Genomic DNA, 57,142 nt, shown 5'->3' with positions numbered 1-57,142 from the left:
GCCACCTTGCGCCGCCAGGCATCCCGGTCGGCGAGCGCGGGGGCGGGCTCGCCGTCGAAGCGGACCGTGCCCTCGTCCGGGGCCTGGAGGCCGGTGAGGACGTTGACCAGGGTGGACTTGCCGGCGCCGTTGCGGCCGACGAGGGCGTGGGACTCGCCCGGCAGGACGGTGAGCCGGCCGTCGGCGAGGGCGACGGTGGGGCCGTACCGCTTGACGATGTCCCGGGCCTCAACGAGTGGCGTGATCATTTGACCGTGTTGCCCCAGAGCTTCGGGTCGTCCACGTTGTCCTTGGTGACCAGGGGCGCGGGCAGCTGGTCCTCCAGGATCCCGTTCGACAGCTTGACGATCGTGGAGTCGTGGTCGGTCGGACCCGGCTTGAACGTCTTCCCCTCCATCGCCGCCTTGATGTAGTACATGCCGTACTTGGCGTAGGCGTCGGCCGGCTGGGAGACGGTGGCGTCGATCTGGCCCTTGCGGATGGCGTCGAACTCCTGCGGGATGCCGTCGTTGGAGACGATCACTATGTGCCCGCTCTGCCCGGCCGTCTTGAGCATGCCCTTGGACTTCAGGGTCTGCAGGGTCGGGGCGAGGTAGACACCGCCGGCCTGCATGTAGATGCCCTTGATGTCGGGGTTGGCGTTGAGGAGGGTGCCCAGCTGGGAGGCGGCCGTGTCGGACTCCCACTTGGCGGGGATCTCCAGGACCTTGAGCTTCGGGTACTTCTTCTTCACGCAGGACCGGAACGCCTCGGAGCGGTCACGGCCGTTGACCGAGGCCAGGTCGCCCATGATCTGCACGACCTTGCCGCTGGTGACGTGCGCGCCGAGGTACTCGCAGGCCTTCTCGCCGTAGGCGACGTTGTCGGCGCGGACCACCATGGCGACCTTGCCCTTGTCGGGCGCCACGTCCACGGCGACCACCGGCACGCCCTTGCGCTCGGCCTGGTCGAGCCCGGCCTCGATGGCGGCGCTGTCCAGCGGGGCCACGACCAGCCCCTTCACACCCTGGTTCAGCTCGTTGTTGATGTCGGTGATCTGCTGCGAGGGGTCGCTGTTGGAGTTGACCGTCTTCAGCGCGTCCACGCCCTCGGACTTCGCCATCTTGGGCACGTAGTCGTTGTACGACTGCCAGAACGGCGAGGTCAGCAGGGGCAGGATCACCCCGACCTTGCCGGTGCCACCGCCACCGGCGCTGCCGCTGCCGGTGTCCTTGGTGCTGCCGCAGGCGGCGAGCGCGAGCGAGGCTCCGACGGCCACGGCCGTCGCGCCGATGATCCGGGACCTGTTCCGCTTCCTCAGTGTTCTGCCGGGCATCTTGGCAGCTCCTCATCGAGCGTGTTCGAGCAGATGCCCGCATACTTATCAGACCACTCAGCCCTTTCAACACCCCACAGACGCTAATTTCCCGCCCAATGAGCCGTAGTGGTCGGACCACCTCGCTGGTTAGACTTCGGCGCACCGGCGACAGGAGGAGCGGTGTGGACGAGACGGCGCCACAGAAGGGCACGGTGACGCAGCGCGCCATCGAGCGGATCAAGGCGATGATCGCGGAGGGCCGCCTGGAGCCGGGCCAGCGGCTGCCTACAGAACGGGATCTCGCCGCCCAGCTGGGCATGTCCCGCAGTTCCATGCGCGAGGCGATCCGCGCGCTGACGGTCCTGGGCGTGCTGGAGGCCCGGCACGGCTCCGGCATCTACGTCACCCAGCTGGAGGCGGGTGACCTGCTGGAGACGTTCGGCGTGGTCGCCGACCTGTCACGCGGGCCGCGGCTCGTGGAGCTGCTGGAGGTGCGGCGGGTACTGGAGTCGACGGCGACGGCGCTGGCCGCCGCGCGGATCACGGCCGATCAGCTGGCGGAGGTGGAGAATCACCTCACGGCGATGAACGCGACGGACGATCCCGAGGAGATCCTCGCGCACGACCTCGCGTTCCACCGGGTGATCGCGGCGGCCGCGGGGAACGACACGATGGCCGCGATCCTGGAGGGGCTCTCGTCGCGGACGTTCCGGGCGCGGGTGTGGCGGGGGTACGAGGAGGAGGGGGCGTTCGACAGGACGCGGCGGGAGCATGCGGCGATCCACCGCGCCCTCGTCGCCCGGGATCCGGAGGCGGCGAGGGCTGCGGCGGCTGCCCATGTCGGTGAGGTCGAGGAGTGGTTGCGCGCACAGCTCGGCACCTGAGCGGACGCGCCCCGAAGGGGTACGGGGGGCACCCCCCGCCTTCGGCTGGGGGGAACTGCGCGACCAGTCCCCACGCACCCGCAGTCGTCACACCGCATGGAGCGCTCCGCTGGAAGTGCCGCGAAATGCCGTCGGCCGACTGCGGCGCCGTCGTGGCTGGTCGCGCAGTTCCCCGCGCCCCTGACGGGGCTTCAGACTCGCCGGAGTCGCAAAGTCATCAACTCGAAGGGGCGCAGGCGCAGTCCGACACGGTTGCCGACGTGCTCCGGTGCGTCCGGGAGCGGGCGCTCCAAGAGGTCCGTAGCCGTGACGTCCGCGACCTCGAAGCCTGCGGTCAACGAAGCGCGGGCCCTGCCCCCGTGAGCCTCGTGGAAGCGGACCACCACGTCGCCACTGCCGTCGTCGGCCAGTTTCACCGCGGTGATGACGACCGCGTCGTTGTCGACCGTGACCAGCGGAGCGACGTCGTCGGCTCCCGTCACCCGGCGCTCCGGCAGGTTGATCCGCCAGCCCTCCCGGACCGCGTCTCCGATCCCCGCGCCCGGTACCAGTGCGTGCCGGAAGCGGTGGATGCCCTGGTCGGTCTCGGGGTCGGGAAAGCGGGGGGCGCGCAGGAGCGAGGCCCGGACCGTGGTCGTCGTACCCTTGTCGCCGTCCGTGCGGACGCTGCGCGTGACGTCGTGGCCGTACGTCGAGTCGTTGACGATCGCCACGCCCCAGCCCGGCTCCTCCAGGTGGACGAAGCGGTGGTTGCAGGCCTCGAACTTCGCCGCCTCCCACGAGGTGTTGGTGTGGGTCGGGCGGTGGAAGTGACCGAACTGGGTCTCGGACGCGTACCGTTCGGCGTGCACGTCCAGGGGGAAGGCCAGCTTCAGGAACTTCTCCGTCTCGTGCCAGTCGACCTCCGTGTCGATCAGCAGCCGACGCTCCCCCGGTGCCAGCGACAGCACCTGGGTGACCCGGGACGAGCCGAAGGACCGCACGATCCGGACGCCCTCCTCGCCGGCCGTCAGCTCGTCGGTCTGCGTGAGGTCCGTGACCGCGTTGCGGTAGAAGGCGTCGACGTCCCAGGCGTCCCACATGTTCGGGAAGTCCGGGTGGAGCTGGAGGAGATTGGCGGCCGTGCCGGGGGCGATGGTCTCGCGGTCGGCGTCGAGATCGTAGGCGGACACGACGAGGCCGCGGGCGTCGATCTCGATCCGCAGCAGGCCGTTGGCGAGGATGTGTCCGCCCTCGGGCCGGTCCGACACGGTCACCTCGCCGGACGGCTGCTCCTGCGCCGCGCCTCCGGCGGGGACGCCGCCCCGGCCGTGCGGTGCCGCGTTGAACAGCAGCGGCCGGTCGCCCTCCCCCGCCAGGGCCCGCTGGGCCGCGCCGATGATCCGGTCGAGTTCGGTCGCGAGCCGCTGGTAGGTCGCCCTCGCCTCCCGGTGCACCCAGGCGATCGACGAACCCGGCAGGATGTCGTGGAACTGGTGGAGCAGGACCGTCTTCCAGATCCGGTCCAACTCCTCGTACGGGTAGGGGAATCCGGTGCGTACGGCCGCCGTCGCCGCCCACAGTTCGGCCTCGCGCAGGAGGTGTTCGCTGCGCCGGTTGCCCTGCTTGGTCCTCGCCTGGCTGGTGAGGGTGGCGCGGTGCAGTTCCAGGTAGAGCTCGCCCACCCAGACGGGCGGGTCCGGGTATTCGGCCTCGGCCTTGTCGAAGAACTGTTCCGGGGTCTCCCAGACGACCGTCGGCGAGCCCTCCAGGTCCCGGGTCCGGGCCGCCTTGGCGACCATCTCGCGGGTGGTGCCGCCGCCTCCGTCGCCCCACCCGGTGGGTGCGAGGGAGTGCCGGGCGCGGCCCTTGTCCTTGAAGTTGCGGGCCGCGTGGGCGAGTTCGCTGCCCTTCATGGAGCAGTTGTAGGTGTCGACGGGCGGGAAGTGCGTGAAGATCCGGGTGCCGTCGATGCCCTCCCACTGGAAGGTGTGGTGCGGGAACTTGTTCGTCTGGGACCAGGAGATCTTCTGGGTGAGCAGCCGGGTCGAGCCCGCCGCCCTGATGATCTGCGGGAGTCCGGCGGCGAAGCCGAAGGTGTCGGGCAGCCACGCCTCGTCGTTCTCGACGCCGAACTCCTCGAGGAAGAACCGCTTGCCGTGCACGAACTGACGGGCCATCGCCTCCGAGCCCGGCATGTTGGTGTCCGACTCCACCCACATCCCGCCGGCCGGCACGAACCGCCCCTCGGCGACCGCCTTCTTCACCCGCGCCCACACCTCGGGCCGGTGCTCCTTCACCCACGCCCACTGCTGGGCCTGGGACATGGCGAAGACGAAGTCGGGCTCGTCCTCGATGAGGGCGGTCATGTTGGCCGTGGTGCGGGCCACCTTCCGGACCGTCTCGCGCAGCGGCCACAGCCACGCCGAGTCGATGTGCGCGTGCCCCACCGCGCTGATCCGGTGCGCTGAGGGCACGGCGGGGGTGGAGAGGACGTCGGTGAGGCGGGCACGGGCCTGGGCCGCCGTGCCGTTCACGTCCTGGAGGTCGACCGCGTCCAGGGCCCGTTCGACCGCGCGCAGGATCTCGTGGCGGCGCTGCGCGTCGGCCGGCAGCTCGGCCATGAGCTCGCCGAGCACCTCCAGGTCGATGACGAGCTGCCACACGGTCTCGTCGAAGACGGCGAGATCCATCCTGGTGAGCGTGTACTGCGGTTCGTGCCCGGCGGTGTCCTTGTCGCCGAGCCAGGTGGGCCGGAACGGGTGGTAGTCGAGGATGACGGGGTTGGAGGCGGCCTCGACGTGCAGCCGGACCTGTTCGCCGCCCTCGACGGGGGCGCCGACGCGGACCCACTGGTTGCGCGGGTTGAGACCCTTCACCGGGGTGCCGTCGGGGCGGTAGACCAGGCCCTCGCACTGGAAGCCGGGCATGTTCTCGTCGAAGCCGAGGTCGAGCAGGGCCTCCACGGTCCGCCCGGCCCACTCCGCGGGGACGGTTCCGGTCACCCGGAACCAGCTGGTGCCCCACGGAGCACCCCACCGGGCGCCCACCGCGATCGGCTCGGGCTCGGCCGCGAGCCCCTCGTCGACCGGCACGGGCTCGCCGGGCGCGTGCCACACCGCGACGTCGAGCGGCACGGACTCGGGGTACACGGCGGGGCGGATGCGCTCGTCGAGGACGCGCCTCAGGCGGGCTTCGACCAGGCTGCGGTCGTCATGCATGTGGGGTGCTCCGTTTGTTGGTTACCGGTTACCAGGTGTGCGTGACGGTCACGGGGTCCGACGAGGTGTACAGCTCCCCTACCGCGCGCACTTCGAACCGTGCCGTCGTCTCGCCCTGCTCCGGCTGGAGGCCGGTCAGGAAATAGGCGCGCTGGCCGGTGGCGCCGAGGAAGCGCCGGGTGCCGTCGGGGAGGAGGCGGTGCAGGGTGTAGTGGCGCACGGCGCCGGAGGCCGTGCCCCAGGCGAGGCGCAGGTTTCCGCCGTCGGCCGCGGTGATCCGCGGGTCTGCGGGAGCGGCGGGGGTGTTCGTCCCCTCCCGTACGGCGATTCCGCCGAGCCGCCACCGGACCGGCCCGTCGGTCGCCGTGAGGCGGACGCCGAGGGCGTGGACCGTGCCGGAGAGTCCGGTGAGCGGGACGGTCGCGGTCGACCAGCCGTCGCCCGGGTCCACCGGCAGATAGGTGTACGGCGGTGCCGTGCCGGCGCTGCCCGGCTCGGCGGTGGCGATGGCCAGCTCGACGTCCACGCCTCCAGCGTCGGTCCGGTACGTCAGCTCGACAACCGTCTGTGCCGTGATCGGCAGCCGGGTCGCGTACAGGTCCAGCACCACGGGCTGGTCCAGGGCCCCGTCCACCAGGACGCTGCTGCCGCCCCGCCAGGCGTCGGCGAAGTCGAAGGTCACGGCCGGCCGGGTGCCGGCCGTCCGTACCGCCCAGCGCCGGGACGGGAGCCGGTCCTGCAGGCCGAGGTGGTTCCAGGCCGTGTCCGAGGTGACCTCGCCCTCCTCGTACCAGCGCAAGCCGTGCCCGGTGTTGAAGACGCTCGCGAACGGCACCGCCGACACCGTCGACCGGTCCGCCACCGACACGGCCGGCGCCCGCCACGGGTCCGTGCTGTCCGGCCGGGTCGGGTCCAGTGACCGCCCGGTCCAGAACCGGTCGTCGGCGGCGTGGAAGTCGCCGGGAGTACGGCTCGCGGGCAGGTGGTTGCGGGTCCATTCGGGCCGGTAGAAGCCGACGGACGTGATGTGCGCCGAGCCGCTGGGCACCATCGCGTCCCAGTTCACGGAAGTGTTGGAGCCGTTGGACTCGACGTCCACCCCGGCCCACAACTCGTAGCGGCTGCGCCCGAGTTGCACCGCCTTCGCGCCCGACGACGCGAGGGTCGAGGCACTCCACCGGAAGTCGACGAAGATGTCGTCGGCGGCCTGGAAGAAGGCCTGGTTCTGGCTGTTCAGCGCGCCCTGCCAGCTGACCGTGCCGTTGACGGTCATCGCGTCGTACCAGGTGACCCGCTGTCCCCGGGCCGCCGCGAGGGATGTGAGCTCGGTGACGAAGCCGAGCATGGCGGTGCCGAGGGCGGTGTTGCCGCCGCCGGTCTCGGCGTTCACGAACCAGCCGTCGAAGCCGTAGGCGGCGGCCAGGGCGACGAGCTGGGCCGCAAGGGGGTAGTGGCCGGTGGCGTCGGTCTGGACCAGGTCGCGGGTCCACTGGAGCTGGCCGCCGTAGGCGGTGGGCGGCAGGAAGATGTTGCCGAGGACGGGTACGCCGTGCCGGTGGGCCGCGTCGACGATCGGCGCGTTCGGGGCGAGAATCAGCCCCTCTCCGGCCGAGCCGCCCCAGAAGACCAGCTCGTCGAGGTAGGCCCAGTGGGTGAGGGCGTAGTAGTCGGCGGTGGCCGAGCCCTGGGAGGGGTTGCCGGACGTCGGTCCGAAGGACACCAGCGCCTGGATGCGGGCCTGCCCGGAGCGGGCGGTGGTGTTGGCGGGGGTCGGGGTGAAGCGGATGGCGAGCGGTATGGAGGCCGCGTTGAAGGCGAGGTCGGGGTCGCCGGCCGCCGTCCAGGCCTTCAGGCTGCGCCAGGTGATGCCGGTGCCCGGGCTGCCGGACGGGAACGAGTCCGGGTAGAAGTAGGAGGCGTACGGCGGGGTGGCCGTGGTGGCGGCCTCGCCGGCCTGCTGGGCGGCGGCCATGGCGGGGGTGGGTAAAAAGGCGGCCGCGGTGGCGGCGATGAGGACGGTGCGTCTGCTGGGGTTCACGAGCGGGTGCCTCCTTGTGGGGTGGGGAGTACCTGGTCGGGGGTGACGACCTCGGTGATGCCGCGCGCGGTGAGATGGTCCCGGTCGGCCGCGTGGGTGTCGAGGACGGTGGTGGGGCGGGCGCCGTCGGCGGCGAGCCGGAACCAGGCGTCGAAGACGGGTCCGCCGGGGGCGTTCTGGGAGCGCAGGGCCGGGTCGGCGGGCACGACGAGTGCGGTGCCGCGCGTCCGCGCCGCCGCGGGCTCGGCTGCCGCGAGGACGTGGGCGATGTCCTTGGGCTTGCGGTCGTTGGTCAACAGGCCGAGCCCGTATTCGAGTTCGGGGAAGTCGGCGAGGGTCCGGCTGACGTCGTGGGAGCACCACCAGGTGATGCCCCACAGGTCGGGGCAGTCGAGGACGGCGGTGATCGTCGCCTCGGCGAAGGCGGCCGCGTGCTCGGCGGGGATCAGCGGCGCGGGCGCGCCCACTTCCTGGAGCCAGACGGGCCGGTGCGGGTCCTCGGCCCAGGCCTTGCTCAACTCGACCAGATAGGCGGCGTGTTGCTCGGTCTGCAGGGCGGCGCGGCCGTGCCGCTGGGCGGTGCCGTCGAACACCCACGAGTGCACGGCGGTGACCGCGCCGAGGCGGGCGGAGTGGGCGGGGGTGAAGGGCTGGTCGTCCTGGTACCAGGCGGCGTCGTAGGAGGCGTGCAGGTGCAGTCCGCCGGGGGCGCCCTCGGCGCAGGCGGCGAGCAGCCGTACGAGCCACCGTTCCGCGTCCCCTTCGCTGATCCGGTCGGGATCGGGGTGCGGGCCTGCGGCGAACTGGTTGACCTCGTTGCCGATGGTCATCCCGATGAAGTTGGGCCGGTCCGCGAGGGCCGCGGCGAGGGTGCGCAGGTAGACGGCCTCGCCCTCGACGACCTGCGGGTCGGTGAAGAGGTTGCGCCGGTGCCAGGTGCGGGTCCAGGCGGGCAGGAAGTCGAAGCTGCTCAGGTGCCCCTGCAGGCCGTCGACGTTGACGTCCAGGCCGCGCTCGGCCGCCGCGTCCGCGAGGGCGACGAGCTGCTCGACGGCGCGCGGCCGGATCAGGGAGCGGTTCGGCTGGAAGTAGGGCCACAGCGGAAAGACCCGGATGTGGTCGAGCCCCAGCGCGGCGATCGAGTCGAGGTCCGCGCGTACCGAGTCCAGGTCGAAGTCGAGCCAGTGGTGGAACCACCCTTCGCTGGGGGTGTAGTTGACGCCGAAGCGCACGGCAGGAGGCATGCGTATTCCTTGCTGGCGATTGACGGGGGTCAGCCCTTGACGGCTCCCTCGCCGACGCCCCGGAAGAAGTACCGCTGGAGGCAGGCGAACAGGGCGATGAGCGGAGCCACGGCGATCACCGTGCCGGCGGCGACGAGGCGCTCGTCGTTGGCGAAGGTGCCGTGCAGGTAGTTGAGGCCGATGGTGAGCGTGAACCTGGAGGGGTCGCTGAGCACGATGAGGGGCCACAGGAAGTCGTCCCAGGCGCCCATGAAGGCGAAGATCGCGACGACGGCGACGGTGCCCCTGACCGACGGCAGGGCGATCCGCAGGAACCGCTGCCAGACGTTGGCGCCGTCGACGTAGGCCGCTTCCTCGATCTCGTAGGGCAGGTTGAGGAAGGCGTTGCGCATCAGCAGCACGTTCATGGCGCCGATCGAGCCGGGCAGGACGACGCCGATCAGAGTGTTGTTGAGGCCGAGTTCGCGCATGGTGGTGAACTGGGCGATGATGATGCCCTCCACCGGCACGAGCATCGCGAGGATGAAGACCAGGGTGGCGATCCGGCGGCCCCGGTAGCGCAGCCGGGCCAGGGCGTACCCGGCGAGTGCCGAGCCGACGCAGTTGGTCACCACGCTCGCGCTCGCGACCTTCAGGGAGTTGAGGGCGTAGTCCCAGACGGGGATGGTGTCGGCGACCCGTCGGTAGTTGTGCAGCGTGGGGTGTTCCGGCAGGAAGCTGGGCGGCGAACTGAAGATGTCCTCGGTCGGTCCCTTGAGCGAGGTGGACAGCTGCCACAGGAACGGGCCGACGGTGACGGCCAGGACGAGCAGCAACAGGGCGTAGCGCAGGACCAGTTCGCCGATCCGGATGCGGCGGCCGTGTTCGTCGGTGACGCACGCCTCCTTCCCCGGGGGCACGGTCCGCACGCGTTCCTCGGTGAGGGTCATGTCCGCTCCCTCCGGTCGGCGCGCAGCACGAGGAGCATCAGCGCCACCGTCACCACGAAGACGACGACGGAGAGCGCCGAAGCGTAGCCGACCCGGCCGGTCAGTCCGGTGCCGGTCTGCTGGACGAGCATCACGAGGGTGGTGTCCTCGCCGGCCGGGCCGCCGTCCGGGCCTGCCAGCAGGTAGACCTCGGAGAACGTCTTGAAGGCGGCGACCGAGGAGAGCGCGGCGACCAGCACCATGGTGGAGCGGACGGCGGGCACGGTGACGGTGAGGAAGCGCCGGACCGCTCCGGCGCCGTCCACGGCGGCGGCCTCGTGCAGCTCACGCGGCACGTTGGCGAGCGCCGCCAGATAGATGATCATGTAGTAGCCGAGACCCTTCCAGACCGTGACCGCCATCGCGCTCAGCAGGAGCAGCCACTGGTCGCTGAGGAAGCCGACCCGGCCGATCCCGACGGTCTCGAGGAGCGAGTTGACCAGGCCGCGTTCGTCGAGGAGCCACACCCAGATGAGGCCGACCACGACGACCGAGGCGACGACCGGGGTGTAGAAGGCGGACCGGAAGAAGGTGATGCCCGGGATGTTCTTCTGCACCAGCAGGGCGAGCAGCAGCGGCAGGACGACGAGGGCGGGCACCACTCCCACGATGTACAGGGTGCTGTTGCGCAGGCCGGTCCAGAACATGTCGTCGTGGATCAGCTCACGGAAGTTGGCGAGGCCGACGAAGCGGCCCGGGACCAGGGTGCGGCGGTCCGTGAAGGAGTTGACCACCGTCGAGACGAACGGGTAGAGCACGAAGGCGCCGACGACCAGCAGCCCGGGGGCGGCGAACAGCCAGGGGCTGGTGGGCAGTTGGCGCCGCACGCGAGTCACGCCGGCCATCGTGTCGTCAGCCCTCCTGCTGGAGCAGGCGGTCGCAGGCCTTGACAGCGTTGTCGAGGGCCGCCTTGGGGCTCTCCTTGCCCTGCAGCGTCTTGGCGACCTCGTTGCGCAGCGCGGTCTTCATCTGGTCGCTGAACAGGACCGGCGTGTAGTTGACCGCGTTCTTCAGCGACTTGGCGGCGGCGATGCGCACCCGGGTCTCGTCGGTGCCGTCCTCCTTGGTGAAGTACGGGTCGTCGAGGGAGCCGGCGGTGCTCGGGAAGATGGCGACCTTCTTGGCGAAGGACATCTGGTTCTGCGCGTCGGTCACGAAGTGCGCGAAGGCGACGGCGGCCGCGGTGTGCTTGGTCCGGGAGTTGACCATCACGCCCATCACGTACATGTTGACGTGGCCGGTGCTGGTGATCTGGTCGGTGATGCCGATGTTCTTGTACAGGCTCGGCGCCTGCTTCTTGAAGTTGTCCAGGTCGAGCGCGCTGCCGGGGTTCATGGCGACGGCCCCGGTGAGGAACTTCTTGCCGGTGGACTCGGGGGTCGCGGTCAGCGCCTGCGGGTCGAGCGCCTTGGCGTCGTACAACTCCTTGTACTTGGTGAGCAGTTCGACGCCCTTCGCGTCGTTGAAGGCGAACCCGGTCCCCGCCTTGTTCATCAGCTGCGAGCCGTACCGGCCGAAGTCCTCGATCGTCGGCACGTTGGCGAGGGTGGCGACCTTGCCGCCGCTCTGCTGCGCCATCTTCAGCGCGTCGGCGAAGAGTTCGTCGTACGTCCTCGGCGGCTGCTCCGGATCGAGTCCGGCCTGTGTGAACAGCGTCTTGTTGTAGAAGAGCGGCCCGGTGTTCAGGTACCAGGGGAAGGCGTACGTCCCGCTGGTCCCCGGTATCTGGTGGCTGGCCCAGGCGCCTGCCAGGTACTCGGACTTGTACTTGGCCGCCGCCTTGTCCAGGTCGAGGGCGAGGCCCGCCTTGGCGAGCGGGGCGACCAGGTCCGGCGAGACGTTGACGACGTCGGGGAGGGTGCCGCCGGCCGCGTCCGCGCTGATCTTGTCGGCGTAGCCCTCGGCCGGCTGGTCGATCCACTTCACATGGGTGCCGGGGTACTTCTTCTCGAAGTCCGCGACCAGGCCGTCGAAGTACGACTTGAAGTTGGCGCGCAGGTTCCAGGTCTGGAAGGTGATGTCGCCCTCGACCTTGCCCGAGGCGTCGGTGGAACCGCCGTCGTCGCCCCCGGAACCGCAGGCGCTCAGCGGCAGGGCGAGGACGGCGGCAGCGGCGAGGGCGAAGGCTCTGCGGGAGATGCGCATGGTCCGTTGCTCCTTTGCAGCGGGGTCGGCCGAAGGTGCCGCGCCAGACCTTGCACGCCGTTTTGGCAGCACGTCAATGGATTCGGCGCAGCTAAAGTCATTAGTGGCTCAAAACCCCTGCTCAGAAAGGTGTTACGAACGTATTGCCACGGATCGCTAATGCGCTTTAGGGTATGGCGACTCAAGCGCATTAGCAGGTCACGGTCCCGAGCCGAATGAGGAAGTGAGTTGGCGGAGAAACGCGTCCCCGCGCGCCGGCCGACGATGAAGGACATCGCGCGCCGCGCCGGAGTCTCCGAGAGCGCGGTCTCCTTCGCGCTCAACGGCCGCCCCGGGGTCTCCGAGACGACCAGGGCCCGGGTCCAGCGGGTGGCCGAACAGCTCGGCTGGCGTCCCAGCACGGCCGCCCGCGCCCTCTCCGGCGAGGGCGCGGCCACCGTCGGCTTCGTCCTCGCCCGCCCCGCGCACTCGCTGGGTGTGGACTCCTTCTTCCTCCAACTGGTCTCGGGCATCCAGGAGGTGCTCGCCGAACGCCATCTCGGTCTGCTCTTCCAGATGGCGGAGGACGTGGCCGACGAGTGCGCGGTCTACCGCCGCTGGTGGGCGGAGCACCGCGTCGACGGCGTCCTGGTCGTCGACCCGCGCGCCGACGACCCCCGCCCCGACCTCCTCGACGAACTGGGCCTGCCCGCCGTGGTGATCGGCGGCGCCCCCGACGAACGCCACCCCGAACTCTCCACGGTCTGGGCGGACGACGCGGCCGCGATGGCCTCGGTGGTCGACGAGCTGACCGGTCTCGGCCACCGGCGCATCGTGCACATCGCCGGCCTGCCCGGCCTCGCGCACACCCAGCGGCGGATCCGCACCCTGCGCGCCGAGGCCGAACGACGGGGCCTGGGCGAGGTCCACTCGGTCACCACCGACTACTCCGACGCCGAGGGCGCGGCCGTCACCCGCCGGGTCCTGCGCGCGACCCCGCACCCGACGGCCCTGATCTACGACAACGACGTGATGGCGGTGGCCGGGGTCGCGGCGGCGGCCGAACTCGGCTATGCGGTACCGGACGACGTCTCCGTCGTCTCCTGGGAGGACTCGGCCCTGTGCCGCATGGTCAAGCCCTGGCTCTCGGCCCTCTCCCGCGACAGCACGGAGTTCGGCCGCACGGCGGCACGCGAGCTGACCGCCCTGCTGGACGGCGGCTCGGCCCGGGCGGTACGGGTGCCGGTGCCCCGGCTGACGGTACGGGGCAGCACGGGGGCGGCCGCTCGCTACGATGAGCCGTCTACCTGAGGTCTGTTACGGGGGAAGCCAGTGGACGAGGGCACGCGGACGACGGTCCCGGTCGACATCGACGGCCAGACGATCCTGATGTCGGTGGCTCCCGGCGAAGGCGTGCCGGCACTCGCCCTGGGCGAGGAACAGGAGATCGGCTGGCGCCGCCCCAGTCTCGACCCGGTCCTCGACGGCCTCACGGCGGTGGCCCGCGCGATGGGCACGCGGCTCCGGGAGACGGGAGCGTCGAAGGCGACGGTCGAATTCGGGTGCGACGTCTCCTTCGACACCGGGCAGTTCCTGGCGGTCGTGGGCAGGGCGTCGTCCAGGTCCACGTGGAAGGTGACCTTGGAGTGGACCACCGAGGAGGTCCCGGGAGCGTAGGCATGGACGGCTGGAGGAGGCTGCTGGAGTCGGCGACCCTCGCACTGGACCTGCCCGGCGGGCACGCGGGCGGTACCGGGTTCGTGATCGCGCCCGGGGTCGTGGTGACGTGCGCGCACGTGGTGACCGGAGCCGACGAAGTGCGGGGACGCATCGGAACCGGGGCGGAGTTCACACTGACGGTGACCGACGAGGACCGGCACCGGGCCGACAACGGACTCGACGTGGCCTTCCTGCGGTTCGACGCCGAGACGCCGTACGTGCTCACCTCCCCGGCCACCGCCCTCGGCGACCGGCTCCGGGCCTACGGTCACCCCAAGGGCCACTACCGTGCGGGCCAGTGGGCCGCACTTGAGTACCAGGGCGACTCCCGCCTCGCGTTCGAGGACCCGATGGCCATGCCCCGGGGCTACGGCACCCCGGTCGGCGAGGGCTTCAGCGGCAGCCCGGTGGTGAACGAACGCACCGGCGCGGTCTGCGGGATGCTCGCGCGCTCCGACAAGGCCGGCAGCGCCCACATGGTCCCCATCGGCGAGATCCTGACCCGATGTGCCGTGCCGCCGGCGCCGGTCACCTGGCTGGAGACGCTCACGGACGGCCAGGTACGGGCGGGAGGCCACCGGTATCCGGCCGCGCAGCTGCGGGACTATCTGGAGGCGGCACGCGAGGCCGCCGACGAGCACCCGTACGCCGCCCTGCTCACGGACGCGGGGGACGTGCCCCTGTCGGCGGTGTACGTCCGTCAGGAAGCCTCACACACCGAGGACCGGACCGCCGCCGACGGCCCCCGCGGCCGCCGTCCGTCCGGACGTGACGGCGCCGCCGCCGAGAGCGTGCTCACCGAACATCGCCACGTCCTGTTCACCGGCGGGGCCGGCAGCGGCAAGTCGAGCCTGCTGCGCCGCCTCGCGTTCACGGCGGCCGGCGCCTGGCTCGACGACGCCGGAAAGGCCCCCTCGTACATCCCGGTCCTGGTCACCGCCGACCAGCTCGTGGACCGCCCGCTGCCCGAGGCCCTGGCGAACGCGCTGGCCCGCGACCTGCCCGGGCTGCGCCGCTCCCCCGTGCCGGAACTCTTCGAGTCCGCACCCATGCCGACCGTCGACTGGCTTGTCTGCGTCGACGGACTCGACGAGGTGCTCGACCCGGAGGACCGCAGCCGGGTCATCCGCCTGATCCAGCGCTGGGCACGGGAAACCCATCTGCGGTTCGTGGTGGCGAGCCGGTCGCTGGTGACCGCGGAGATGAACCGGCTGGACGAGCTGGAGCGCTACGCTCTGCTCGAATTCGACCACGCCGAGGTCGGAGAACTCGTCCGTACCTGGTTCACGGCGCTCCGCGTCGAGGACGCCCGGACGCGGGCGGACGCGCTCACCGAGGCCCTGCGTCAGGGCCGGCTCGCGGAGGTGGCGCGCAATCCGCTCTACCTGACGATGATCTGCGCGGTCGCCGCCGTACGGGACCTGCCCCGCAACCCCGCCGAGCTGTACGCCCGGTTCATCGGCATCCTCCGTGAGAAGGGGGCCCAGCGCCTCCGGCGCAGCGACCCCGGCCCGCACGGCATCACCCCGGACCTGCTGGAGCGGGTCTACGACGTGCTGCACCCCGTGGCCGAACTTCGCCAGGGCGGAGACGCGCGCCCCCTGCTCGACCAGGCGGCGGAGCTGCTGGCCGAGTACACACCGCCGGAGACCGTGCTGCGCGCCCTCACCTTCACCGGCCTGATCCGGCAGCGCGGCGGCGCCCTCTACTTCCTCCACCACACCATCCAGGAATATCTGGCCGGGCACGCCCTCGCCGACCGCCTCAACCCCAAGGATCCGGAGGCCCTGCGGACGGTCCGCGGGGCGATCGCGGCCGAACGCCCCAACCTGGTGCTGTTCATGGCCGCCCGCTGGCACGAACAGGGCATGCCCATCGCCGAGTTCCTGCGCACCGTCGTGGACGGGGGCGGCTGGCGCGACCTGCTGCTGTGCGCCACGATCCTCAGCGACGAACTGGTCACGGACGAGGAACTGACGGCGCGTTTCACAGGAGCCGTGCTCAAGCTGTACGACAGCGGAGTCCACGTCGGTGACATCCAGCCGGAAGCGGTGCTGGACCGGTTGTACGCGGTGCTCGCCCCGTCCGGCCTGGTCGCTGTCGTCGGCGATCCCGGTGTGGCGCACCGGGCACGGGTCGATGCACTGCGGCACCTGGTGGCGCGGCACACCGAAGGGGCCGCGGCGCTGGCCACCGCCCTGGCGGACGACCCGGACCTCCCGGCGGACGTCCGGGTCGAGGCGGCCGAACTGCTGGCGTCGGCGGGCGACCACCGGGGGGCGTGCCGTCGTCTCACGGCCCTGGCCGAGGATTCCGGTCATGTGCCCGCGACCCGGCAGAAGGCGGCCGTCGCCCTGCTCGCACTGGACACGGCAGCCGGAACGGCCTCGCTCGCGACGCTGCTGCGCACGGTGGACTTCCCCCGCCTGCACGTGAACGACAACCTGGGTTCCCTGTGGACCGACTCGTCCGAAGCGACTCTCTCCGTCCTGGCCGACGCGCTGGCCGACAACCCGGCGCTGGCGGACGATCCGCACACGCTCCGGGTGCTGCGGGCCATTCTGCTGGCCCCGGTGGCACCGCAGGCTCTCACAGCGCTGTGTTCGGATCCCGCCGTGCCCCTGTACCTGCGGCACTGGGCGACCAAACACCTGACCGACATGGAGACGAGGCGTCTCGTGTCCACACAGGTCGTCGAAGATCCCCGCTCGCCCGAGGGTGCCGTCTCCTACGCGGTGGGCTTCGTCGACGACGTGGCTCTCGTCGAGCGCACGGCACGGGACGGGCGCCTGCCCGACCACGACCGGTGGGAGGCGGTCACCCGGCTGGTCCGGCTCGATCAGCCGGCCCTGGCGCTGGACTGCCTGAACGGTCTTCGGACCGACCGCTGGAATGTGGGCCGGTGTGCGGAACTCCTGCGGGAGGTCGGGGAACCGGTCCGCTCCCGGCACCTGCTGGCGGAGGTGTTCGAGGATCCTCGGCTCCCCGTCGGGGAGCGTGTCGAACATGTCTCCGCGCTCATCGCACTGGGCGCGTCGCAGTCGCTGCGTACACCCCTGGTGGACCTCGCGGTGGACCCCGGGATCGGAGCCGCCGACCGGCTGGAGGCGGCGGAGGCGATGGAGGAGCTGGATCCGGCCGCGGCCGCGGAGCTCCTCAGCGGCATCGCGGCGGACGACGGGCTTCCCGGCGGTGCCCGGTTGGACGCGGCGACCATGCTGCTGAACTCCGGCGAACGTGCCACCGCTTCGACACTGCTGCGCCGTGTCGCCGAGGACCGGCGGGTGGGTATGCGGTACCGCATCGAGGCCCTGGAGAAGCTGGCCGAGGTCGACCTGCGCGCCGCGTCCGAGACCCTGCATCGCGTTCTCGACGAGGCCGGGCTGCCGGACGAGCACCTGTGGCGGCTGCTGTCCCTGGCCGACGCCATGACTCCGGAGGTGACCCTTCGCAGACGCCTGTACGCGATGCTCGACGACGAGACCGTCCCCACGGAGTCCTTCCTCGACTTCGACGTCAACTGGGATTTCGACGACGCCGAAGTGGTGCCGCTGCTCCGGCGTGCCCTGTGCGCGGTCGCGGAGGATCCTGCGGCGGCTCCGTCGGCTCGCGCCCGGGCCTGCGAGAAGCTGCTCGGACTGGTTCCGTATCCCCGGTGGAAGGCCCTGATGGCCGGGGTCTCCCCGGACCGGATGCACTGTCTGGGTCTCCACCTGGCTCTCGGCGGCCACAGCAACTACGTGCACAACCCCGATCTCCTCCAGGCCCAGTCGTTCGTCGGCCAGGAGGAGAGCGTCGACGCTCCGGCGGGCACCCTCGCCGGAGTCGATCCCCGCGAAGCCGCGGCGTACTGGCTCGAGTCGCTGGCCCTGCGCCGCCCGGAAGCGGTCACACAGCTCGGCGATCTGTGGCTGCTGGTGCACACCGAGGCCGAGTCCGACCGGGTCCGGGAACACCTGCTGGCCTGGGCGCGGGACGCCGAGGCGCCGCTCGCGGAGCGGATCGCGGCGGCCCGGGTGGCCGCCGGGAATCCGGCCGACGACTGGTATCCCCTGGCCGCCGACGCCGCCGTCCCGCCCGAACTCCGCGTGGCGGTGTGCGAACACCTCCCGGCGAGCGGCGCGTTCAACCGCGTCCCCCTCACCCGTGCCCTGGCCGCGGACACGGCCCACCCGGTCGGGGTGCGCGCCCAGGCCGCCGCCCTCCTCACCAAAGATCTGGGGGACGAGGGGCGTCGGATCCTCCTCGGCCTCTCCCACCCCGGCACCACGGATGCCGAGGCCCATCTCGCCGCGGCGTCAGCCTGGGGGGAGCTGGGCATCGGCTGCGAGGCGGAGTCCGCCTGCCTCAGGGTGCTGGACGACGGGCATGCCGGCGCCCAGCACCGGGTGCGCGCGGCCGGTGAGCTCATGCGCTGGCGCTCGGCGCGTGACGTGGCCAGGCGGACCCTGAGATCGGTGCTCGGTGCTTCGAACGCCCCGGTCCCGGTGCGCATCGACGCGGCCCAGCGGCTGCTCGCCGCCCACGCGCCCGCCGATGCCCACCTGGGTCTCCTGCGACTGGCCTGGGAACCCGCGCCGACGCCCGCGGAGTTGTCACGTATCGAGGCCCTGCTGCCGGTCGACCTGCGCGCTCATGTCGGCGGTGTCGTCCGGTCGGACGGCTGACCGGTACAGCCCGAACTCCGCAAGCCGTGGCTCCGCCCGCGCCCCGGTGATCCGGGCCCGCCAGCGCCTGGCCCGTACCGGCTGCGCGAGCCGCAGGATCCGGCTCGCGCCCACCGTCCCAACAGTCGCGACCTCGGACCACGCTCCGTTCACGTGGGCCTCGACCACAACCGCCTCCACCTGCTGCCCGTACCGGATGTCCTCCGCCAGCCGGATCCGGTCGACCTCCCGGTCCCGGCCCAGGTCGGCCGTCACGCCCGACGGCGTCACCGCCCTGTGTGCGCCCCGTGCCAGGTCCTCCGGCAGTTCCCGGTCCACCCGCTCCCGGAACTCGCGCAGCCGGACCACGTCCGTGGCGTGCAGCAGGCCCGCCGTGTCCGGCGGCACGTTGAGCAGGAGTACGGCGTTGCGGCCGACCGAGCCGAAGTAGATCTCCGTCAACTCATCCACGGATTTGGGCTGTTGGTCGGCGTGGTAGAACCAGCCGTCCCGGATGGACACGTCGCACTCGGCCGGCCACCACTGGAGGTAGTCGGTCTTCGGCAGGGCCGCGACCAGGGCGGCCCGGCTGCCCTCGTCGGCGGTGTCGTAGGACAGGGCCCAGTCCGTGCGCCCGTACTGGTTCTCCTTGACGGGGATGACGCTCCACTCGTCCTCGCGGGCGAGACCGCCCTCGTTGCCGACCCAGCGCAGGTCGGGGCCGGTGACCGCGATCGCCGCGGCCGGGGCGAGCGAGCGCACCAGCGCGTACCAGCTGTCCCAGTCGTAGTCCTCCACCTTGTCCGGCGGGATGTGTCCCTGGGCGCCGTCGAACCAGACCTCGTCCACCGGGCCGTACTCGGTGAGCACCTCGTAGAGGGTGTTGAGCATGTGGGCGCCGTAGTCGGTGGCCTCGAGGGTGAAGGAGCGGAACGGGGAACGGTCGTCGCCGTCGACCGGGGTCGGGATCGTGCGGGGCGAGCGTGCGCTGCCGTTGGCGTAGACGCCGTGCAGGTACTGGTTCTCGTCGGCCGGGGAGATGTACACGCCGACCTTCAGGCCGTACCGGCGCACGGAGTCGGCGAAGGAGCGCAGCACGTCCCCGTTCCCGTTCTCCCAACTGCTCGATGCGACCGAGTGTTTGGTGTACCGGGAGGGGTAGAGGACGAAGCCGTCGTGGTGCTTGACGGTGAGGATCGCCAGCCGGAAGCCGCCGTCGCGCAGGGCGCGGGCCCACTGGTCGGTGTCGAGACGGGTGGGCTGGAAGACGTCCGGGTCCTCGTCGCCCGTGCCCCACTCCAGGCCGGTGAAGGTGTTGACGCCGAAGTGCAGGAACGCGGTGCGTTCCAATGCCTGCCAGGCGATCTGCCGTGCGGTGGGGCGCACCTGGGAGGCCTTGCGGACCAGGTCGGCCTCGGTGTCGTCGGGGCCGACCCGGATGCGGGACCGGTCACGGTCCGCGGTGGCGGCCGCAGGGAGGGCCGGAAGTCCGGCCGTCATCGCCACGGCCGCCGCCGAGGCGACGAAGACGCGTCGTGAGAGATCCATGGGCGTGCTCCTCGGGTCAGGAGAGGTGCCAGAGGGCGGGCGTGCGCTGGTCGGGCGGGTACTGGACCACCCGGCCGTCGTCCGTCACGGTCAGCGCCATGCGGGTGATCGCGTTGACCAGGTGGTAGCCGGTTGCCGTCGGCTCCAACTCCCAGCGCTGCAGGGTGTTCCCGCTGTCGCACGGCTGCCAGGTGGCCGCCACCCCGGGCTGGAGCGGGGCATTGAGCGTGAGCTTGCCGCCGCGGATTTCCAGGCAGTGGTCGGCACTGCGCAGGGTCGCGTAGCCGTCGGCGGTGCGCCGGACCTCCGCCCGGTACGCCGCCCCGTCCGTCCCGAGGGTGTACGTCCCGTCCGGTACCGGCACCTTGGTCAGGATCCGCAGGCCCGGTGCGGGTCCGACCGCCGTGCCACGCGCGGTGAACTCCGCGTAGGTGGCGTCAGGATGCGGGTCGCCCCAGGTGGCCTGGGCGATATGACGCAGGGCGGGCCACAGTTCCGCGGCCACCTCGTTCTCGGTCTCACCGCTGCCGTTGTCCGGCCAGAGGCTGATCTTCGCGCCGGTGACGCCGTCGGCGGAGGCGAGTTTCTCGCCCTCGAAGGAGCGGGGATCCCAACTCTGGTCGTAGAGCGCCTCGGTGTCGCTGTGGAAGCCGCCTCGGACGAGGTAGAGGGAGTAGGAGGCGTTCATCACCGCATAGCCCTGGGCGATGAGTTGGCTCGGCTTCACGGCCACGTTCAGCCAGTGCTCGACGGTGGTCCCGGTGGCCACGGGGACGGTGCTGGCGCCGGTGAGGCCGTCGTTCCAGATGCGCAGCCGGCGGCCCTTGCTCGCCGCGTAGGCCTGGACGCGGTTGATGAAGTCGACGTACGCGTCCTGCGGGGTGGCGCCGGGGCCGTACTTCTCCTGCGCGTACTGCAGCATCTGCGGGTACTTGGCGTAGTCCGAGCCGAGCATGTACTCGTCGGCGCCCATGTGCCAGGACTTCGCCGTGAAGACCTGGGCGTACTCGTCCATCAGGCTCGTGTAGTAGTCGAAGGCGGCCTGCCGGGTGACGTCGAGCCGGGCGGGTTGCCTGTTGCCGTCGGAGTCGGTCAGTTGCAGGTCGGGGCGGTTCTCGATCCAGGGGTCCAGGTGGCCCGGGGAGTTGATCTCGGGGATGATCTCGACGTGGTAGCGGTCGCCGAGGGCGACCAGCCGTCGTATCTCGTCCTTGGTGTAGTAGCCCCAGGTGTTCGCCTCGGGATGGGCGTCGCTCTTCACCTTCAGCTCCAGGAGCAGCTGGTTGAGCTTGTGGTACGCCATCCCGCGGACCAGGTTCTCCAGCCAGGGCAGGGAGACGTGGATGTAGCAGGCGCAGACGCCGACGCCCCGCTCGCGGTAGCGCGGCACGTCGGTCGTGTGTCCGGCGGGGATCCGGTCGCCCTGGGCGAGGAGTTGGAGGAGGGTGCGGGTGCCGTAGAACGCGCCGGCCCCGGTGGCACCGGTCACCGACAGCCGTCGGCCGGAGCTGAGTTCGTAGCCCTCGCTGCCCAGGGTGGGCCGTGCCGAGGGTCGGACGTCGATGACGATGTCGCCGGGCCGGGAGGCGCCCGTGACGACCGGGACCACGCCGTGTCCTGCCGCCCGGAGATCGTCGGCCAGGGTGTCGGCGACCTTGCGCCCGGCGGGGTCGGAGGCGACGAGCCGGGTACCGGAGCCGAACCTGTAACTCCCCTGCTCCGGCGTCCAGTCGGCCAGCGCGGGCAGGGTGATCGGCGTGGCCGTCCGCCGCTCCTGCGCGCCCGCCGGGGTCGGCGCCGTCAGCAGCGTCAGTGCCGCCACGGCTCCGAGCAGGCGTGCCGCTCTCCTGCGGAGTGCCTCAGCCATGCCACTCGACCTTGAACACCCACACGTGCTGTCCCGCCCGCCGGGCCGCGTCGGGCACGTCGATCACCAGGGCACCGTTGGAGACCGTCCAGGTCAGGGGCCGGCCGTGGCCGAGCACGGTCACCTTGTCGCCGGCGCGGATCGGCACCGGGGCCTCGACGGTGAGCCTGGCGCCCGGCCGGGTCAGGGAGTGGATGTAGAAGGCCTCGTCCGGGCGGACGGTGAACCGCAGGTCGTCGCCGAGCTGGGCCATGCGCGACCAGTACGTGGTGCCGTAGATCGCCTCGCCGTTGACGTCGAGCCAGGCGCCCGTCTCGCGCAGCCGGGTCTGCATGATCTCCGGGATGGTGCCGTCGGCGCGCGGGCCGATGTCCAGGAGGAAGTTGCCGTTCTTGGAGACGATGTCGACGAGGCTGTGCACGACCTCCTCGGTGGTCATGTAGGCGTCGTCCGGGGTCTCCCGGTTGTAGCCGTAACTGCGGGGGTCGAGGCCCCGGCTGGCCTCCCACTTGGCGACGACCGTGTCGGCGTACGTCGTGTACTCGGGCGTCGTGTAGTCGTGGAAGCCGATGCCCGAGCGGTCGTTGACGGTCACGTCGACGGGGCGGGCGCGGTTCTTGGCGTGGTTGAAGTACTCGGCGAGGACATGGACGCTGTCGTTGGCGCCGCCGATGTCGCACCAGATGATCTCCGGGTCGTAGCCGTGGATCAGTTCCAGCATCTGCGGGGCCTGGTAGTCCCGTACGAAGTCCTTGCCCGGGGTGTAGCCGGTGTACGGCAGCGGGTCCAGGGTGTACGGGTTGCGCGGGGCGTGGCCCATCCAGGGGCTGTCGGGGTTGAACCACTCGGGCATGGAGAAGTAGAGGCCGCGGTGGAGTTCGGGCGTGTACCGCCTGGACGCGTCGAACAGCTCCTTGACCAGGTCCCGTTTCGGGCCGAGCCTGACCGCGTTGCGGTCGGAGACCTTGGTGTCCCACAGGGCGAAGCCCTCGTGGTGCTTGGAGGTCAGCACGTGGTACTGGGCACCGGCGTCCCGGAACAGCTCCACCCAGGCACGTGGGTCGAACTTCTCGGCCGTGAAGCGCGGGATGAAGTCGTCGTAGGCGAAGTCCGCGCCGTAGGTGTCCCGGTGGTAGGCGTACGTCGGGTTGCCCGGGTCCTGCATCTGGTCCCAGTACCACTCGGCGTACTGCACCCCGACCGGCGCCCACGCGGGCACCGAGTAGACACCCCAGTGGATGAAGATGCCGAACTTGGCGTCGTTGAACCAGTAGGGCGCCCGGTGGCCGGCCAGCGAGGTCTCGGTGGGCCGGTAGTCGGCGGTGCCGAGTGTCAAGGTGCCCCTGTGCACGGTGACTTGGGTGCCACGGCCGTGCACGGTGACCGTGCCGTCCCGCTCGGTGCCGGGCGCGGTGCCCGTGCGGTTGCGGATGCCGACGCGGACGCGTGCCTGTTCGCCGGGGTCGAGGCGGCGGATGCGGGCGGGCTCGACGGTGCGGGCGCCGGGGACGTCGACGCGTACGGACACCGCGTCGCCCGCCAGGATCGCGACGGTGCCCGCGTTGACGACGGTGGCCTCGACGCTCTGGGCGCCGGTGGCGTCGAGCAGGGAGCTGGTGGACCGGGTGTCGCGCAGGGCCAGCGCCCGCCCCTGGGCGACGGGTTGGAGGGAGAGCGCGAAGACGTGCAGGGCGGCTCTGCCGGCCTCCGCCGGGTTGGTGACCGGCAGGGTCAGGGCGACGGCCTCGCGCCGCGGGTCGATCCACACCTCGGAGGTGCCGATCCCGACGCTGTGCCCGTCCTTGCCGCCGTCCGGCTGGTAGCGGTACGGCGCCGACAGCGGCCCGCCCGCCGAGTACCAGTCGCCGCCGCTCAGGCCGCCGGTGCTGGTCGTGCCGTCGGCGTAGTGGACGGTGGCCGCGCCGGAGGCGTTTCCGTAGCTGCCTGCGGTGAGGAAGAGGGCCGACAGATAGCGGCCCTTGGGGAGGTCGATGCGCTGGCCCAGCGCGACGACGTTGTTCCCGGCGCCCGCCGTGGCGGCCGGGAAGTCGAAGGGGATGCCGTCGACCTCGACCCGTCCGGCCGGGAGTTCCTCGCCCGGGAACGTGTAGCCGGAGCCGTCGAAGTCACCGCCCCGGGCGGCGGCGGTGTCGATGCCATCGTTGTCATAGAGGGAGTCGAGGGGTACGGGAATGGGTTCGGGGACGGGCGCCCAGGGCGGCACGGTCCCCGCCTCGGCCTGCTCATCGGCCGCCCCGGCGGCCTGCGCCTCGGCCGGCACGGCGAGGGGCAGGGCGGCCGCCGCGGCGGCGCCCGCCGCGATACCCAGGACCTGACGTCGTGGACAAGGAGACATGCTCATTGCGCGGCTCCATTCATCGGATGTCTGATGATTGAGCGGGCCCAGAAGCCTGTCAATGGGGCGTGCACGAACGAGAGTTGACCCAGTGGTCGGATGACCAGCGAGGAGAGCGTCGATCACGGCGGCCACCCCGAGGCGGATCCGGTTCCCATGAGCAGGCTCCGGGACTCTCGACGTGGAGCCCGCGGCCGGGCAGAGTGCCCTTTCGTACCGACGAGTAAGCCGCATGCACCCCGAGGAGCGCCCGTGACCGACTGGGCCGGCCGGACCGCCGCCGAGATCGCCGCCGCCGTACGCGAGAGGCGGGCCACCCCCCGGGAGGTGCTCGCGGGGCATCTGGAGCGGATCGACCGGCTCGACGGACGCATCGGCGCGTTCCGCAAGGTCCGGGCGGAGGCGGCACAGGCGGAGGCGGACGAGGTCGCGGCCCGTGCCGACCTCGCCGAACTCCCCCTCGCCGGAGTGCCGTTGGCGGTGAAGGACAATCTGGCGGTGCGCGGCGAGGCACACCTGGACGGTTCGGCCGCGCTGCCGGACACGCCCGCCGACGCGGACCATGTCACCGTGGCGCGGCTGCGGGCGGCGGGCGCGGTGGTCATCGGGCTGACCAACGTGCCCGAGCTGTGTGTCTTCGGCACCACCGAGGGGGCCCACGGCATCACCCGCAACCCGTGGGACACCCGGCGCAGCGCGGGCGGCTCCTCGGGCGGCAGCGCGGCCGCGGTCGCCGCCGGGCTGGCGCCGATCGCCCTCGGCAACGACGGCATGGGCTCGCTGCGGATCCCCGCAGCCAACTGTGGTCTGGTCACCATCAAGCCCGGGTTCGGCGTGGTGCCGGCCGGGATCGGCAACGGCGACTGGTTCGGCATGTCGGAGAACGGGCCGCTGGCGACCACCGTGGCGGACGCCCGGCTGATGCTCTCGGTACTGGCGGGGAAGGAGTTCGAGGCCGCCGGTCAGCGCACCCCGCGGAAGATCGCCGTCTCGCTGCGCAGCCCGTTGGTCGGCGTGACCGTCAGCAAGCCGTATACGAACGCGGCGACGGAGGCGGCCGGGCTGCTGGCGGGCGCCGGACACCGGGTGCGGCGCGCCGAGCCGCCGTACCCGGCGTCGATCGGTGTCACCGCGCTCCGGCACTGGACCGCCGGGACGGCCGTGGACGCGGCCGCCCTGGACCCCGCCCTGCTGGTCCGGCGGACCCGGGTGCACGCGGCCATCGGGCGCCGCTTCCTGCGCGGGGTACAGGTGGGCGACGCCCGCGAGCGGCTGCGCGCCCGGCTCACGCCGTTCTTCACCGAGCACGACGTGCTGCTCACCCCGGCACTGGCCCGCCACGCGCCGAAGGCGGCTCCCTGGCACGAGCGGGGCTGGTTCCGCAACGCCCTGGCCGGTTCCAACTACTCCCCTCTGACCCCGGCCTGGAACCTCACCGGCTGGCCGGCGATGTCGGTCCCGTTCGGCACGCTGCCCTCGGGCGCCCCCTGCGCCGTACAGCTGGTGGGCCGGCCGGGGTCGGAGGCGGTCCTGCTGGAGGTGGCCCAGCAGCTGGAGACGCTGCGGCCGTGGCAGCGGACGGCGCCTGTCGGCTGAGCACGCACGTGGAGGCGCGCGAGGCGCCGTCGTCCTCGGTGCGGCCGGCCGGCTCGCCCGCCGTGGCGGGGTGTCGGCGGCCGCTGCTTCGAGGACCGCGCGGAGGCCGGGCCGGTCACCGTCACAGGGCGCGGTACATGATGTGCAGGCCGACCGGTCCGTGCTTCGGGTGGTCGAAGGCCTGCGGGACCGTGCCGAGGACGGTGAAGCCCAGGGAGGTCCACAGGGCCACGGCGGGGTTGGTCTCGACGACGGCGTTGAAGACCATCGCCCGGTAGCCGTGCGCCCGGGCCTCGGCGAGGACGTGCTCGGCGAGTGCGCGCCCGATGCCCCGGCCGCCCTGGTCGGGATCGACCATGAAGCCGGCGTTGGCGACGCTCGCGGCGGGCCCCCCGTAGTTCGGGGTCAGGTAGGCGGAGCCGACGACGGCTCCGGTGGGGTCCTCGGCGACGTAGACACGCTTCGCCGGGCTCATCCACAGCGCGCGGGCCGCGTCCTCCGAGGTGTCGGGGTCCCATCCGTAGGTCTCGGCGGCGGCGACGATCCGGTGCCAGAAGGGCCAGATCTGCGGCCAGTCGGCCGCGGTGGCTTCTCTGATCAGCATGGGCGTGAGTCTCGCACGCCCATGCGCGTCGGCGATCGCGACGGGACCGACCTGCCGGTCAGTCCACGCTGGGCAGGATGTGGGGCTCGGCGAGATCCTCCTCGTAACCCGCGAGGCGGATCGGGGCGGACCGGGCCCACACGTCGAGGCTGCCGAGCTGTCCGGGCCGGGTGCCCGCGCGCTCCGTGCGTTCCTTGGGGCGCTGCTCGCGATTCGTCTTCTCCGGTGTCACCGCGCACTCCTTATGTGTGGGTCACCCTCGGGGCGTGCCGGACAGTCTGCGTTCCGGTGCTTGGCGCCCGCTCGGGTCTGGGTTGAAGGCCAGTTCGGACGCGGTGGCGCCGGTAACTCACAAGAGAGCAGGCCGCTGTCGACCGGCTCGTCCCGGGACGGACCGTGGGTGTGGGTGGGACCCCTTGGTGCTGTCCGTCCCCTATAGATTAACCAAATGAGCAGGGGTCCGCTCGATAGGGAGTGCAAACAAGGTGTAACTATCGCGAGTCGCTCCGCATATCGGCGAGTCGCGAATGCACCTTTTCGTAACATGATGCGCCGTTTATGCCCCGCTCGCTCGCGTGCCGGCCGGCGTGCGCGAGCTGCATCACCGGGCCGCGGGGCGGCCGCCGCCGAGGCCGACCCGGGGCGGCTGTCCGGGGACCGCCGGACGCGCTGATCCGCGGGCCGGCTGCCCGGCCGGCGACCGGCCTCGTCCCGGCCGCCCCCGGTCCGCTCGGGCCGCTCCCGACGCACCCGTCCCGTAACGCCCGTCCGCTCACCGACAAGTAGTGAGTGAAGGCCGGCCCCGAGCCGGGGCGGCCCTCGTCCGCCGGGCGGAACGGCCGCCCGGACGGGAACCCGACGAGTCCAGAGGGGCGGTCGCGTGCACGCAGCGAGAGATCCTGCCGCGTTCGAGGAGTTCTACCGGCGCCATGTCGAGGGCGTGACCCGGTTCGTGGCGCGGCGGATCGCCGACCCGCACCTGGTCGCCGACCTGACGGCCGAGGTCTTCCTGGCCATGCTCGACTCGGCCGACTCCTACCGCCCCGGCCGGGGCAGCGAGACGGCCTGGCTGTACGGGATCGCGCGCAACATCGTGTCGGTCGAGTGGCGGCGGGCGGCCCGCGAGTCACAGGCCGCCGGCCGCTTCGCGGGGCGCCGTCTGCTGGAGCCGGACGACGTCACCCGGCTCGAGGAGCGCATCGACGCCGAGGCGGCCGCGCGGCGTCACCGCGAGGCACTGGCCGGGCTCCCGGAGGGTGAACGGGCGGTCGTCGAACTCGTCGTCGTGGACCAGCTGACCGTCGCGGAAGCCGCCGCGGCGCTCGGTATACGCCCGGTCGCGGCACGCGTACGACTGCACCGCGCCCGCAAGACGCTGCGCGCCGCGGCCGGGCCCGCGGAACAGCCGGGCGGATCGTCCGGCTCCGACACGGATTCACTTTCGTATGTGAGGGGAAACGCATGAACGCGACATTCGAGGACCGGTTGCTGGCCGAGCTCAAGGCCGAGGTGGTACGGCGGGCGGCCGAGGCCGGGCCGGTTACCGTCGTACCGCGCCGCGTGGTCACCCCGCGCCGGGTGGGCGTGGCGCTGGCCGCCTGCGGAGCCGCGGCGGCGGTCGCCGTCGTCCTGCCGGGGTCGGGGACCACGAGCGCGTTCGCGGTCGAGACGCACCCGGACGGCACCGTCACCTTCACCCTGCAGGACGTCGCCCTCAGCGGGCCCCAGCAGCAGGACCTGATACGGAAGCTGACGGACGCGGGCGTGTACACCCAGGTGAACAAGGTGCCCGCGGGGCAGCGGTGCGCCCTGCCCGGGAATCTGCGGCCCGGTGACGTGATCGTCGGGGTCGACCCCGGCCCTGGTGCACCGGCCGACACGGGCAAGGGTCCGATGGAGTGGCACCGCACCCTCCACCGGGGCGACACGGTGCGGATTGACAACGGCGTCCGCCACTCCGTCGTCTACACCTTCATCCGGGGCAAGGCATCCCCCTGCCGGCTGGAGCCGATCGACTGAGCCGCCTCCGGCCCGCCGCCCGGTGTCGTCGCGCACCGGGCGGCGGGCCGGGGCCACAACAGGCTGTGCAGTTCAGGTTGCGTTGGCCGGGTCGAAAACTCGACATGATCCGATGGCGCAGGACAACGGCTGTCTCGCGGAAGGACTGACGCATGGAGCTGCGCAGCGTCGAGGAGCTGATGGATCTGCTGTACGCCTGCCGGCACCAGCGCGCGCTGCGCGCCGCGGCACTGCTGCGCCGCAGCCGCCCTGCCGACAAGGAGCTCCAGGTGGCAGGCCTGGTGCACGGCATCGAGGAACTGCTCGGCCCGGCCGACGGCGCCGCGCGCGCGGTACGCCACCTGCTCGGGGAACGTGTCTACCACCTCGTCCGAGGGGACGGCGCCGCCACGGACGACGACGTACTGCGCCTGCGCCAGGCGGACGAGGAGAGCCGCACCGCCAGCTTCGACGCGGGCGTCCTGGAGGACTGGCGGACCGTCCTGGAACTGGTCGCCGCCCGCAACTCCCGCCTGGGGGCTGTCGACTGACGTTCCGTCATGAGACGGTACGGCGATGACGTCATCCTACGGGCCGTCGAACGGGCTCCGGGGCCGGGCGGCCGTCGTCACCGGCGGCACCCGCGGCATCGGGCGCGCGGTCGCCGAGGCGCTCTCGGCGGCCGGTGCGTTGGTGTGCGTGAGCGCGCGGGACCCGGACGAGGTGCGGCGTACGGCTGCCGGGCTGGGCGGGGTCGGCCTGGCCGGCAGCGTCGCCGAGCCGGAGCACGCCCGGGAGCTGACCCGGCTGGCGCTGACCGAGTTCGGGCGGCTGGACATCCTCGTCAACAACGCGGCGACCAACCGCCCGTACGGCCCGCTCATGGGTGCCGACCTGGGCGTGTGGCGGGAGGCGTTCACCGTCAACGTGGAGGCCCCGCTGCGGCTGACGCAGTGCGCGTGGCGCGGCTGGATGCGGGAGCACGGCGGCTCCGTGATCAACATCTGCACGGAGGGCGCGGCCCATGTCGGCCCCCACGTGGGCGCGTACGGCACCAGCAAGGCCGCACTGCTGCATCTCACCCAGCAGCTGGCGGGCGAACTGGCGCCCCGGGTGCGGGTCAACTCGGTCTCCCCGGGCCTGGTGCGCACGGAGATGGCCCGCTTCATGTGGGAGCCGCGGGAGGACGAGATCGCCGCGGGGCTGCCGATGGGGCGGATCGGCGAGCCGGAGGATGTGGCCGGGGCGGTGCTGTGGCTGGCCTCGGACGCGGCGGAGTGGGTGACGGGAGCGGACCTGGTGGTGGATGGCGGTACCAGGGTGAGAGCGGCGCACTTGCCCACCTGAGGGGGGAGCCGCGCCCACCCCCGGCCACGGGAGGCGCGCGTGCCCGAGATCAAGTCGGCAACGCGGCTGCCCCCAGCGGGCGACGGGCCCATGGGTGGACCCGTATGGGATCGAACCACGAAGTACGCGTGACCTGCGCACCGGGCACACCGGCGCCTGGCAGAAGACTAGGGCTCCGGTGGCAGGCGTCGCCAGCGATTAAGCGGGGCTCACCACCTGCCCGGCTCGTAGTCCTTCAGGAAGACCCCGTACACGTCGTCGCCCTCCTCGCCGCGCACGATCGGGTCGTAGACGCGGGCCGCCCCGTCGACCAGGTCGAGCGGTGCGTGGAAGCCCGCCTCGGCCAGCCGCAGCTTGTCGTAGTGCGGCCGCTCGTCGGTGATCCAGCCGGTGTCGACGGAGGTCATGAGGATGCCGTCGGTCTCGAACATCTCCGCCGCGCTGGTCCGCGTGACCATGTTCATGGCGGCCTTGGCCGCGTTGGTGTTGGGGTGCCCGGCGCCCTTGTAACCGCGGCCGAAGACGCCCTCCATCGCCGACACATTGACGACGTACGAGCGGCCGCGCGCCGCCTTCTTCGCGGCCGCGGCCATGGCCGGCCGGAGCGCGCTGATCAGGATGAACGGCGAGGTGTAGTTGCAGAGCTGGGTCTCCAGGAGCTCCACCGGGGAGATCTGGTCGATGGTCTGCACCCAGGTGTTGGTGTCGACGACGTCCGGGACGAGGCCGCCGGCGTCGATGGCGGTGCCGTCGAGGTGCCGGGCCACACTGGCGTTGCCCGCGACGAGGGCGAGGTCGGCGACCTGCTGCGCGTCCAGGCCGCTGGTGCCCAGCGGCAGCGCGGCGAGACCGTCGACGGCCCCGGAGTTGAAGGCGCCGATGACCTGGTGGCCGGGGAGCTCACCGGCCGGCAGCGGGGCGCTCTCGCCCTCGACCAGGGCCGCGTAGGCGGCCGGCAGCCGGCGTACGGTCTGGGTCGCGTTGTTGATCAGGATGTCGAGCGGGCCCGCCGCGCCGACCTGCTCCGCGAGGGCGACGGCCTGCGCCGGGTCGCGCAGGTCGATGCCGACGACCTCCAGGCGGTGCAGCCAGTCCGCCGAGTCCTCCATCGCCTTGAACCGGCGGATGGCGTCCTTCGGGAAGCGCGTGGTGATCGTCGTGTGGGCGCCGTCACGCAGCAGTCGCAGCGCGATGTACATGCCGATCTTGGCGCGGCCGCCGGTGAGCAGGGCACGCTTGCCGGTCAGGTCGGCGCGGGCGTCGCGCTTGGCGCGGTTCAGCTGTGCGCAGTCCGGACAGAGCTGGTGGTAGAAGTAGTCGACCTCGACATAGCGGGTCTTGCAGGTGTAGCAGGAGCGCGGGCGCTGGAGTATCCCGGCGACCCTGCCCTCCTCGGTCCGGGAAGAGGGCAGCAGGCCCTCGGTCTCGTCGTCGATGCGCTGGGCGGAGCCGGTCGCGGTGGCCTCGGTGACCGCCTTGTCGTGGGCGGTCTTGGCGGCCCGGCGCTCCTGGCGGCGGCGCTGCTTGACCGTGCGGTAGATGCCGGCCGTGGCCCGGCGCACCGCGATGGCGTCCGGGTGGTCGACCTCCAGCTCGTCCAGCTCGGCGAGCACGCCGAGGCAGACGGCGAGCCGCTCGGGGTCGATGCCGGGGCCGTGGACCACGGCCCCGTCCACGGCCTCGTCCACGGCCCGCACCGCGTCCTCGGCCGCCGGGCCGTCCTGTGTCACCGTCATCGCGCTGCCGCTTCCCTGATCCACCAGCGGCGCTCCGACTCGCGCCCGCTTTCGAACCGGGAATTTTACGGAGCTCCGGGCGATACCTCCAAACCCGACCGGATCATGGATCGCAGACCGCGATCAGCGAGTCCACCTCGTCGGTGACCGCGCGGGCCAGCACGTCGAGGTCGGGGACGGCGCTCGCGTCGGCGACCAGGCCGTAGTGGACGTGGTTGCGGTAGGTGGAGATGGCGACCGCCAGGGACTGGCCGGGCGCGAGCGGGGCCAGCGGGTAGACGGCCGTGAGCGGGTGGCCGCCGAGGCGCAGGCCGACGCCGGGCAGCGGCACGCTGGTGACCAGGATGTCGAACCAGAGCCGGGCGGCCTGGCCGACGAGCGGCCCGCCGAGCCGGTGCCCCAGCGCGGGCACGTGGTCGGCGAGCAGGGCGACGGCACCGGCGCCCCGGTTGGGGCCGGCGTCCTTGTTGCGGACCATCGCCGTGCGGACGCGGTCGAGGCGGGCGATCGGGTCCGGGTTGTCGACCGGAAGCCGTATCAGGTACCCGGAGAGCCGGTTGCCCTGTGGGGTCGCGGTGCGCGGCCGGCGCTTGGAGACGGGGATCAGGGCGCGCGGGGCGACGCCCTCGGTGGAGTCGCCGCGCTCCTCCAGCCAGCGGCGCAGGGCGCCGGCGACGACGGCGATCAGCACGTCGTTGACGGTGCCGCCGACGGCCTTGCGGACCCGGTGCACGTCGTCGATGTCGAGGTCGACCCCGGCGATGCTCCGGGTGCCGGTGGGCTCGGACCTCAGCGCGGCCGAGGAGCTCACCCCGAGGGCGGACAGGGCGACCGAGGCGCCGATGTCGAGGGCCCGGCCCACGTCGGAGAGGGCGCCGCGCACCAGCTCGGGCAGCCTGCGCACGTCGGGCAGCGCCAGCATCGGGCGCGGCGGCTCGATCGAACGCGGTGCGCGCACCGGCAGGTCGAGCGGGTCCATGACGCCGGCGGCCAGCTTGAGGGCGCGCAGCCCGTCGGCGAGGGCGTGGTGGAACTTGAACAGCACCGCGAAGGACACCCCGTCCTCGCCGGGCAGCACGTGCGCCTCCCACGGCGGCCGGCCCCGCTCCAGCGGACGCTCCATCAGCCGTCCGGCGACGGCCTGGAAGTCGGCGGTCGGGGCGTGCAGCCGGACGTGGTTCAGGGGGTCGAAGTCCGGGTCGGTCTCGCGGGCGGCACTGCCGAAGGCGAGCGGCTGCCAGACGTCTCTGATACGCATGCGCAGACCGGGCACGGCGACGGCCCGGGCCGCGAGCAGGTCGGCGGCGTGCGCCCCGGCGGTCGGGGAGTGCGCCGAGAAGACGCCCAGCGCGCCCAGGTGCATCGGGTGCTGCTCGGACTCGATGTTCCAGAACGCCAGATCGAGCGGGGCGAGCAGGTCAGCAGTCGCAGTCATCGAAAAGGGTGCCTCGCGTTGACGGAGGGTGGATCAGCAGTCAAACGCCGACTCATGATTACGGTCAAGTACGATCACGCTACGCTCAGTTAACAGCAGATTAAGTCCCGCCTCCTCCGAAAGAGGCGGGGCTCATGCGTCGCCTGAGGTCATTTCAGCGCCGGTGGTGCCGCCTCGGGTGACGTACCCCACTCTGACGGGCGCGAGCCGACCGTGAACGCCAGCGACCGCAGGGAGCGCAGCGCACCGGTCGTCAGATAGGTACGGCCGTAGTCGGCACCGTCGGTGCGGGCCTTCTGGATGTACCGGTGGCCGGCGGAGGTCCCCGGTGCGGTCACCGTGAATCCGCCGCTCGGCCAGAAGCGCCGGTCGAGGCGGACGTCGGCCCGGTCGAACACGGGCGTGGACAGGCCCCAGGTGCCGTAGCCGGGCTGTACCGGGAAGAGGCCGAGGGACGACAGGACGTTCCAGGCGGACATGGTGCCGAGGTCGTCGTTGCCGGTCATCCCGGTCGGGCCGTCGGTGAACAGGGTCAGCGCCGCGTGCACCACGTCGGTGGTCTTCCAGGGCTGGCCGGTGGAGAGGTAGGTGTACGGCGCGATGAGGTCGGGCTCGTTCATGGGGTTGTAGACGGCCGCGTTGTAGTAGGTGTACGCGTTGCCGTGCACCCACACCTCCCGCGCGGTCTTCTCCGGATCGGCGAGCAGCTTGTCGTAGGCGAAGAAGGAGTCGAGCCGGGTGTTGGTGGCGCGCTCGCCGCCGATCAGGGAGATCACACCGGGCAGGTCCTGCGGGACGAGCCACTGGTACTGCCAGGCGGTGCCCTCGTGGAAGCCGATGCCGCGGGCCGGGTCGGGGTTGCCGGTGAAGAGGCCGGAGGCGTCGCGGGCGCGGAAGAAGCCGGTGGAGGGGTCGAAGACGTTGCGGTAGTTCTGCGCCCGGGTGGCGTAGCGGGCCGCGTCCTCGACATGGCCGAGGTCCCGGGCCAGCTGCGCGAGCATCGCGTCGGACAGCGCGTACTCCAGGGTCACGGAGGCGCCGTGGTCGTAGTCGGAGTCGCCCACCTTGGTGTGCGGGCGGCCCTTGAGGTACGGCGCGAAGCCGTCGGCGAGGTACTCGGCGTTGGCCTCGCGGCCGACCCCGGCGTTGGCGGCCGGCGGCACGCCGTCGGCGTTCTTCTTCAGCGCCCGGTAGGCGCGCTCCTCGTACCCCTTGAGCAGCCCCAGCTGGTAGGCGGTGGTCAGGAAGGGGGTGACCGGGTCGCCGGTCATGATGTTCGTCTCGACCGTGCCATAGCCCCACTTGGGCAGCCAGCCGCCCTCCTCGTCGATCTTCAGCACCGACAGGGCCATGTCGCGGGCCTCGCGCGGGGCGAGCAGGGCGAGCGCCTGGGCCTGGGTGCGGTAGGTGTCCCAGAGCGACCAGTTCTGGTAGTAGGTGAACCCCTGGGCGCGGTGGATCCGGCGGTCCCAGCCGGTGTAACGGCCGTCGGCGTCCTCGCCGACGTTGGGCGCGAGGAAGGTGCGGTACAGGGACGAGTAGAACGTACGGCGCAGGGTCGGGGAGCCGCCCCGGACGCGGATGCCGGCGAGCCGCCGCTCCCAGGCGTCCCGGGCCTGCCGCCGTACCGCGTCGAACGAACGGCCGCCCTCGGCGCGCAGATTGGCCTCGGCGCCGTGTGCGTCGACGTACGACAGGGCGGTGGTCGCCTCGACCGTACGGTCCCGGGTGGTGTCGAAGCGGACGTAGGCGCCGTCGGCTCCGGTGCGGGAGCCGGGGGTGACCGCGGTGCCGTTCCAGGTGCCGTACGCGGTGAAGGGCCGGCTGAAGCGGGTCACCGTGTAGACGGTGTACGGGGCGGTCTCGCGGCAGAAGCCGTGGCCGGTGATCCTGGTGCGGACGGTGTGGTCGTCGAGGATCTCGACGTCGCTGCTGACCGCCTTGTGCAGCGCCTGGTGGGCGTTGAGCAGGACGTTGGCCTTGCCGGTGGCCGGGAAGGTGTAGCGCTGGACGCCGGTGCGGGCGGTCGCGGTCAGCTCGGCCGTCACGCCCGAGTCGAGGCCGACGCGGTAGTAGCCGGGGCTCGCCGCCTCGTCGGCGTGGTCGAAGCCGGCGGCGTACTCGGCGTAGTCCGTCTGCGTGACGTCCCCGGTGGTGGGCAGCACGGGAAGGTCGCCGCCGATGGCGCAGCCGACGCCGGAGAGGTGGACCAGGGAGAAGCCGCGGATCCGGTGCTGGGAGTAGTCGTAGCCGGTGCTGTGCCCGGTGTCCGGAGAGAGCTGCACCATGCCGAAGGGCACGGCCGCGCCGGGGAACGTGTTGCCCTCGTCCTGGCTGCCGATGAAGGGGTTCACCAGGTCGGCGAGGTGGCCGTCGGCCGGTTCGGCGGCCCCCGCGGCGGGGGCGGTGAGCAGCGCGGACGCTGTCAGCACCGCGGCGAGGCACAGCCGTGTGCACCGGGTCCCTCTCATGTCGGACGACCTCCGAAGTTCGACAGTTCGACATCGCTGTCTGCATCGTGAGGGGAGAGGGCCCCAAAGTCCGGCAAATGAGGGTTATTCACTCGCAGCGCGTCGCGCGCGAGTTGGAGTGCGCACGAGGGCTACGAGACGATCTGCCCCTTCCCGAGGCCGATGACCCCGCCCTTGGAGACGGTGTACAGCTCGGCGTCCCGGTCCGGGTTGACGCCTATCGTCGCGCCGGGCGGGACCTCTACGTTCTTGTCCAGCACCGCGCCGCGCACCACTGCGCCCCGCCCCACGACCACGTTGTCGTGCAGCACCGACCCCTGGACCACCGCGCCCGGGTCGACCCGCACGCCCGGGGAGAGCACGGACCGGGTGACCTGGCCCCGGATCAGGCAGCCCGCGCTGATGATGGACTCGCTCGCCATGCCGCCGGCGTTGAAGCGGGCCGGGGAGAGCTGGTACGAGTGGGTGTAGATGGGCCAGCTGCGGTTGAAGAGGTTGAAGGCGGGCCGCTCGGCGATCAGGTCCATGTGGGCGTCGTAGTACGCGTCGAGGGTGCCGACGTCCCGCCAGTAGCCGCGGTCGCGACTGGTCTCGCCGGGGACGTGGTTGGCGGCGAAGTCGTAGAGCTGGGCCTCGCCGCGGGCGGTGAGCTGGGGCAGGATCGAGCCGCCCATGTCGTGCACCGAGTCGTCGTCCTCGGCGTCCCGGTGCAGGGCCTCCACCAGGGCCTTGGTGGTGAAGATGTAGTTGCCCATGGAGGCGAAGACGCAGTCCGGGGCGTCCGGCAGACCCGGCGGGTCGGCGGGCTTCTCCAGGAAGGTCTCTATCGTCTGCCCGTCCGAGCCCGGGGTGATCACACCGAACGCCGAGGACTCCGCGCGCGGGATGCGGATGCCCGCGACCGTGACCCCGGCGCCGCCCTCGATGTGCTGCTGCAGCATCTGCCGGGGGTCCATGCGGTAGACGTGGTCGGCGCCGAACACCGCTACGTAGTCGGGCTGTTCGTCGTGGACCAGGTTGAGGGACTGCAGGAGGGCGTCGGCGCTGCCCAGGTACCAGCGCGGGCCGAGCCGCTGCTGGGCCGGGACCGGGGTCACGTAGTTGCCGAGCAGGCTGGACATCCGCCAGGTGGTGGTGATGTGCCGGTCCAGCGAGTGCGACTTGTACTGGGTCAGCACGCAGATGCGCAGCACGTCCGCGTTGACCAGGTTGGACAGCACGAAGTCGACCAGGCGGTAGGTACCGCCGAAGGTGACAGCTGGTTTCGCCCGGTCGGCGGTCAGCGGCATCAGGCGCTTGCCCTCCCCGCCGGCCAGCACGATCCCGAGTACCGAAGGCCCACCACGACGCATGGCCGCTCCCCTCACCCTGGTGCTCCATGCCTGCCCTGGGAGCACACCCGCTAAGCCTGCACCGGGATCGCGTCGAACAGGCGGCCTGTTCGTTACGCCTGTCGTTACGGCTGCTTGAGGATCTCCTCGTAGAGCCGGACCGTGCGTCGTGCCACCGCGTCCCAGCCGAACTCCCCCACGGCGCGCTCCCGTCCGGCCTCGCCCATCCGGCGGGCCGTCTCCCGGTCGCCGACGACGGCGTCCAGCGCCCGCGCCAGGCCGCCCTCGAAGTCGTCGTCCAGGTCGACCAGCAGGCCCGTCCTGCCGTCCTCGACGACCTCGGGGATACCGCCGACCCGGGACGCCACCACGGGCGTGCCGCAGGCCATCGCCTCCAGGTTGACGATCCCGAGCGGCTCGTAGACCGAGGGGCAGGCGAACACGGCGGCATGGGTGAGGAGTTGGATGACGTCGGCGCGCGGCAGCATCTGCGGGATCCAGTGCACGCCCTCGCGGACCCGGCTCAGCTCCGCGAACAGCTCGCGGAACTCGCGGTCGATCTCCGGGGTGTCGGGCGCCCCCGCACACAGCACGACCTGGGCCGCCGAGTCGATGTCCCGTACCGCGCGCAGCAGATGGGGCACGCCCTTCTGGCGGGTGATACGGCCGACGAACAGCACGTAGGGGCGGCCGGGGTCGATGCCGATCCGGGCCAGGACGTCGGTGGCGCGGTCCGGGCGGTAGAGAGCGGTGTCGATGCCGTTGTGCACGACGTGGACCTTCGCCGGGTCCAGGGCGGGATAGCAGTCGAGGATGTCCGTGCGCATCGCCCCGGACACCGCGATCACGCCGTCGGCGGCCTCGACCGCGCTGCGCTCGGCCCAGCTCGACAGGGCGTAGCCGCCGCCGAGTTGCTCGGCCTTCCAGGGCCGCAGCGGCTCCAGCGAGTGGGCGGTCACCACGTGCGGGACGCCGTAGAGCATCTTGGCCACGTGGCCGGCCAGGTTGGCGTACCAGGTGTGGGAGTGGACGAGCTCGCGGCCTTCGAGGCCCGCGGCCATGGCGAGGTCCACGGAGAAGGTGCGCAGCGCGTCGTTGGCGGTGTCCAGGGCGGTCCAGGGGCGGTGCCGGACGACGCCGACCCCGCGGCCCTCGCCCCAGCAGTGCACCTCCAGGTCGACCAGGGGGCGCAACTCCCTGGCGAGGAACTCCACGTGAACACCCGCGCCGCCGTAGACGTCCGGGGGGTACTCCCGGGTCAGCAGTCCGACTCGCACCCGCAACCCCTCGCTCTCCACGGCCGGTTGTTCCATGGTCACCCAGATGCGGCGCGCGGGGAAGAGCGCGGTGGTTGTGTGAAACAACAGTCACCGCAGACCCCGCCGCCCGGCACCCGGTAGTAGAGACAGCAGCTGCGACGCCGGAAGGCCAGGCCGGTGCGAGTGCCGGTGGCGCTCAGCAGGGGGTGCGCGAAGAGGGCGTCGGCGAGGGTACGGGTCCGGGCGGCCACGTCGGCACATTTGTTCGCACGCACCCAGCGGTCCAGCTCCCGTGCGGCACCGGCCAGCGCGGAGCCGGCGTTGCCCCACAGCAGGCCGGCAGCGAGGCCGTAGCGGTCCCGCAGGGCTGCCCCCAGGGGTTCGAGGTGGCCGTGCACGACGACTCGCACGACCGCGTCGGCGAGTACTGCGGGGTCGGCGGGTACTACGGGGTCGGCGGGCGCGGCCGGGCCGGTGCCGGCGGGCAGTGCGCGTACCTCGGTGAGCCAGAGGTCGTCGGGGGCGGTGGCGCCGGGATCCCAGTGGAGCAGGCCGGGGCCGAGGTCGGGGAGGCGGCCGTAGCGGACGGCGCAGCCGAGGGCGACGGACCAGAGCCGGGCGGCCAGCCCCTGGTGGGCGATGGAGGCGGCGACCCGGGGCTCGCCGGTACGCAGACGCCTCGAAACGGCGTCGACACGGAAAGTCAGCGCATTCCGGTAAACATCCGATGTGAGTTTTTCATAGGCCTTTGCCAAGGTCGTGGATTGGCCGATCCGCGCCGGGTCGGGCTCTCCTACCGCAGGTCGGACCGTGCGCAGGACGAAGAAGCCGCCGAGCGGGCGGAGCGCGGCGAGATGGGGGTCCAGGTCCTCGAACAGGTCCACGAAGAGCAGTAGTACCAGGCCTCACGAGATCCCGGGCGCACACCGTCTCCACCCGGCGGCCCCCACCCTGGGGATGATCAGGATCCCGCCGTACTCCATCGGTAGTAGGACCCATTAGGTGCTCAGGTACGACGACGGGAAGCACGCGGACGGGCAGAGTGTTGCTCATGGAAGCCGACCGATCACCGCGCGGGGCCAACCGGCCACGCCTGACGCAGAGGAGCCGAGCATGAGCGCCCTCGCGTTGTCCGTCTTGCTTTCCTTCGTCTCCGCCGTCGCCTACGCCGGCGGAGCGATCGTGCAGGAACAGGTAGCGGTCTCCTCCCCCGACGAGCAGTACGCGCCGCTGCGCCGCCCGAGCTGGTGGGGGGCGATGGCGCTGAACGGCCTCGGTGGCCTGCTGCACGTCGTGGCACTGGCCTACGGCCCGTTGAGCCTGGTCCAGCCGCTGGGCGCGCTCACCATCGTGTTCGCGCTGCCCATGGCGGCCCTCTTCGTCGGCCGCAGGGCCGGGGCGACCGCCTGGCGGGGCGCGATCATGGCGACCGTCGGTCTGGCCGGTCTGCTCTCCCTGGTCGGCTCCTCCGACTCGCACACCCTGGACTCCGCCGGGCGGATCGGCGTCGCGCTGGTCACCGGCGCGGCGGTCGTCGCGCTGATGATCGCGGGCCGGGCCGCGCACCGGCACCCGGCGGTGCGCAGCGTGCTGCTCGCCACCGCTTCCGGCATAGCCTTCGGCATGTCCTCGGTCTTCACCAAGGTCGTGGCGATCGACTGGGACGGCGGCGTCGCCACGGCCGACCTGCTCTGGTTGTCCGTGATCGGCGCCTACGCCGTCGCGGGCGTCCTGATCTCCCAGGCCGCCTACCGGGGCGGCGGCCTCGCCGCACCCCTGGCCACGCTGACCGTGGTCAACCCGGTGCTGGCCGCCGCGGTCGGCATCACGATGTTCGGCGAGACGTTCCGCTACGGCGCGACGGGCACCCTGCTGGCGCTGGGCTGCGGTGTGGTGGCCGCGGGCGGCCTGATCCTGCTGACGACCGAGCGTATCGAGCGCACCCCGCATCCGGCCCGGCCGGTGCCGGAGCCCGCCGTGGCCGAGGCGTCGCCCGAGCCGCTGGTCGAGGCGCTGGTGGAACTGGCCGAGGCGGGCCTGGCGCAGGCCGTCGCGGAGCGCGGCGGTGCCGCGCAGGCGGAGCCGGCGAAGGTGGCCGGCTCACTGGTCGAGATGCCGCAGCAGCGGTCGGGGTCCGCGGGGCCGGACGTGGTCGCGGACGTGGCCGATGTGCTGCTGCCCGCCGCCGACTACGTGCACGGTCCGCTCCTGGCCCGGCGCCGTACGCGGATCAGATCCTGACGCCGCCGGCCCGGAGATAGGCGACCGGGTCGATGTCCGTGCCGAATCCGGGCCCCGTCCGCACCTCGAAGTGCAGATGCGGGCCCGTGGCGTTTCCGGTGGAGCCCGAGCGGCCGATCCGCTGGCCCGTGGACACGCTCTGCCCGGCCCGCACGGAGATCGCCGAGAGATGGCCGTACTGCGTGTAGCGGCCGTCGGCGTGCCGGATCACCACCTGGTAGCCGTAGGAGCCGCCCCAGCCCGCCGTGACGACCTGCCCGGCCTCGACCGCCTTCACGGAGGTGCCGGTGGGCGCGAGGAAGTCGACGCCGGTGTGGTAGCCCTTCGACCAGTGCGAGCCGGACACGTGGTACGCGGTGCCGACAGGGGCGTCGACGGGTGCGACGAGGGTGTGGCCGGTGTGGGTGGCGGCCTTCGTCTTCTCGGCCTTGGCCTTGGACTTGGTCTTGTTCTTGGCGTCGGCCTTCGGGTGGACCTTGGCCGTGGCCTTGGAGGCGGTCTTCTTCGCCGCCGCTTCGGTCTTGGCCGCCTGGCCCGTCAGGCTCAGCCGCTGTCCCGGCAGGATCAGGTCGGGGTCGGAGCCGACCGTCGCGCGGTTGGCCGCGTACAGCCGGTGCCAGCCCCCGGCCAGCTCGTTCTCCTCGGCGATCCCGGAGAGCGTGTCGCCGTGCACCACGGTGTACATCTCGGCCCTGCCGGCCCGGGACTGCGGCGTGGTCTGCGGCTGTACGTCCCGTACGGAGCTCTTCGCGGCGCTCTTGGCCGAAGTCTTCTCGGCGTGGTGCGCCGCGGGGTGGGTGGCGGCGCTCTCGGTGTGCACGTCGGGGGTGTCGCCGCCGCGGGTGAGCCCGGCCCGCACCGAGCAGACCGGCCAGGCGCCCGGCCCCTGGCCGTCGAGGACCCTTTCCGCCACCGCTATCTGCTGGTCCTTGGTGGCGAGGTCGGCGCGCGGCGCGTACCTCGTGCCCCCGTAGGCCTCCCAGGTGGACTGGGTGAACTGGAGCCCGCCGTAGAAGCCGTTGCCGGTGTCGATGCCCCAGTCGCCGCTGGACTCACAGGCGGCGACCCGGTCCCAGGTGGACACCGAGGCCGCGTCGGCGCTGCCGGCGGCGGCGAGCGGGAGCGCGAGGCCGGCGCCGCCCGCCGTGACGGTGAGCGAGGCGCGGTTGATCCTGTTCGGCTGGTACCGGCGGTGCCGTCCGCGATCGGCCATGTCTGGAGCCCCCCTCGCCACGCGCGTCAGGAAGGCCAAAAGTAAGCGTCCCGAACAGGCCATGACAAGACGGCAATCAGCCGCCTCCTGTCCCCGAGGACTCGGCCGTCCCGCCCGAACGGGTGCGACGGGAAAAGGCGTTGACGGGCCCTCAGCCGTAAGGGTCCGGCGGGACTGCCGGAAGGCGTCTCACGAGGTTACTGAGCCGTCGGGGCCGTGTGGTCCGTATCTGCAAGTGCGGCCGGTCGAACGGCGGGTCAGGATGGCCTTTGGGCAATACTGGCGGGCATGAGCGGCGGCAGCATCCCTTGCACGTTCTACGGGATCGACTTGATTCTTGAGGAGCAGGCGGTATGAGCACTTCGGCGCAGATCGGCGTCACGGGTCTCGCGGTCATGGGCCGCAACCTCGCCCGGAACTTCGCGCGCAACGGCTACACGGTGGCGTTGCACAACCGCACGGTGTCGAAGACACACGAGCTGGTGGAGAACTTCGGGGACGAGGGCGACTTCATCGCGGCCGAGACCGCCAAGGAGTTCGTGGCGGCGCTGGAGCGGCCGCGCCGGCTGGTCATCATGGTCAAGGCGGGCGGTCCGACGGACGCGGTGATCGAGGAGTTCGCACCGCTCCTCGAGCCCGGCGACATGATCATCGACGGCGGCAACGCGCACTTCGCGGACACCCGGCGCCGCGAGAAGGCGCTGCGCGAGCAGGGCATCCACTTCGTGGGCATGGGCGTGTCCGGCGGTGAGGAGGGCGCGCTGCACGGCCCGAGCATCATGCCGGGCGGTCCGAGGGAGTCGTACGACTCGCTGGGCCCGATGCTGGAGAAGATCTCGGCGAAGGCGGCCGACGGCGCGCCCTGCGTGACACACATCGGCCCCGACGGCGCCGGGCACTTCGTGAAGATGGTCCACAACGGCATCGAGTACGCCGACATGCAGCTGATCGGCGAGGCGTACCAGTTGCTGCGCGATGTCGCCGGGTACTCCCCCGCGCAGATCGCGGACATCTTCCGCACGTGGAACACGGGCCGGCTCGACTCGTACCTGATCGAGATCACGGCGGAGGTGCTGGCGCACGTGGACGCCGCGACCGACAAGCCGTTCGTGGACGTGGTGGTGGACCAGGCGGAGCAGAAGGGTACCGGCCGCTGGACGGTCCAGATCGCGCTCGACCTGGGCGTGCCGGTGTCGGGGATCGCCGAGGCGGTGTTCGCGCGCTCGCTGTCCGGTCACGCCGACCTGCGGGCCGCGTCCCGGGGTCTGGCCGGTCCGAAGCCGAGGGCGCTGTCCGAGGCGGAGGCGGCGGCGTTCGCGGACCGGGTGGAGCAGGCGCTGTACGCGTCGAAGATCGTGTCGTACACGCAGGGCTTCCACGAGATCCAGGCGGGCAGCGACGAGTACGACTGGGACATCGACCTCGGCGCGGTGTCCTCGATCTGGCGGGGCGGCTGCATCATCCGGGCGGCGTTCCTGGACCGGATCCGGGCGGCGTACGACGCGCGGGCGGACCTGCCGAGCCTGCTGTCGGACGAGACGTTCGCGCGGGAGATCGCGGAGGCGCAGGACGACTGGCGTGAGGTGATCATCGCCGCGACGCGGGAGGGGGTCGCCGTGCCCGGCTTCTCGGCGGCGCTGGCGTACTACGACGCGCTGCGGGCGGAGCGGTTGCCTGCGGCGCTCACGCAGGGGCAGCGGGACTTCTTCGGGGCGCACACGTACCGGAGGGTGGACCGGGAGGGGTCGTTCCACACGCTGTGGGGCGGGGACCGCTCGGAGGTCACGGCGTAGCGTCGGCCGCGTTTGCGGGGTGCGGGGGGCTGCGGGTTCGCGCAGTTCCCCGCGCCCCTGAGCCGGGCTGGAGCCGGCGGTCGAGTGCGGGCGCGTCGTGGGTTTTCGCGCAGTTCCCCGCGCCCCCGGGAACGGGGCGAGCTCGACCTTCGGGTGCCGGTACGTCGTGGGATTGCGCGTGCTTTCCCGCGCGCCTTGAGGTGCCGGTGGGTCGGGGCTGCTGCTCGGGGTCTTCGGGGGTGCTCAGGTCAGGGGCGGGCCCGGTTCTGGGGTGGGGGTGGGTTCTGGGCCCGGGGGGATGGGGGACGGGTCGGGGGGTGGTGGGGTCGGAGTCGGGGTGGGGGGCTGGGGTGGTGGGGTTGGTTCCGGGGCCGGGGGTGGCTGGGGGGTGGGGACCGGGCTGGGGTAGGGGTCCGGAGGGTGGGGGTCCGGGGCGGGGGCTGGGTGTGGATTCGTCATGGTGTCCTCCGGCCAGTGGCTCGATGTCACCTCTGGGGGTCTACTGCGCCACCTACCCGACCGGCGCTCGCGCACTCCTCGCAGCCGCCGCGAGGCCCGGACGGGGGCTGGACAGCATCTGAACCGCCGTGGTCGTGAATTTCGCGGCCGAGGTCATGGATGCCTGGGCCAGGACGATCACGTCGGCGTCGGTCACGGCGTCCGCCGCGGCGGCCACCAGGCGGGCGCATCCCTCGATGTCACCGGCCTCGAAGCGGGTCCAGGCGTCCGGTACGACCTGGGCGCGGGCCCGGACCGGGCGGTCCGCGCGGCGCGCCTCGTCGTCGAGCAGGGCCAGGGTGGGCGGCAGGGTGCTCTCGACCGTCGCCAGGACGGCGATGCGGGGGCCCGCCGCCACTGCCGCGGCCGCCATCGGACGGTCGCCACGGATGACCGGTACGCCGACGTCGGCGGCGGCCCGCTCCGCCACCTCGCCGATCGTCGAGCAGGTGCAGAGCACGGCCCGTGCAGGGGAGTTCGCCGCCTGGTGGAGGGCCGCGGCGACATCCCCGGCCACCGCTTCGGGGCCCTCCCGGCGGGCCCGGGCCAGGAGGTCCGGGGCCACGGAGTGACGTAGCTCCAGGCCCGGGTGGTGCTCGTCGCGCAGGGCGTCGAAAACGGGGACGTGGAGGGGTGAGGTGTGGAGGAGGGCGAGCATGCCCGGGCCGTCAGAAGCGGCCGGGGTGGGCGACCAGCCATTCCTTCGCGGCGCGCAGCAGTTCGGGGTCCGGTGTCGGCGCCACGTCGGGGTGGCGCTCGGCCCACCTGACGACGTACGGGCAGAGCGGGGCCACCGGGGTCTTCTCCTGCTCGGAGATCGCGTACAGCTCGCGGGCGAGGGAGCCCGCGATGCCCTTCCCCTCGTGCGCCGGCTCCACGATGGTGTGCACGGGCACGAGGGCCCGGGAGGGCGACTCCAGGACGAAGTACTCGATGTGGCCGACGACTTCGTCGCCGGCGACCGCCTCCAGACGGCCGGCCGCCCGGTCGTCGCGGATCTCGATGTCGCTCATGTCGCCCTCCTGGTCCTCCGGTCAGGCCGACACGGCCTGCGGGCTGCGCTCCTGGTCCGAGCCGGGTACCGGCTCGGACGGGTCGGCACCGAGGGCCACGACCCGGTTGTCGTGGTCGACGTGCACGACCCGCGGCCGAAGCGTACGCGCCTCGGCGTCGGTGACCTGAGCGTAGCTGATGATGATCACCAGGTCTCCGGGGTGGACGAGGTGAGCGGCCGCCCCGTTGATCCCGACGACCCCGGAGCCCCGCTCGCCCTCGATGACGTACGTCTCCAGCCGGGCGCCGTTGGTGATGTCGACGATGTGGACCAGCTCGCCGGGCAGCAGGTCGGCGGCGTCGAGGAGGTCGGCGTCGATGGTCACGGATCCCACGTAGTGCAGGTCGGCCTGGGTGACGGTGGCGCGGTGGATCTTGGACTTGAACATGGTACGAAACACGGAGATACTCCCGGTTTGTCTGCTCCCTGCCTGCTTTTTGCAGGTCAAGGGCGGTGTTCGGAAGCTACATCATTTCGCATGTCCGGTCAGCTGCCCCCAGGTGTTTCAGGACTCACACGGCCAGGAGCCGTACGCGCGTCACGGAATGTCGGCACAGTTGCGAGGCTCCGGGAGGCGGCGGGGCAGCCGACGTTCGAATTCCGTAATGCCTGTGCGCGGCGTCCCCGCTTGACCCGGTCCTGCGCCCGGCGCACATTGGAATCCGCATAGCGGAAATGAATTACCGCCATACGGTAAGAATGCGTCAAACAGAGAGTAAGGACAGCGACGGTTTCCGCCGTGGCGCACCGCATGACCACGCGCAGAAGGTGAACGACTTCCCGGACGGCCGGCACGCCGAATCCCAGGCGCTCACGAGATCAACCCTCGCAGGATCACCCATGAAATTCTTTGCTCGCGATGTCTCAGTGCCTGGCCCTGACAGCCTCCTGCCCCGAGGACGCACACGAGCGCATCTGGTGCTTCCTCTCCTGCTGATCGCTGCCATCACCCTCTCGGCGTCCTTCGCCCCCCTGGCCATTCATCTCTCACCGCTGCTCGTGGCGGCCCCCACCTGCACCGCGGCGGTCGCACGGGTGCGATTCACGGTCGCCATGGCACTCACCGCCAGTGCGGCAGTGGTCCTCGTCGACTGGCACGACGGCCTGCTGCATTCGCCGTTGCTGCCCATACACATCGGCGCTCTGCTGGCGGTCTCGGGCTCTGCCGTCGCCGCTCGCGCGCTGCACGACCGCGATCTGAGAGAACTCACCCAGGTGCGCGCTGTGTCCGAGGCGGCCCAGCGGGTTCTGTTGCGGCCGATCCCGCACACATTGGGTTCTCTGCGCATCGCGTCCATGTACCGGGCGGCCACCGCGCACGCCCTGGTGGGCGGCGACCTGTACGCCGCCGTCCGCTCCGGCCACACGACCCGCTTTCTCATAGGCGACGTCCGCGGCAAGGGTTTGCCGGCCGTCGAGGACGCCTCCGCCCTGCTCGGTGCCTTCCGCGAGGCAGCCCATGAACACGAGACACTCCCGCAGCTGGCGGCCTCCCTGGAACGCAGCGTCCGCAGGCACCTGGCCGAGATGAGCGAGAGGGACCCCAACAGCGCGGAACGCTTCATCACCGCTCTGCTGGTCGAACTTCCCGACGCAGAAGAGACCGTCAGGGTCGTGAGCTGCGGACACCCTCCGCCGCTGCGCGGGCAACGCGGCGGGGTGACCCGCCTGTGTGTGGACCGGCCTGCTCCGCCACTCGGACTGGCCGGAAGCACGGCTGAGGCATTCCCCTTCGACACGTTCGCGTTCTCTCCAGGGGACACCTTGTTGCTCTACACCGACGGACTCGCCGAGGCCCGCGACGCCACCGGGACGTTCTACCCCGTCCTGGAGCGAGCTGCCACGTGGACCTGGTGTTGCCCGCACAGCCTGCTGCAACACATCAGCCATGACCTCAACAGCTATGCGGGTCAACACCTGGACGACGACCTCGCCATGGTGGCCGTCCAGCGCCCTGCCCACGCGTCCGATTCCCCGGAGGCCGCCGCATGAGCCGCGTCAGAGGCATCCACATCGGCGGGTCGTCCGTCGCGGACAACGGGGCCCTGTGCCTTGCACCAGAGGCCGACCATGAAGGGACAGAGACAAGGATGGCTGCTGTACGACGTCTACTGTGCCAGCCGAGTTCGCTGCTCGTCATCTACCTGAGCGCCATATGCGCGGTCCAACTGGGCGTCTCCACCGGCGGCTTGGTCCGCTGGTCCGACTACTCGGTGCTGGTCCCCCTCGTGGCCGCCGCCCTGCTCCCCGTTCGCCGGACCCTCTTCATCGGGGGCGCGACCCTGGTGGCCAGTGCGGCCGTCTACGGCTTGGCGATCCACGGGGTCTCCGAAGGAGGCCGTGCAGTCGTGATCTCCGCCGCGGTGCTGTCCTTCGGCCTGAGCCTTGTGATCTGCCGGACCCGCCTGCGTCTGCAACGCCGGCACTGCACCCGGGCGGAACAGCCGGTGCTGAGCGTCGACGGTCCGGCAGTCACCTCAGAGGCGAGGCACACCGCAGACGGCGCACCCGGCGACGCGCTTCCGTTCTCGGTGACGGACGGGCAACCGTCCCCGCTGCCGCAGCCCGCGGCGGTGGAGCTTGCCGGCTCTGGCGTGGCCGGCAAGAGCACAGCCGTGCCCAAAGCCCACTGGCTCGACGTCATACCACTGCCGGGCGCCCGGGTCGCGCTGGTCGCAGGATCCGTCCCCGACCACGGGAGCTACTCGCCCGGAATCACCGCCGAACTCCGCGCCGCGGTACGCACACTGGCCGACATCGACCTGCAACCGGATGAACTCCTCACCCACCTGGAGAGCGTACTTGCCCGGCTGCGGCCCCAGCACGACGAGAGCGCGGCCGGGACCACCGCCCATTGCCTGTATGCCGTCTACGACCCCGTCTCCGCGCGCTGCACCCTCGCCAGCGCCGGGTATCCCGCGCCGACCGTGATCAGGCCCGACGGCCTGGCCACCACCGTGGAGCTTCCTGTCGGCCTGCCGCTCGGACTTGCCCAACCGCCCGCGGAGGCCACCGAGGTCGCGCTCCCCGAAGGCAGTGTGCTCCTGCTGTACGCGCACACCCCCGGGACACCCGAACTGGCAGCCCGGCCCGGTGGGACCGCATCGTCCGAGGCGGTTGCCGGATCTCAGCGCGGCCTGGACGCCCTCTGCCGCCGGGCCCTCGACGCCCTCGTATCCAGTGGGCGTTATGTCCACGCCGACGTCCTCGCGGCCCGCACACATGCCTTCGACGGCAGCAATGTCGGTGCCTGGGAGCTCTCAGCCGATCTCGCGGCCGTCTCGCAAGCTCGTAAGCACATCTCAGGGAAGCTCGCCGCGTGGGGACTTGAAGAGGCCGCACCCACCATGGAGCTCATCGCCAGCGAGCTCGTCACCAACGCGATCCGCCATGGTCGCCCTCCTGTCCGACTGCGCCTGATCCGACACGGCGCCGGACTGACCTGCGAGGTCTCCGACGGCAGCAGCACCTCCCCGTATCTGCGGCGAGCCCGCACCTTCGACGAGAGCGGCCGGGGGCTGTTCATCGTCGCTCAGCTCACCAGGCGCTGGGGCACACGCCACCATTCCCTCGGCAAGACCATCTGGGCGGAAGAAGAACTTCCGACACCGGAACAAGCCCCGAGCGACCACCACATCTCCTCGGCACGCTTGGGCGCCTAACCCTCTGCTGAACCTCGTCCTGTTCGGAGGTTGAGGATGGAGCTTCTGCAGGAGCTGCACACGCTGATCGTTGAACACGTGGGGGACGGCGGCCGCAGAGCCACGGTTGCCGACGGCGTGGCCGTTGTGGTCGTGAACGAGCCGACTCCGCCGGTCGTTGCCCCCGTGCCCGGACCCACCCTGGCGATCGTGGCTCGGGGCACCATGCGCACGGTGTTCAACGGCGAACCGTACGAGTACGGTGCCGGGAAGTACGTGATCGCCTCGCTCGACCTGCCGTCGACGAGCCAGGTCATCCAGGCGGACCGTGACGAACCGCTCACGGTCTTCATCATGGACCTCCGGCCGCAGGCCATCGCGTCGTTACTGGTCGAGACGGACGAGGCGGGCACGCCCCCCGCTGAAAGGGAATTCTTCGTCACGGAGGCCACGCCAAAGCTGCTCGAGCCCGTCGTACGACTGCTGCGGGCCGCCCGCTGCCCCGACGACCTGCGAGTTCTCCGGGGGTCGGCTGACGAGACAGCGAGCGGCTCAGCGCCCGCGGCGGCGATGAGGTGCATCGATCTGGGCAGCGAATGCGGTCTGGAGCTGGCCGGCCGAATGCGACTCGAGACCGGCCCGTCTCCCCCGCTGGTCATTGTGGTTTCCGTCCACGCAGAGGACGAATACGCAGGCATGATCGAGGAGAGTGCCGCAGCCGGCTTCCTGGCGAAAACTGCTCTGTCGGGCAATGCCGTTCGCGCTCTGCTCGCCGCAGCGAACGAGGATCACCATGACAGTTCGATCAGCGGGCCTCCAGAAACGTGATGACCGCCCGCACACGACGGTGGTCGTCCTCGGTCTCCGGAAGGTTCAGCTTCGCCAGGATATTGCGTACATGTTTCTCCACCGTTCCTTCGGCGACCCACAACCGGCGGGCGATGCCGGCATTGGAGCGGCCCTCGGCCATCAACTCCAACACCTCGCGTTCCCGCGTGCTGAGTGCGGCCAGCGGATCCTCCCTACGACGGGCGGACACCAGTTCCTGCACCTCCCGAACCCGGAAAACGGGCGGGAACAGAGGCATCGTACGCCGCTTGATCATCGCGAGCAGCCTCCTCGTTCTCCCCATCGGCACAGCTTTCGCCATCCTGTTGCACTCGGTCGTCGACCTGGGCACCATCCACCGGCTTGCACAGAAGTCAGAAGAGGTGCGCATAGTGGCGAACCAGGCAGAGCAACGGGTGCTCAACTTCGAGATGGACTTGCACAGCTATGCCCTGACCAGACAGCCGCGGTACGTCAAACGCTGGCAGAATTCCGTGGCCGCCTTTCCCATGGAGGCCGACAAGCTGAAGAGCCTGACCGCAAAGAGCCCTGGGCAGCTGGCCCGAGCGGAGTGGATCCAGAACATGTGCACCGCATACATCAAGGATTACTCCACGTCTTTGGCGAACGCCGCGGGGCACGACCGTTCCCTGAGAGAGCGGTCCGTCCTGAGCAGGGAGGACGACCGCCGTTTCCAGGTGATTCTGGACGGGTTTCACGACCTCGTTGCCACCGAGCAGACCATGGCCAAGGAAAGGGAGGCACATGCCGCGACGCCCACGGACCAGGCTGTCGCCGCCACCATCGCCGGTCTGTCCGGTTCGGTGGTGACCACCATCGGCGTCGCGTGCTACGTCATCAGGGCAATCGTGGATCCCGTGCGCCGGACTGCGGCCATGGCCGACCAGCTCGCCAACGGGGACCTGACCGCCCGCACACCGGAGACAGCGGTCGGCGAGATCGGGCTCCTGGAGCGCAGCTTCAATCGCATGGCCGACTCGCTGGAGCAGGGCCATGCGGAACTGTCCACGTCTCGATCCAGGATTCTCGCGGCCACCGACCAGGCACGGCGCAGCATCGAACGAGATCTGCACGACGGCACCCAGCAGCGGTTGGTGGCCCTTCTGCTGGAGTTGCAAGTGGCCGAGAGCACGGTCCCTGCGGGCCAACGGGAACTGAGGGCCAGGATCTCCCGGGCCGCCGAGTCCCTGAAAGGGGTACTGGACGACCTGCACGAGCTCTCCCGTGGCATTCATCCGGCAGTCCTCATCCGGGGAGGTCTGGCCCCCGCGCTCAGGGCTCTGGCCCGTCGCTCACCGGTTCCGGTGGAACTCGACGTGGATGTGCCACGAAGGCTGCCCGAGCCCATCGAGGTGGCGGCCTACTACGTCGTCTCCGAGGCGCTGACCAACACCGCGAAGCATGCCCACGCATCCTGCGTCCACGTCTGCGCGAGGACCGGCCCCGACGTCCTGTGCCTGTCCGTTCACGACGACGGCGTCGGAGGCGCCGCAATGGGGAGTGGCTCGGGGCTGGTCGGCCTCACCGACCGGGTAACGGCCCTCGGCGGGACGTTGGGCCTCCACAGCCCCGAGGGGGCAGGTACCACTCTGCGAGCACGCCTTCCCCTGACCGAGGCACAGCCGGCGGATCCCTCACCTCCCCATGGCTTCCCCCGGCCGACCCCCTGCGCGGACTGAACAGCCCGTGGGGGCGGCAGCCGAAGCCGGACCTCACGGTTCCGGTCGGCGGCTGCGACAGCCACCGATGCGGGGGAACGCCAACCGAGTCCTGTCGTCACGGACCGGAACCGACAGCATCGCTCCGGGTGCGCGTCGGCACCGGAGGCCGGTCGTGCCATGGCCGGCCTCAGGCATGGGCGCCGAACCGTGCCGGTGTGAACGTTCATGACGGGTCCGCGCCGCCTCCGCCCGGATCCGCGCCGCCTCCGCCGGGGCGGACGTCCGTGACGGTGAACAGCTCCGTGGTGCCGCTGATCTCCAGGAGCCGGCTGACGGCGGACCGCAGGGGACCGACCAGCACCAGGGTCCTGCCGTCGGCCTGGTGGCGGTGGCGGGCCCGGATCAGCGCGTTGAGCAGCATGCTGTCGGCGAAGGTGACCGCGGTGAGGTCCACCGCGGTAACGGGCATCGCCGCCCGGTTGGCCGCCTCCCAGGCCCGCTCGAAGTCACCGGCGTCGTCGTGGTCGACCTCGCCCCGCACGGTGATCACGAAGATCTGCTCACGGCGGTCGATGAGCACACTCAGATCGGGAGCCGGGTGCATGGCGCCATCCTCACGTCGCCGGTCCCAGGGGGACGGGTGGGGCCGGACCGGGCGGCCGGGCCGCTTCCCCCGGGAGTCGCCACGGACGGGGCGACGATGGTCATGCGTTCCCTCTCGGCGGGTACACGGATGGCTGCCGGGCTCGCCGACGGGCGAGCACGACCGCGCGGAGGCGGTGCGTGCGGGGCCGACGCGGGCGCCGCGGAAGGACGGCCGTCAGGACGGCCGTCGTGAGCACCCCGCACCCGAGTCACGTGCCGGGTCGTGCTTTCGATCACTCGCGGGTCTCCGGCGTTCGGGACGTACCGCACGGTCGCTCCGGATCGTGCCGACGGGAGGTGGCCGAAAGGTGTGAGGAGAATTCGAAGAACAGTTGCCGTTTGACAACAATAGCCATGAGGCAACAGAGTAGCCGCGTCGGACGTACACGGGGAAGGACCTGGAATGATCCGGTGGACGGAGACCGCTCCGGGCACCGCCCGCCATCGTCGTGAAGCGGTGGTGGCACCGGTGCCGTGAAGGTTCTTCAGGCGGTCCGGCTGTCGGAGTCCGGAGCCTCGTCGTGTATCTGCGAGGCCGCGGTGGCGCAGAACGCCTCCAGGCCCTCCAGGAGGGCGACACGCTTGGCCGCGGGCATGTCGGCCAGCACCTTCTGCAACTCGCTCTCCCGGCGGGCGCGCAGATCGGCGAGGAAGAAGCGCCCCCGGGCGCTGAGATGGAGCCGTACCTCGCGCCGGTCCTCCGGGCTCACCATGCGCTCGACGAACCCCGCGGCCTGCAGCCGGTCACAGAGCCGGCTCGTCGACGGCGGAGTGGAGGCGAGGAACTCGGCGAGGGTGCGCAGATTGATGCCGTCATGGTGCTCGAGGATGTGCAGCACGCGCAGCTGGGAGGCTGAGGTGGGCGCGGTCGAGGCCCGCCCCCAGACAACCTCCAGCAGCTCGACGGCCCGCGTGGTCACATGTGCGACCTCTTCGGGCTCCGGGCGGCGGCGGAAGGCAGTCACGGTCACACTCTCGCAGGCACTGGGGCGCCTCTCAGCGTACTAGCAGCCGCCACCGGCCACGGACACCTCGGGACGACAGACGCGGCTCTTCGCGGAGCACCGGCGCCGCCGCCGGGCCCGCACGTTGTCAGGAGACAGAATGGTGCACCCCTCATCGTGAACAGATTCAAGACCGCTGAACGCGCTCTGCGCACGGCGGCTCCCCACGAACTGCTGGACGCGGTCCGCGCCGTGCTGACCGAGCGATACGGCGCGGCGGACGTCGAGCTGTTCATGGCCGACTACAGCCTGACGGTGCTTCAGCCGGTGTCGGTGGCGCCGCACAACCTGGAGCCGATCCCGGTGCACGGCAGCCCGGCCGGCCGTGCCTTCGGCTCGCAAGCACCCTATTGGGAGGACGGCCGGGGCCGGCCGGCCCGGGTCCATCTGCCGGTGAGCGTGCGCGGCGACCGGCTCGGCGTGCTGTCCGTGACGCTGCGCAGCCGCGAGACGGCGTCCGAGTGCGTCCCGGAACTCGCCGAGATCGCCGACGCGCTGGCGCACGAGGTGGTCGTGGCCGAGCGCGACACGGACCTGTACCTGCAGGCCCGGCGCAAGGACCGGCTCACCCTGGCCGCGGAGATGCAGTGGCACCTGCTGCCCGGCCGCTCCTGCTCCCGGCCCGAGTACGACCTGGCCTGCCAGCTGGAACCGGCCTACGCCGTCTTCGGGGACAACTTCGACTGGTCCGCCACGTCCGACCGGCTGATGCTGTACGTCACGAACGGCATGGGCGAGGGCATAGAGGCGGCCCTGCTGACCAACCTCGCCGTCAACGCCCTGCGCAACGCGCGGCGCGCCGGAATCGCCATCGAGGACCAGGCGGCCCTGGCCGACCAGGCCGTCTACGCCCACTACCGGGGCCGCCGGTACCTGTCCGTCCTGATGCTGGACTTCGACCTGACGACCGGCCGGGCCAGCGTGGTGGACGCCGGCTCCCCGCAGCTGCTGCGGCTGCGCGCCGGCGCGGTCGAGCGCGTGCCCTTCGAGGCCCAGCTGCCTCTGGGCATGTTCGAGGAGACGGACTACGTGGCGCAGGACTTCGCCGTCGAGCCCGGAGACCGGCTCATCTTCGTCAGCGACGGCGTCCACGCGGTGCACTCGCCCAAGGGCGAGACGTACGGAGAGCGGGCGCTCGCCCGCGCCATCCAGTCCACTCGGCTGCTGCCCGCCGCCGAGGTGCCGCGCGCCGTGCTGCGCGAGCTGGCGGGTCATCGCGGCGATGCCGTCGTGGCGGACGACGACGCGTTGGTCGTGTGCCTGGACTGGCGAGGGCGGAAGCCGTCGTGACGTCGTGACCGTCGTGACCTGAGACGGCGTTCCCGCTACCGGGCGGCCGGCTGCCGACCGCCGGGCACGGGGACGGCTCCGGCCGGCGGTGGGGGCCGGAGGTGGGAATCCGGCGCGGAGGGCCGTCACCGGATCCGCCGCGGGCCGGCGTCGCGGAGTGCCGTCACCCGGTCCGCCTCGGCCGACGCCGCGATCCCGTGCACGTCCCCGCTCAGGTCCTCGTGCACGTCCCGGCACACGCCCCCGCGCACGTCAGAAGTCGGTCACGTCCTCGTCGCCCGGCCTGCCGTCCAGCGCGGCCAGAAAGCCCCGGAGTCCTCGCCCGAGGGCCTCGGCCTCGGCCGGCTCCATGGCACCGAGTGCGACGGCCAGCCTCCGCGATCTGCGGCACGCCACCTCCTCGAGCGCCTGCCGGCCCTGCCTCGTCGCATGCAGTCGCACCGCTCGCCGGTTGCGCGGATGCAGCTCCCGCTCCAGCAGACCCGCCGCCTCCAGCCGGTCGCACAGCCGGCTGGCGGCGGGCAGCCCGACGTCCATCCGCACGGCGAGCGCGGTGAGGTTGAGCCCCGGTTCCCCCTCCGTGATCCGCAGGGCGCGCAACTGGTGCGGCGACAGACGCACACGGGCGCCCTGCGCGGCGACCGACCACAGGGTCGTAAGCCCTTCCACGGCGTCGGCCATCGAGACGGCCAGCGCCATGAGGCCGTCCGACGGCCCGCTCGATCGGCTGTCCCCGGAGCCACTGAGACCAGTCACGAGGTATCGCTTTCAGACATCGCCTGTCCATGCAGGTGCCAATTTTGTTCCCTCGCGATACCCGACCGACGGCCGGACACGCCCCGCCGCTCCTCCGTCCTCTCGTCCTCCACAGCATCTGCACGAGTCGCCGCGCGGGACGCCCTCGGTCGTCCGGGGTCAGGCGGAGAGCAGGGAGTCGTCCTCGACGCGGGCACCGGGCAGGCGGTACCGGGCCACCACGAGGGCGGCGTCGATGTCACTGGTACCGGTCGCCACACACAGCGTGTAGGCGATGTCGGCCATCCGCCGGCGTACGGCCTCGTCGCCCTCGTCCGCATGCAGGGCGCGCAGTGTCTCGTACTGCTCGATCAGGTCCGTCAGTACGGCCGGGTGTGCCATCAGCATCGCAAGCCTCCTGCCTGTCAACAGTTCGCACGGATCGTGCAGCGGCCCGCCTGCCCCGCTCGCCACACTTCATTCCCGGCCTTCCGCCTTCGGCGGCTCGGGCCGACCGGCCGTCCGGCCACCGCCACCAGCCGGCTGCCCGAATCCCAGCAGCGGGTCGTCGAAGAGCGCGAGCCGGGCGGTGACGCACTTGCCCACGGGCTCACGGCGGGCCTCGAAGCCCTGCACCACCGCCAGCACGATCTCCAGGCCGTGCTGGCCCACCCGTCCGGCGTCGGCGGCCCGGGCCAGCGGCAGCGTGGGATCGGTGTCCCAGATCTCGATCTCCACCAGGCCGTCGACGACGCGGAGCTGCAGCAGCACCGGTCCGGGCGCGTACTTCAGCGCGTTGGTGACCAGTTCGCTGACCACCAGCTGTGCCAGGTCCATCGTGCGGGAGGTGACCGGCAGTCCGTGCTCGGACTGCGCCCTGGTCAGGAACTCCGACGTCCGGTGCCGCGCACTGGCGATACAGCCGTCCGTCCCGTCCAGGGCGATGGTGACGTCGGCAGGTGCTGCCTCCGGCATCCGGGAACACTCCTCGGGCGGGACAGGCTCCTCCCTGCCACTGACATGCGATACCCCGTTCATGGGCGCGCGTCTACCCGGCCTTGCCGACGGTATTCCTGCGCCCTGGGAAGTCGGCCGGGACATCGGGTGCATCACCGCCGGGATCCTGGGCAACGTTGGCTACAGGAAGGGGGCTCGACCCGTACCGAGGGCACAGAGGACCGAAGTGGCAGACAACCAGGAAGCAGTGGGACGCGGCCAGTTGGCCGTCGTGCGCACGGACGTCGACGGCATCGCCGTGCTCGGCGTCCGCGGAGAGATCGACTACCAGAGTGTGGGCACGCTGACACGGGCGATGCCCCCGGCCGACCCCACCACCGGCCCCCGGGTCGTCGTCGATCTCAGCGAGGTCACCTTCATGGATTCCAGCGGCGTCAACGCGCTCGTCGCCGCCCACCACGCCACCCGGGCCGCACAGGGATGGCTGCGCCTGGCGGGCGCCCACGGCCCGGTGCTGCGCACCGTGCAACTGGTGGGCCTCGACGCCGTCGCCCCCTGTCACCCGACCGTCGCGGAGGCCCTCGCGGCGTGACGCCCGGGACACCGTGAGCGGCGTCCGCGGCTGTTGCGGTGGGCACCGGATCCGCAGACGGTGGAACGAGGCCGGGTTCCCCGGCACGGCCTTGCCATGCCGGGTGCTTCCCGTCTTTTTTTCCGGGCCATGGCATTCTCGGCGGCCTTTTGTTGCTGCACGACAACTGAGTTAGTCTGCGATCGATTTCCCGTCGGCCGGAGCCGTCGAACGCGGCGTCACCACTGGTGGCGGGGCTGCCGGCGCCGGCCTGGTTCCGGGTCCTCGGGGTGGGGATCCTGCGAAGCGGAACGAGGGTGGGCATGGCCGGCACTTCGATGGACACCCAGGTGCGGGGCCCTGGCGAGCAGGAGCTACGGCAGCTGCTCGCCGGGCTGACGGCGGTACGGGACGGAGACTTCGGTACCCGCCTGCCGTCCGACGGCACGGGTCTGCTCGGCGACATAGCCACGGTGTTCAACGGCATGGTCGACCAGCTGTCCCTGTTCACCTCGGAGGTGACGCGGGTCGCCCGCGAGGTGGGCACCGAGGGCACCCTGGGCGGTCAGGCCGAGGTGCCCGGGGTCTCCGGCACCTGGGCGGACCTGACCGAGTCGGTCAACGCCATGGCGGGCAACCTCACCACCCAGGTCCGCGACATCGCCCAGGTGGCGACGGCGGTGGCCAAGGGCGACCTGTCCCAGAAGATCGACGTACCCGCGCGCGGCGAGATCCTGCAGCTGAAGGAGACCGTCAACACGATGGTCGACCAGCTCTCCGCCTTCGCCGACGAGGTCACCCGCGTCGCCCGCGAGGTCGGCAGCGAAGGGCGGCTCGGCGGCCAGGCGCAGGTGCCCGGGGTCGGCGGGGTCTGGCGCGACCTCACGGATTCGGTCAATTTCATGGCCGGGAACCTCACCTCCCAGGTCCGCAACGTCGCCCAGGTGACGACCGCGGTCGCGCAGGGCGACCTCTCCCAGAAGATCACCGTCGACGCCCGCGGCGAGATCCTCGAACTCAAGAACACCATCAACACCATGGTCGACCAGCTCTCCGCCTTCGCCGACGAGGTCACCCGCGTCGCCCGCGAGGTCGGCACCGAAGGGCGCCTGGGCGGGCAGGCCGACGTGAAGGGCGTCAAGGGGACCTGGCGCGACCTGACGGACTCCGTGAACTTCATGGCGGGCAACCTCACCGCACAGGTCCGCAACGTCGCCCAGGTGGCCACCGCGGTCGCGCAGGGCGACCTCTCCCAGAAGATCACCGTCGACGCCCGCGGCGAGATCCTCGAACTCAAGAACACCATCAACACCATGGTCGAC

At 71.5% G+C, this 57,142-nt stretch carries 47 protein-coding genes and 1 pseudogene (1 of these 48 cut by a window edge); 18 read left to right on the top strand and 30 right to left on the bottom strand.

What is annotated here, in order from left to right; translation table 11 throughout:
* Window positions 1-248, bottom strand: partial view of a sugar ABC transporter ATP-binding protein gene (locus ACFY6U_RS24375; protein WP_390041381.1) — the start only. Its footprint begins 1,267 nt before the window's first position; only the first 248 of its 1,515 coding nucleotides appear in the window; its start codon is at window positions 246-248; the stop codon falls past the left edge of the window.
* Complete coding sequence (locus ACFY6U_RS24370; RefSeq protein ID WP_390041379.1) at window positions 245-1,315, bottom strand: sugar ABC transporter substrate-binding protein; 1,071 nt, start codon at window positions 1,313-1,315, stop codon at window positions 245-247. Before ACFY6U_RS24370 ends, ACFY6U_RS24375 begins: the two co-directional genes overlap by 4 nt.
* 164 nt (window positions 1,316-1,479) lie before the next feature.
* Between ACFY6U_RS24370 and ACFY6U_RS24365 the strand changes: the two genes are divergently transcribed.
* Complete coding sequence (locus ACFY6U_RS24365) at window positions 1,480-2,181, top strand: FadR/GntR family transcriptional regulator (protein ID WP_390041377.1); 702 nt, start codon at window positions 1,480-1,482, stop codon at window positions 2,179-2,181.
* Between the two features lie 191 nt (window positions 2,182-2,372).
* On the opposite strand, the gene ACFY6U_RS24360 is transcribed toward ACFY6U_RS24365, so the two are convergent.
* Genes ACFY6U_RS24360 through ACFY6U_RS24335 form a run of 6 tightly spaced genes read right to left on the bottom strand, consistent with a single transcriptional unit; the run spans window position 2,373 to window position 11,776 of the window.
* Window positions 2,373-5,381: an alpha-mannosidase gene (locus tag ACFY6U_RS24360; protein WP_390041375.1), complete on the bottom strand. Its 3,009-nt coding sequence runs from the start codon at window positions 5,379-5,381 to the stop codon at window positions 2,373-2,375.
* Window positions 5,382-5,409: 28 nt separating this feature from the next.
* Window positions 5,410-7,419, bottom strand: coding sequence for an endo-beta-N-acetylglucosaminidase (locus ACFY6U_RS24355; protein ID WP_390041373.1), 2,010 nt, complete (start codon window positions 7,417-7,419; stop codon window positions 5,410-5,412).
* On the bottom strand, window positions 7,416-8,663 hold the full coding sequence (locus ACFY6U_RS24350) for a glycosyl hydrolase (protein WP_390041371.1): 1,248 nt from the start codon (window positions 8,661-8,663) through the stop codon (window positions 7,416-7,418). Before ACFY6U_RS24350 ends, ACFY6U_RS24355 begins: the two co-directional genes overlap by 4 nt.
* A 29-nt stretch (window positions 8,664-8,692) precedes the next feature.
* Window positions 8,693-9,592, bottom strand: coding sequence for a carbohydrate ABC transporter permease (locus ACFY6U_RS24345; RefSeq protein WP_390041369.1), 900 nt, complete (start codon window positions 9,590-9,592; stop codon window positions 8,693-8,695).
* A complete protein-coding gene (locus tag ACFY6U_RS24340) occupies window positions 9,589-10,476 on the bottom strand; it encodes a carbohydrate ABC transporter permease (protein WP_390041367.1) in 888 nt (295 codons plus the stop codon). The genes ACFY6U_RS24345 and ACFY6U_RS24340 overlap by 4 nt, the downstream gene beginning before the upstream one ends.
* A 7-nt stretch (window positions 10,477-10,483) precedes the next feature.
* Window positions 10,484-11,776: an ABC transporter substrate-binding protein gene (locus tag ACFY6U_RS24335; protein ID WP_390041365.1), complete on the bottom strand. Its 1,293-nt coding sequence runs from the start codon at window positions 11,774-11,776 to the stop codon at window positions 10,484-10,486.
* Window positions 11,777-12,040: 264 nt separating this feature from the next.
* On the opposite strand from ACFY6U_RS24335, the gene ACFY6U_RS24330 reads away from it, so the two are divergent.
* From ACFY6U_RS24330 to ACFY6U_RS24320, 3 genes are read left to right on the top strand one after another with little or no spacing between them, the layout of a single operon-like run.
* Window positions 12,041-13,066, top strand: coding sequence for a LacI family DNA-binding transcriptional regulator (locus ACFY6U_RS24330; protein WP_390041769.1), 1,026 nt, complete (start codon window positions 12,041-12,043; stop codon window positions 13,064-13,066).
* A gap of 21 nt (window positions 13,067-13,087) precedes the next feature.
* Window positions 13,088-13,432 (top strand): CU044_2847 family protein, encoded by a 345-nt coding sequence (locus tag ACFY6U_RS24325; RefSeq protein WP_390041363.1) that lies wholly within the window; start codon window positions 13,088-13,090, stop codon window positions 13,430-13,432.
* A 2-nt stretch (window positions 13,433-13,434) separates the two neighbouring features.
* On the top strand, window positions 13,435-18,141 hold the full coding sequence (locus tag ACFY6U_RS24320; protein ID WP_390041361.1) for a trypsin-like peptidase domain-containing protein: 4,707 nt from the start codon (window positions 13,435-13,437) through the stop codon (window positions 18,139-18,141).
* On the opposite strand, the gene ACFY6U_RS24315 is transcribed toward ACFY6U_RS24320, so the two are convergent.
* Genes ACFY6U_RS24315 through ACFY6U_RS24305 form a run of 3 tightly spaced genes read right to left on the bottom strand, consistent with a single transcriptional unit; the run spans window position 18,070 to window position 23,891 of the window.
* Window positions 18,070-19,668, bottom strand: a complete 1,599-nt coding sequence (locus tag ACFY6U_RS24315) for an alpha-L-fucosidase (protein WP_390041359.1) — start codon at window positions 19,666-19,668, stop codon at window positions 18,070-18,072. The genes ACFY6U_RS24320 and ACFY6U_RS24315 overlap by 72 nt on opposite strands.
* A 16-nt stretch (window positions 19,669-19,684) precedes the next feature.
* On the bottom strand, window positions 19,685-21,535 hold the full coding sequence (locus ACFY6U_RS24310) for a family 20 glycosylhydrolase (RefSeq protein ID WP_390041357.1): 1,851 nt from the start codon (window positions 21,533-21,535) through the stop codon (window positions 19,685-19,687).
* Window positions 21,528-23,891: an alpha-L-fucosidase gene (locus ACFY6U_RS24305; protein WP_390041767.1), complete on the bottom strand. Its 2,364-nt coding sequence runs from the start codon at window positions 23,889-23,891 to the stop codon at window positions 21,528-21,530. Before ACFY6U_RS24305 ends, ACFY6U_RS24310 begins: the two co-directional genes overlap by 8 nt.
* Window positions 23,892-24,143: 252 nt before the next feature.
* On the opposite strand from ACFY6U_RS24305, the gene ACFY6U_RS24300 reads away from it, so the two are divergent.
* A complete protein-coding gene (locus tag ACFY6U_RS24300; RefSeq protein ID WP_390041355.1) occupies window positions 24,144-25,487 on the top strand; it encodes an amidase in 1,344 nt (447 codons plus the stop codon).
* Window positions 25,488-25,608: 121 nt separating this feature from the next.
* On the opposite strand, the gene ACFY6U_RS24295 is transcribed toward ACFY6U_RS24300, so the two are convergent.
* Complete coding sequence (locus ACFY6U_RS24295) at window positions 25,609-26,091, bottom strand: GNAT family N-acetyltransferase (protein WP_390041353.1); 483 nt, start codon at window positions 26,089-26,091, stop codon at window positions 25,609-25,611.
* A 58-nt stretch (window positions 26,092-26,149) separates the two neighbouring features.
* Entirely contained in the window at window positions 26,150-26,323 is a 174-nt protein-coding gene (locus ACFY6U_RS24290; protein WP_107436349.1) for a hypothetical protein, read from the bottom strand.
* 648 nt (window positions 26,324-26,971) lie between these two features.
* Between ACFY6U_RS24290 and ACFY6U_RS24285 the strand changes: the two genes are divergently transcribed.
* The 4 genes from ACFY6U_RS24285 (at window position 26,972) to ACFY6U_RS24270 (ending at window position 29,436) form a co-directional block, all read left to right on the top strand.
* Complete coding sequence (locus ACFY6U_RS24285) at window positions 26,972-27,556, top strand: RNA polymerase sigma factor (protein WP_390041350.1); 585 nt, start codon at window positions 26,972-26,974, stop codon at window positions 27,554-27,556.
* Window positions 27,553-28,110, top strand: a complete 558-nt coding sequence (locus ACFY6U_RS24280) for a hypothetical protein (RefSeq protein WP_390041348.1) — start codon at window positions 27,553-27,555, stop codon at window positions 28,108-28,110. Before ACFY6U_RS24285 ends, ACFY6U_RS24280 begins: the two co-directional genes overlap by 4 nt.
* 152 nt (window positions 28,111-28,262) lie before the next feature.
* Window positions 28,263-28,640 carry a hypothetical protein gene (locus ACFY6U_RS24275; RefSeq protein WP_390041346.1) on the top strand — a complete coding sequence of 126 codons (378 nt, stop codon included), beginning with the start codon at window positions 28,263-28,265 and terminating at the stop codon, window positions 28,638-28,640.
* Between the two features lie 25 nt (window positions 28,641-28,665).
* Window positions 28,666-29,436 carry an SDR family oxidoreductase gene (locus ACFY6U_RS24270; RefSeq protein WP_390041345.1) on the top strand — a complete coding sequence of 257 codons (771 nt, stop codon included), beginning with the start codon at window positions 28,666-28,668 and terminating at the stop codon, window positions 29,434-29,436.
* Window positions 29,437-29,645: 209 nt separating this feature from the next.
* On the opposite strand, the gene ACFY6U_RS24265 is transcribed toward ACFY6U_RS24270, so the two are convergent.
* The 6 genes from ACFY6U_RS24265 to ACFY6U_RS24240 all read right to left on the bottom strand — a co-directional run bounded on the left by ACFY6U_RS24265 (window position 29,646) and on the right by ACFY6U_RS24240 (window position 38,570).
* Complete coding sequence (locus tag ACFY6U_RS24265) at window positions 29,646-31,172, bottom strand: SDR family NAD(P)-dependent oxidoreductase (protein WP_390041343.1); 1,527 nt, start codon at window positions 31,170-31,172, stop codon at window positions 29,646-29,648.
* A gap of 103 nt (window positions 31,173-31,275) precedes the next feature.
* Complete coding sequence (locus ACFY6U_RS24260; RefSeq protein WP_390041341.1) at window positions 31,276-32,607, bottom strand: wax ester/triacylglycerol synthase family O-acyltransferase; 1,332 nt, start codon at window positions 32,605-32,607, stop codon at window positions 31,276-31,278.
* A gap of 149 nt (window positions 32,608-32,756) precedes the next feature.
* Entirely contained in the window at window positions 32,757-35,078 is a 2,322-nt protein-coding gene (locus tag ACFY6U_RS24255) for a GH92 family glycosyl hydrolase (RefSeq protein ID WP_390041339.1), read from the bottom strand.
* A 131-nt stretch (window positions 35,079-35,209) separates the two neighbouring features.
* A complete protein-coding gene (gene glgC / locus ACFY6U_RS24250; RefSeq protein ID WP_390041337.1) occupies window positions 35,210-36,430 on the bottom strand; it encodes a glucose-1-phosphate adenylyltransferase in 1,221 nt (406 codons plus the stop codon).
* Between the two features lie 104 nt (window positions 36,431-36,534).
* Complete coding sequence (gene glgA / locus ACFY6U_RS24245) at window positions 36,535-37,686, bottom strand: glycogen synthase (RefSeq protein ID WP_390041765.1); 1,152 nt, start codon at window positions 37,684-37,686, stop codon at window positions 36,535-36,537.
* A gap of 38 nt (window positions 37,687-37,724) precedes the next feature.
* Entirely contained in the window at window positions 37,725-38,570 is an 846-nt protein-coding gene (locus tag ACFY6U_RS24240; protein ID WP_390041763.1) for a (2Fe-2S)-binding protein, read from the bottom strand.
* 211 nt (window positions 38,571-38,781) lie between these two features.
* On the opposite strand from ACFY6U_RS24240, the gene ACFY6U_RS24235 reads away from it, so the two are divergent.
* Complete coding sequence (locus ACFY6U_RS24235; protein WP_390041336.1) at window positions 38,782-39,909, top strand: DMT family transporter; 1,128 nt, start codon at window positions 38,782-38,784, stop codon at window positions 39,907-39,909.
* Here the strand turns inward: ACFY6U_RS24235 and ACFY6U_RS24230 are convergent.
* Window positions 39,899-41,122: a transglycosylase family protein gene (locus tag ACFY6U_RS24230; protein ID WP_390041334.1), complete on the bottom strand. Its 1,224-nt coding sequence runs from the start codon at window positions 41,120-41,122 to the stop codon at window positions 39,899-39,901. The genes ACFY6U_RS24235 and ACFY6U_RS24230 overlap by 11 nt on opposite strands.
* Before the next feature lie 353 nt (window positions 41,123-41,475).
* On the opposite strand from ACFY6U_RS24230, the gene gndA reads away from it, so the two are divergent.
* Window positions 41,476-42,915, top strand: a complete 1,440-nt coding sequence (gene gndA / locus ACFY6U_RS24225) for an NADP-dependent phosphogluconate dehydrogenase (protein WP_390041332.1) — start codon at window positions 41,476-41,478, stop codon at window positions 42,913-42,915.
* Between the two features lie 511 nt (window positions 42,916-43,426).
* Here gndA and ACFY6U_RS24220 read toward each other — a convergent pair.
* The 3 genes from ACFY6U_RS24220 to panD are packed head-to-tail and all read right to left on the bottom strand — an operon-like array spanning window position 43,427 to window position 44,867.
* On the bottom strand, window positions 43,427-44,071 hold the full coding sequence (locus tag ACFY6U_RS24220; protein ID WP_390041330.1) for an aspartate/glutamate racemase family protein: 645 nt from the start codon (window positions 44,069-44,071) through the stop codon (window positions 43,427-43,429).
* A gap of 10 nt (window positions 44,072-44,081) precedes the next feature.
* Window positions 44,082-44,426: a GNAT family N-acetyltransferase gene (locus tag ACFY6U_RS24215; RefSeq protein WP_390041328.1), complete on the bottom strand. Its 345-nt coding sequence runs from the start codon at window positions 44,424-44,426 to the stop codon at window positions 44,082-44,084.
* A gap of 21 nt (window positions 44,427-44,447) precedes the next feature.
* A complete protein-coding gene (gene panD, locus ACFY6U_RS24210) occupies window positions 44,448-44,867 on the bottom strand; it encodes an aspartate 1-decarboxylase (protein ID WP_390041326.1) in 420 nt (139 codons plus the stop codon).
* A gap of 518 nt (window positions 44,868-45,385) precedes the next feature.
* Here panD and ACFY6U_RS24205 point away from each other — a divergent pair.
* The 3 genes from ACFY6U_RS24205 to ACFY6U_RS24195 all read left to right on the top strand — a co-directional run bounded on the left by ACFY6U_RS24205 (window position 45,386) and on the right by ACFY6U_RS24195 (window position 48,936).
* On the top strand, window positions 45,386-46,459 hold the full coding sequence (locus tag ACFY6U_RS24205) for a PP2C family protein-serine/threonine phosphatase (protein WP_390041324.1): 1,074 nt from the start codon (window positions 45,386-45,388) through the stop codon (window positions 46,457-46,459).
* Window positions 46,460-46,557: 98 nt separating this feature from the next.
* The gene (locus ACFY6U_RS24200; RefSeq protein WP_390041322.1) at window positions 46,558-48,129 is read left to right on the top strand and encodes a SpoIIE family protein phosphatase; all 1,572 of its coding nucleotides are present in this window, start codon (window positions 46,558-46,560) and stop codon (window positions 48,127-48,129) included.
* A 36-nt stretch (window positions 48,130-48,165) separates the two neighbouring features.
* A complete protein-coding gene (locus ACFY6U_RS24195; protein WP_390041320.1) occupies window positions 48,166-48,936 on the top strand; it encodes an AraC family transcriptional regulator N-terminal domain-containing protein in 771 nt (256 codons plus the stop codon).
* Here ACFY6U_RS24195 and ACFY6U_RS24190 read toward each other — a convergent pair.
* Window positions 48,914-49,159: pseudogene (locus ACFY6U_RS24190) on the bottom strand (response regulator transcription factor); the annotation flags it as partial. The gene ACFY6U_RS24195 and the pseudogene ACFY6U_RS24190 overlap by 23 nt on opposite strands.
* Before the next feature lie 46 nt (window positions 49,160-49,205).
* On the opposite strand from ACFY6U_RS24190, the gene ACFY6U_RS24185 reads away from it, so the two are divergent.
* Complete coding sequence (locus ACFY6U_RS24185) at window positions 49,206-50,636, top strand: HAMP domain-containing protein (RefSeq protein WP_390041318.1); 1,431 nt, start codon at window positions 49,206-49,208, stop codon at window positions 50,634-50,636.
* A 205-nt stretch (window positions 50,637-50,841) separates the two neighbouring features.
* On the opposite strand, the gene ACFY6U_RS24180 is transcribed toward ACFY6U_RS24185, so the two are convergent.
* Together ACFY6U_RS24180 and ACFY6U_RS24175 are read right to left on the bottom strand one after the other, a co-directional pair.
* Entirely contained in the window at window positions 50,842-51,222 is a 381-nt protein-coding gene (locus ACFY6U_RS24180) for an STAS domain-containing protein (RefSeq protein WP_390041316.1), read from the bottom strand.
* Between the two features lie 526 nt (window positions 51,223-51,748).
* Window positions 51,749-52,234, bottom strand: coding sequence for a MarR family transcriptional regulator (locus tag ACFY6U_RS24175; protein ID WP_390041314.1), 486 nt, complete (start codon window positions 52,232-52,234; stop codon window positions 51,749-51,751).
* Window positions 52,235-52,384: 150 nt separating this feature from the next.
* On the opposite strand from ACFY6U_RS24175, the gene ACFY6U_RS24170 reads away from it, so the two are divergent.
* A complete protein-coding gene (locus ACFY6U_RS24170) occupies window positions 52,385-53,557 on the top strand; it encodes a PP2C family protein-serine/threonine phosphatase (RefSeq protein ID WP_390041312.1) in 1,173 nt (390 codons plus the stop codon).
* Window positions 53,558-53,682: 125 nt separating this feature from the next.
* Here the strand turns inward: ACFY6U_RS24170 and ACFY6U_RS24165 are convergent, their stop codons facing one another.
* The 4 genes from ACFY6U_RS24165 to ACFY6U_RS24150 all read right to left on the bottom strand — a co-directional run bounded on the left by ACFY6U_RS24165 (window position 53,683) and on the right by ACFY6U_RS24150 (window position 55,330).
* On the bottom strand, window positions 53,683-53,808 hold the full coding sequence (locus tag ACFY6U_RS24165) for a hypothetical protein (protein WP_390041310.1): 126 nt from the start codon (window positions 53,806-53,808) through the stop codon (window positions 53,683-53,685).
* Window position 53,809: 1 nt separating this feature from the next.
* Window positions 53,810-54,313: a MarR family transcriptional regulator gene (locus ACFY6U_RS24160; protein WP_390041309.1), complete on the bottom strand. Its 504-nt coding sequence runs from the start codon at window positions 54,311-54,313 to the stop codon at window positions 53,810-53,812.
* Between the two features lie 159 nt (window positions 54,314-54,472).
* Window positions 54,473-54,700: a DUF5133 domain-containing protein gene (locus ACFY6U_RS24155; protein WP_390041307.1), complete on the bottom strand. Its 228-nt coding sequence runs from the start codon at window positions 54,698-54,700 to the stop codon at window positions 54,473-54,475.
* A 69-nt stretch (window positions 54,701-54,769) separates the two neighbouring features.
* Window positions 54,770-55,330, bottom strand: a complete 561-nt coding sequence (locus ACFY6U_RS24150; RefSeq protein WP_390041305.1) for an ATP-binding protein — start codon at window positions 55,328-55,330, stop codon at window positions 54,770-54,772.
* 145 nt (window positions 55,331-55,475) lie between these two features.
* Between ACFY6U_RS24150 and ACFY6U_RS24145 the strand changes: the two genes are divergently transcribed.
* Both ACFY6U_RS24145 and ACFY6U_RS24140 read left to right on the top strand, forming a co-directional pair.
* Window positions 55,476-55,841, top strand: a complete 366-nt coding sequence (locus ACFY6U_RS24145) for an STAS domain-containing protein (RefSeq protein ID WP_351489778.1) — start codon at window positions 55,476-55,478, stop codon at window positions 55,839-55,841.
* A 302-nt stretch (window positions 55,842-56,143) separates the two neighbouring features.
* Window positions 56,144-57,142, top strand: a 999-nt coding sequence (locus ACFY6U_RS24140; RefSeq protein ID WP_390041303.1) for a HAMP domain-containing protein, incomplete at its 3' end; no start/stop codon positions are given.

Origin of the sequence: Streptomyces sp. NPDC013157 (assembly GCF_042899865.1) — a bacterium.
Classification (GTDB): Bacteria; Actinomycetota; Actinomycetes; order Streptomycetales; family Streptomycetaceae; genus Streptomyces.
This window is presented reverse-complemented; position numbering and strand designations above follow the sequence as displayed.

Bases quoted from the DNA above. Each gene is read 5' to 3' on its own strand.
- ACFY6U_RS24265 (WP_390041343.1), bottom strand. From the start codon at position 31,172: ATGACGGTGACACAGGACGGCCCGGCGGCCGAGGACGCGGTGCGGGCC.
- ACFY6U_RS24155 (WP_390041307.1), bottom strand. From the start codon at position 54,700: ATGCTGATGGCACACCCGGCCGTACTGACGGACCTGATCGAGCAGTAC.
- ACFY6U_RS24305 (WP_390041767.1), bottom strand. From the start codon at position 23,891: ATGTCTCCTTGTCCACGACGTCAGGTCCTGGGTATCGCGGCGGGCGCC.
- ACFY6U_RS24350 (WP_390041371.1), bottom strand. From the start codon at position 8,663: ATGCCTCCTGCCGTGCGCTTCGGCGTCAACTACACCCCCAGCGAAGGG.
- ACFY6U_RS24370 (WP_390041379.1), bottom strand. From the start codon at position 1,315: ATGCCCGGCAGAACACTGAGGAAGCGGAACAGGTCCCGGATCATCGGC.
- ACFY6U_RS24180 (WP_390041316.1), bottom strand. From the start codon at position 51,222: ATGCACCCGGCTCCCGATCTGAGTGTGCTCATCGACCGCCGTGAGCAG.
- ACFY6U_RS24150 (WP_390041305.1), bottom strand. From the start codon at position 55,330: ATGAACGGGGTATCGCATGTCAGTGGCAGGGAGGAGCCTGTCCCGCCC.
- ACFY6U_RS24315 (WP_390041359.1), bottom strand. From the start codon at position 19,668: ATGGATCTCTCACGACGCGTCTTCGTCGCCTCGGCGGCGGCCGTGGCG.
- ACFY6U_RS24235 (WP_390041336.1), top strand. From the start codon at position 38,782: ATGAGCGCCCTCGCGTTGTCCGTCTTGCTTTCCTTCGTCTCCGCCGTC.
- gndA (WP_390041332.1), top strand. From the start codon at position 41,476: ATGAGCACTTCGGCGCAGATCGGCGTCACGGGTCTCGCGGTCATGGGC.
- ACFY6U_RS24280 (WP_390041348.1), top strand. From the start codon at position 27,553: ATGAACGCGACATTCGAGGACCGGTTGCTGGCCGAGCTCAAGGCCGAG.
- ACFY6U_RS24275 (WP_390041346.1), top strand. From the start codon at position 28,263: ATGGAGCTGCGCAGCGTCGAGGAGCTGATGGATCTGCTGTACGCCTGC.
- ACFY6U_RS24360 (WP_390041375.1), bottom strand. From the start codon at position 5,381: ATGCATGACGACCGCAGCCTGGTCGAAGCCCGCCTGAGGCGCGTCCTC.
- ACFY6U_RS24220 (WP_390041330.1), bottom strand. From the start codon at position 44,071: ATGCTCGCCCTCCTCCACACCTCACCCCTCCACGTCCCCGTTTTCGAC.
- glgC (WP_390041337.1), bottom strand. From the start codon at position 36,430: ATGCGTCGTGGTGGGCCTTCGGTACTCGGGATCGTGCTGGCCGGCGGG.
- ACFY6U_RS24295 (WP_390041353.1), bottom strand. From the start codon at position 26,091: ATGCTGATCAGAGAAGCCACCGCGGCCGACTGGCCGCAGATCTGGCCC.
- ACFY6U_RS24260 (WP_390041341.1), bottom strand. From the start codon at position 32,607: ATGACTGCGACTGCTGACCTGCTCGCCCCGCTCGATCTGGCGTTCTGG.
- ACFY6U_RS24230 (WP_390041334.1), bottom strand. From the start codon at position 41,122: ATGGCCGATCGCGGACGGCACCGCCGGTACCAGCCGAACAGGATCAAC.
- ACFY6U_RS24345 (WP_390041369.1), bottom strand. From the start codon at position 9,592: ATGACCCTCACCGAGGAACGCGTGCGGACCGTGCCCCCGGGGAAGGAG.
- ACFY6U_RS24320 (WP_390041361.1), top strand. From the start codon at position 13,435: ATGGACGGCTGGAGGAGGCTGCTGGAGTCGGCGACCCTCGCACTGGAC.
- ACFY6U_RS24255 (WP_390041339.1), bottom strand. From the start codon at position 35,078: ATGAGAGGGACCCGGTGCACACGGCTGTGCCTCGCCGCGGTGCTGACA.
- ACFY6U_RS24215 (WP_390041328.1), bottom strand. From the start codon at position 44,426: ATGAGCGACATCGAGATCCGCGACGACCGGGCGGCCGGCCGTCTGGAG.
- ACFY6U_RS24330 (WP_390041769.1), top strand. From the start codon at position 12,041: ATGAAGGACATCGCGCGCCGCGCCGGAGTCTCCGAGAGCGCGGTCTCC.
- ACFY6U_RS24270 (WP_390041345.1), top strand. From the start codon at position 28,666: ATGACGTCATCCTACGGGCCGTCGAACGGGCTCCGGGGCCGGGCGGCC.
- ACFY6U_RS24310 (WP_390041357.1), bottom strand. From the start codon at position 21,535: ATGGCTGAGGCACTCCGCAGGAGAGCGGCACGCCTGCTCGGAGCCGTG.
- ACFY6U_RS24200 (WP_390041322.1), top strand. From the start codon at position 46,558: ATGGCTGCTGTACGACGTCTACTGTGCCAGCCGAGTTCGCTGCTCGTC.
- ACFY6U_RS24195 (WP_390041320.1), top strand. From the start codon at position 48,166: ATGGAGCTTCTGCAGGAGCTGCACACGCTGATCGTTGAACACGTGGGG.
- ACFY6U_RS24335 (WP_390041365.1), bottom strand. From the start codon at position 11,776: ATGCGCATCTCCCGCAGAGCCTTCGCCCTCGCCGCTGCCGCCGTCCTC.
- ACFY6U_RS24340 (WP_390041367.1), bottom strand. From the start codon at position 10,476: ATGGCCGGCGTGACTCGCGTGCGGCGCCAACTGCCCACCAGCCCCTGG.